The following is a 54361-nucleotide window of genomic DNA, read 5'->3' on the forward strand; positions in this document are numbered from 1 at the left end:
CGATCCCTTCCCGAACTCGGACGTGAAACCAGTCTGCGCCGATGGTACTGTGGCTCAAGCCCCGGAAGAGTAGGGCGTCGCCAGGCATTATAGCTCGCGCTTCACATTAACCCATTCGCAATAAATGCGGCCTCCGCAGCGATCTCTAGTGTCGCGGGATGGAGCAGCCCGGTAGCTCGTCAGGCTCATAACCTGAAGGTCGTAGGTTCAAATCCTACTCCCGCAACCAGAGGCCGCAATTCAAATGCCATTTCATCAGCTATGAACATGTCCCATCGATCTTTCGGATCGGTGTTGGACTTTCATTGCGTCGACATGCATGACCTGTTCCCCAAATAGCGTTCCGCCGCAAAATAGCGCGGAAGGCGTGCGCGGAGGTTTGAATCCCGCCACGGTCCTTTGGGCGGCCGATTCCCGCTCCTAATCCTGCAATGCGATCATCGAAATCTGCCGGCCATAGTCGGCTTCTCCCCGATGGCAGGAACGGCGGTAGCTGTAAAAGCGGTCCGGCTGGCCATAGGTGTCCTCGTCCAGCAGTTCGATCTGGCCGATTCCCGCATCTGCCAGCCGCGCAGCTACATAGGCGGCGATGTCGAACTGGCAATGCCCCTCGCGCCCTGCTGAGAAGAAGCGATCATTTTCCGCATCCGCCGCCGCGAAGCGCTCTGCGAAATCCAAGGTCACTTCATAGGATGAGCGTCCGATGCAGGGCCCTATCGCGCAGGCGATCCGGTCGCGTGCGGCGCCCAGCGCCTCCATCGCGTCGATCGTCCGATCCGTGACACCGCCCAAGGCGCCCTTCCACCCTGCATGCGCCGCGCCGACGACTCCGGCGGAAGCATCGGCAAACAGCACCGGCACGCAATCGGCGGTGAGAATCCCCAATATCAACCCAGGCCGATCGGTCACCATCGCATCGGCTGCGGGCCGTTCGTCGGCTTCGACAGGCGCCGTGACCGTGACCACATCGGGCGAATGGACCTGGTGGACCGTCACCAGCGTCGCACCCGGCAGCAGCGCGTCGCGGGCGAGATCCCGGTTGCGCAGAACCGCGCCGCGTTCGTCCTCCGAACCCAGTCCGACGTTCAGGCCAGCATGAATTCCGGTCGAAACGCCACCGCGCCGCCCTGCGAAACCGTGCAGGACGTCGCCCAAACCCGCAGCCCGCAGCAACTCGACCACGCTTCACTCCTCAACATCGTCATGGGAACCGCTTTTGCACCATGTCCTGAATGCGCAACATACTTGCGCACGGCGGATTAGGCGATAGTCTCCGTTCCATCACAAAAGGGGAGCGGCCGCAACGGTCGCCTGGGCAAAAGACTTCAAAGATAAAGGGCTCCACCATGATTTTCGGGCGCATAAAGCCATTGGATGCCATATTGGCCACGGCCGAGAAGAAATCTCTCGTCCGTACCCTGGGGCCGGTTCAACTGACGCTGTTGGGTGTCGGCGCGATTATCGGCACCGGTATTTTCGTTCTGACCGCCGCCGCGGCGCAAAAGGCCGGGCCGGGCATGATGTGGAGCTTCGTCATCGCGGGCGCCGTCTGCGCCTTCGCGGCGCTCTGCTATTCCGAGATCGCCTCGATGGTACCCGTATCGGGTTCCGCCTATACCTATACCTATGCGGTCGTCGGGGAATTGCTCGCCTGGATGGTGGGCTGGGCGCTGATCCTGGAATATGCGGTCGCGGCCAGCGCCGTTTCGGTGGGCTGGTCCGGCTATTTCATGGGATTGCTCAAAAGCATAACGGGACTTGAACTGCCACAGGCGCTTTCGGCGGGGCCCGTCTGGACGATGAACGGCCTCATCCCGCATGCCGATTTCTCCCATGGCGTCATCAACATTCCCGCCATCGTCGTTGCGCTCGCCGTCACCGCTCTGCTGGTGATCGGCACCACGGAAAGCGCCCGCGTCAACGCCGTGCTCGTCGCCATCAAGGTGACAGCGCTCACCGCCTTCATCCTCTTGACGCTGCCCGTGCTGGACACCGGCAATTTCTCGCCCTTCGCGCCCAATGGCTGGTTCGGCCCGGAAGGCACAAGCGGCATGGGCATCGTTGGCGCGGCCGCCTCGATCTTCTTCGCCTATGTCGGTTTCGACGCCGTCTCGACCGCGGCGGAGGAAACCAAGAACCCGCAGCGTAACGTGCCCATCGGCCTGATCGGCAGCCTTGCGCTGTGCACCATCTTCTATCTGCTGGTGGCTGGCGGCGCGATCGGCGCCATCGGCGCGCAGCCGGTGCTCGGCCCGGACGGCGCCGTCGTCGCGCCCGGATCGCAGGGTTTCGCCGCCGCCTGCGCCACCGCGGCCCATGTGAAGGACCTTGTCTGCTCCAACGAAGCGCTCGCCCATGTGCTGCGTGAGATCAACTGGACCGTGGTGGGCAATGCCCTGGGCCTTGCCGCCAATCTGGCGCTGCCCTCGGTCATCCTGATGATGATGTTCGGCCAGACCCGCATCTTCTTCGTGATGGCGCGCGATGGCCTGCTGCCGGAAAAGCTGGCCAGCATCCATCCCCGGTTCAAGACGCCCCATGTCGTCACCATGGTGACGGGCGTCTTCGTCGCCATCGGCGCCGCGCTGCTGCCCGTGGGTCAGCTTGCGGACATCTCCAATTCCGGCACGCTCTTCGCCTTCTTCATGGTGTCGATCGCTGTGCTGGTGTTGCGCGTGAAGGAACCGGGCCGCGCCCGTCCTTTCCGCACGCCGCTGGTGTGGGTGATCGCCCCGATGGCGGCCGTCGGCTGCATCTTCCTCTTCTTCAACCTGCCCTTCGATGCCCAGCTGGTCCTGCCGGTCTGGGGCGGCCTCGGCCTCGTGCTTTATTTCATCTATGGCTATCGCAAGAGCCATGTGGGACGCGGCCTGATCGAAACCCACGAACAGGATGCCGGCATTCCGCCTCAGCCCGTGCCGCCTTTGCCGGGCGCGCATACGCCCGGCGGCCGGGACGCCTGATCGACGAAGGGGGGGCGGCCACACCGCCCCCTTTTCAGTGCAGCGGTTCGAATTCCGGGTCGCGCAGCGCGCCATGATGGGGGCGCGTGAACAAATTGCCCCGTTCGGCCCAGGCGACGATCAGGAAGGAGATCGAGCCGAACACCGCCAGCCCCAGCGTCAAAGGCAATGTCGTCCCGTCGAAGGCGCGGCCGATCAGGCTGCCCAGCGCGCTCGACACGGCCGTGGTCAGGAACGCCTGGAAGGAGGAGGCGACGCCCGCGCCCCTTGCGAAGGGTTCCATAGAGATCGCGCTGAAATTCGATGCGGTGAAGGCAATGGTCATCATCGTCGCCGCCTGCAGGATCATGAAGCTGACGATGGTTTCATGCCCCGTCAGGATCACCGCCAGATGCGTGACATTGATCGCCACCAGGCAGAGCAGCGCCGTCTGGCTCAACCGCCGCGCACCGAAGCGCGAGACGAGCCGGCTGTTGAGCAGGCTGCCGATCCCCATGCTGCCGGCGATGGCAGCGAAGGCGAAGGGGAAGATCCTCTGCGCCCCGAATATGTCGAAGAAAATCTGCTGTATCGAGAGGATGAAGCCGATCAGGCCACTCATCACGACGCCGCTCGCCAGCATATAGCCGATCGAGGTGCGGGTGCGCAGGATGGTGCCGACCGTGCGGAAAATCGTGCCCGCGCTCATGCGCAGGCGATTTTCAGGCAGCAGCGTTTCCGGCAGGCGCATGCTCATCCACAGCAGGACGGCCGTCGCCAGGATCGCGAGCGCCCAGAAGATCCAGCGCCAGGGCGCGATCCACAATATCGCCTGGCCGAATGTCGGCGCCATGACCGGGATCAGCATGAAAACGGCGAAGATCAGCGACATCACCCGGGCCATCGCATCGCCCCTGAACCGGTCGCGGACGATGCCGACGGTGATCACCCGGCTGGCCCCCGCGAAGAAGCCGGCGCTGGCCCGGCCGACGAGCATCATGGCGAAGCTGTGCGCGCCCGCGCAGGCGATGGAGGCGAGGATGAACAGAGCCATCGCGCTGCCCAGCACCCGCTTTCGCCCATATCGGTCGGACAGCACGCCGAACAATAGCGATCCAACCCCCAATCCCATGAAATAGGCGCTGATGATCAACTGCCGGTCATTGGGGTGCGGGACCGAAAGATCCCGGCCGATGTCGGGCAAGGCGGGCAGCATGGGATCGATCGACAGCGCGTTCATCGCCATCAGGCAGGCGCAGAGCATCACGAACTCATGGAACGCTATGTCCTTTTTCGGCTGTGCTGCGGCGACGTCGCGTTGATCGGTCATGCCGGTGGCTATGGGGACAATCGCGCGGACGCGCCACCCTTTTAGTGCCTTCGCGGGGCATTGCCTTTGCCGCCCATGGCATCATCGCGGCTCCGATCTATGGTATCTGCCGCGTTAACCATTTTTTATCCGCTGCCGGTGCAGCCTGTCGCTCGTCGAAAACCATCGCGTCGAAATCCATGAGGGGGATTCGGTTATGGCTAATGGACTGAAGAGTGCGCAGTTTCTGATGGAAAGCCGCTTCGCGGGGGCAGCCGACCGAACGGCGGAGGCCTGTTTCGATCTGGGTGTCGCCTATAGCTGTGGCACGGGCGGTCTGCCCGTCGATCTGATCGAAGCGCATAAATGGTTCAATCTCGCTGCGCTCAAGGGCAGCGAGGAAGGGCAGACGATGCGCGCGGAAGTGGCCGGGGAAATGTCGGCGCGCGAAATCGCCGAAGCGCAGCGGCAGGCGCGTGCGCTGATCGCCGCGACGCAATTGCGGGCTGCCTAGGCATTTCCAGCAGGGGCATCGCCCGATCGCCCGGAAATGGCGACAAGGCAAAAGCCTGGGGCGGCCGCGCATATGCAAACGGATCGGTGCGATGATCCACCGGGAAATAACGGGCTAATCTCCAGCCTTTGCAGGAGCACGGGGCGCCTTTGATCGGACCTGACCGTCTGCCCACAGCCCCTTTGCATCAGTCCGGCCGTGCCTCGCCCTTTCGAAAGGGTGTCCTTTCGGTCAGCCACATCCTGTCGCGCTGCACGCCCTGCCGCTCTGCCGCCAGGAAGTCGGCAACGGCGCGGCGGAAGCTGGCATTGGGTATGAAATGCGCGGAAAAGGTCGGTTCCGGCGCATAGCCGCGCGCCAGTTTGTGGCCGCCCTGTGCGCCGGCCTCCACCCGTTTCAGCCGGCGGGCGATGGCGATGTCGATCGCCTGATAATAGCATAGCTCGAAATGCAGATTGGGCACGTCCTCGGTACAGCCCCAATAGCGTCCATAGAGTGTATCCGCGCCGATCAGGTTGAGCGCGCCGGCGATCGGCTGCCCATGCCGCAGCGCCAGCACCAGCAGCACCCGGTCCGCCATGCTTTCCCCCAGCATGGAGAAGAAGGCGCGGGTCAGATAGGGGCGCCCCCATTTGCGCGCGCCGGTATCCTGGTAGAAGGTCCAGAATATGTCCCAATGCGCCTCCATCAGCGCGGCGCCGGTCAGGTGGACGATCTCCAGTCCCTCGACCGCCCTTTCACGTTCCTTGCGGATATTCTTGCGCTTGGCGCTCGACAGGTCGGCCAGGAAGTCGCCGAAATCGCCATAGCCGCGGTTGGTCCAGTGGAACTGGCTATCCTCCCGGATCAGCCAGCCCGCCGCCTCGAACAGCGGCACCTGCTCCGGCGCGATGAAGGTCGCATGGGCGGAGGACAGCTCATTCTGCTGCACCACCGCCTCGATCCCGGCGATCAGCGCCGGGGCGAGGGTTTCGTCGCGCAGCAGCAGCCGGGGGCCTGGCACCGGCGAAAAGGGCGCGGCGATCTGAATCTTCGGATAATATTGCCCGCCGGCCCGCTCCCAGGCATCGGCCCAGCCATGGTCGAACACATATTCGCCCTGGCTATGGGTCTTGCCATAGAGCGGCGCGGCGCCGGCGATCCGCCCATCCGGCCCGTCGATGACCAGCGGCAGGGGCTGCCAGCCGCTATTTCCGCCGACGCTGCCAGACCGTTCCAGCGCCGTCAGGAAATCCCAGCTCATGAAGGGATTGGCATTCCCCGCGCAGGCATCCCACTCGTCGCGCGGCAATTCGGCCACGCCCTGGGCAAGGCGCGCCACGCACTCAGTCATGCGACCGCTCGAAGATGATCTGGTCCGCGTGCAGCGCCGCGCGGGCACGCTGCTCCTCGCCACGCACCGTCCATGTCAGCACGGGCAGGCCCCTCCGGCGGGCGTCAACGGATAAGGAGGAAGGCAGGTCGCGGATGTCACAGGCGATAAAATCGGGTTTCGCCGCCCAAAGTGCAAGGGCGCGCCCGATTCTGTCGCGCCAGCCGCGCTTGCCCTGCTCCGTGATCACCAGCCCGCGCGCGACCATGGGACGGTGACGCCGGAACCAGCGCATCGCCACGGGATTGAAAGACATGACGGCCGCCGGCGTCTTGGGCCGCCGCGCGAGATCGTCGGCAACCGCTACGCAGATCGGTCCGACATGCCGCCCGTCCACCTTGATCTCGATGAGCAGCGGAACGTCCGTCCCGCACAGGTCGAGCAGGGCGCGAAGGCGGGGAACGCCGCCACCGTCCGGCAGCATCAGCCGGTCTATCGCCCCGGCATCATGATCCTGCACAGCCCCATTCTCGCCCGTCATGCGGCGCAGCACGGCGTCGTGGAAGACAATCGCCACATTATCGCGGCTGAGGCGGACATCGCATTCGATGCCGAAACCGCCGGCGATGGCGGCCGCGAAAGCCGCCATGCCGTTTTCGCTGATCCGGCCCCCATGTAGCCCGCGATGGGCGAAGGGGCGGGCAATCAGGAAGGGGAAGGCGTCAGGCCGGGCGGACAAGGACGATCGCGTCGATCTCGACCACCGCGCCCAGCGGCAGCACCGGCACGCCCACCGCGCTGCGGGCATGCTTGCCCGCCTCCCCGAAGACCTCGACCATCAGTTCGGACGCGCCATTGGCGACCTTGGGCTGGTCGGTGAATTCGGGCGTGCTGCTGATGAAGGCGCCCAGCTTCACGATCCGTTCGACCCGGTCCAGGCTGCCGAGCGCGGCCTTCATCTGGGCGATCAGGTTGAGGCCGCAGGCCCGCGCCGCCTTGACGCCATAGTCGAGGTCGCGGTCCTCGCCCAGCCGGCCCGTCATCAACTGGCCGTCGGACAGCGAGATCTGCCCGGAGATATGCAGCAGGCCGTTCGCTTCCACCGCCGCCACATAGGCGGCGACCGGCGCGGCGGCGGCGGGCAGGGTGATGCCCAATTCGGTCAGGCGGGCTTCGATGCTCATGCGGATGCTCCTTGAGTGGTCGGTAAGGTTTCGGGCGCCGGACCCTCGGCCAATCGGGCCGCGATCCAGGCTTCGGCGGCCGCCCAGTCGTCGATCCGGGCGTGGGCCCGCGGCGCGGCGGCTATCGTGCCGGCGATCTCCGGCTCACCCACCATGTGCAGGCGCCAGACGCCCGGCGCATGGTCCGCCACCGAGCCATGATGCTCGGCCAGGTCGTCGATGAACAGGGCGACGCTGGGCCGGCGCTCCGCGACGATGGCGGCCAGCGGCTGACCCTTGCCGCCCTGGTTCCAATAGACGGTGAAGGGGAGGCCATGGGTCGCGAGCTGCTCCTCCCTCTGCCGGTGATGCCGCTCCGTGATATTGGTGAGGACAACGATGTCCGCGATCCCGCTCAGGCGGCGCATCGCCTCCACCGCCCCGGCGATCGGCGTCTGGCGATGCATTTCCGTATCGAAGAAACCGATCAGCAATTCCCACACCAGCGCGCGCTCCAGCGGCTGGCCGCTGTCCTTGTGCCGCAGCGCCCCGCCAAAGCCGCGCTCACGCATGTCGAAATGGACATCGTGGTTCTCGTCCAGCCATTGCCGGAAGGGCACCACCATATGCAGCAGCACCTCGTCGCAGTCGGTGATGATCAGCGGGCGGGTCATACGATCAGGGACTCCCTTGCGGCGATCAGCGCCTCCGGCCTGCTGTCGATGCTTTCGGCACAGGCGATCAGATCCGGCTCATGATCGGCCAGGAAGCCCAGCACCGCACTCAATATCGCCGGATCGCCCACGCCGTTCCTCAGCGTATCGGCGTCCAGCCCGGTCAGCGCCAGCAGCCGGTCGGCGCGGCGATCGTCCGCCAATGTCCAGGCCAGCGCCATCAGGGCCAGAACGGATGGCTCCCGGGTCTCGTCTGGGATATGTTGCTTGCCATGGTTAATGTCGGGACGCATGATTGATCTCAACGAAGGGTGGGCCTAGGGGGACCCACTTCCATTATGTTTGCGGATTTCTCCAAACGCGGGTGACTGGTGGCAAAGCGCGTGCTCGTTGTCGAGGACAACGAACTCAATCTCAAACTTTTTTGTGACCTGCTGCGCGCGCACGGGCATGAGGTGCTGCCGCTGCGCGACGGGCGGGACCTGCTGGCGCAGGCGCGCGAATTCCATCCGGACCTGGTGATCACCGACATTCACCTGCCGCATATCAGCGGGCTCGACCTCATCATCTCGCTGAAGCGGGACGCGCAATTGTCGTCGGTGCCGATCATGGCGGTCACCGCCTATGCGGGCCATGGCGATGAGGAACGGATTCGCGGGGCAGGCGCGCAGGCCTATGTGTCCAAGCCGATTTCCGTGCTGCGCTTCATAGAGCAGGTGAACGCTCTGCTCTAGGGCGCGGGTTTGCCCGTTGCGGCCATGAAATCCTCCCTCTCCGCCGCCTGAAGCCGGGATTGTCACCGCCCGGTCATACGGCTTTCATCGATCCGTCTCCCTTTTGCAGCCATGTCGTCACGCGGCTCTGCCATGCCGCCGTCGCCAAGGGCGCGGCGTTCAGCCGACAGCCCGGATTGTACACAGGGGTATTCATCCATGTCTCATCTGACCAACGAGGCGCGCGCGGCTTTCCGCGATGCGCAGCCCAAGATCACTGCCGGCGAAGACAGCCTGGAATCGATCGTTGCCGCCAATCCGGCGCGCCGCACCGTGCTGAAGAACGGCCTGCTCGGCCTTTCCATGCTGCCGATGCTGGGTGCGCTCACGGCCTGCGGCGACGATGACGATTCCGGCTCGCCGACACCCACGCCCACGCCGACGCCAGCTCCGGCGCCCAGCTACGCCATCAACTTCGCACCGGTCGCGATCAACGGCAACGACACGGTCACGGTTCCCGCCGGCTACACCGTCGATGTGCTGCTGAAAGCAGGCGACTCGGTCGAAACCGGCACCGCCTATGCCCCCGGCAGCTTCCCCGGCAGCGCGGCCCAGACCAATTTCTGGGCGGGCGGCAATCATGACGGCATGGAATTTTTCGAACTGTCGGGCGTCGACCCCAACAGCGGCGGCCTGCTGGCGATCAACCATGAACTGCCGGATTACAACATCCTCTTTTCCAGCGGCGCCTATAATGCCGCCACCGCCACGGCCGACCAGAAGGCCATCGCCCTGTCGGCGGTCGGCGTTTCCGTCGTGGAGGTCGCCAAGGGCACGGACGGCAAGTTCGCGGTCAAGGCGGGCTCGCGTTTCAACAGGCGCTATAGCGGCAACACGGACTATCGCGTCGGCGGCCCCGCCGCGGGCCTGCTCTCCCCGACCATCCGCGGCACGCTCAACAACTGCTCCTCGGGCCGCACGCCCTGGGGCACCTATCTGACCTGCGAGGAGACGACCAACAACTATCTCGACCCGACGCAGCCCAACAACAATTATGGCTGGGTGGTAGAGATCGACCCCTATCAGGAGCTGGCCGCGCCGACCAAGCGCACCGCCATGGGCCGCTTCTCCCATGAGAATACCGCCTATATGGACGATGCCAACAACCGCGTCGCCTTCTATATGGGTGACGATTCGACGCCGGGATGCATCTACAAATTCGTGCCCGACCGCGCTTACAGCACCGGCAACCGCGCGTCGAACATCGACATGCTCGACTATGGCACGCTCTATGTGGCGCGCTTCAACGCGGATGGCACGGGTGAATGGCGGGCGCTGGTGCAGGGGCAGAATGGCCTGGTCGCCAATGCCTCCGACCCGGGCAATGTCAGCCAGTCGACCACCCCGCCGACCCCCACGACGGTCAGCTTCAACAGTACGGCCGATGTGCTCATCAACGCCCAGTCGGCGGCGCGCGTCGCCGGCGGCACGCTGATGGACCGGCCGGAATGGATCACGGTTGCGCCGAACCGCCAGGCGATCTTCGTCACGCTCACCAACAATAGCGGCCGCCGCGTCACCGATAACCCCAATCCGCGCACGACCAACCTGCACGGTCATATCCTGAAGTTCCGCGAAAATGGCGATTCGCCGCTGGCGACCCGCTTCACCTGGGAAGTCTTCCTGCTGGCGGGCAATCCCAATCTGGCCGAAGCGAATCTGAAGGGGAACATCAGCGGCGATTATTTCTCCAGCCCCGATGGCCTCCGCATCGATCCGCAGGGCCGCCTGTGGGTCCAGACCGATCACAACCTCACCGGCAATGCGGGCACGCTGAACGGTGCGGCGGTCAACATGACCCAGGCCTTCGGCAACAATTCGATGTACCATGTCGACCAGACGAGCAAGGCATCCAAGCGCTTCCTGGTCGGTCCCGTGGGTTGCGAGATCACCGGCATCGCCTATACGCCGGACCTCAAGAGCTTTTTCATCAACATCCAGCATCCGACCGGCAACTGGCCGGTATCGGGGCAGCAGCCACGCTCCTCGACCATCGTGGTGCGCCGTACGGATGGTCAGCCGGTCGGTAATTGATCGATCCGGCTTGGCGGATTTTGGCCAATCCAAGACATTCCCCCTCCCGCAGGCGGGAGGGGTTAGGGGCGGGCGCGAGCGTAGCGAGCTTCTGACTTAGCCGTTGCAAAACAGCGCAGATCTCGCGCCAGCCCACCCCCTAACCCCCTCCCGCCTGCGGGAGGGGGAATGTCCGCTTCCCACCCAAATCCGCCCCCAACCCGCATTCCAGCCAACAAGGAAAGGCCCGTTCCCCCAGGGGGACGGGCCTCTTCGTTCGGGCATGACGCCGCGAAGCTGCAATCGTCGGGCGGCCGCAGCCGCCGTCAGATCACTTGATCTTGGCTTCCTTGAACTCGACATGCTTGCGCACGACGGGATCGTACTTCCGGAAGCTCAGCTTCTCGGTCTTGGTGCGCGGATTCTTCTTGGTGACGTAGAAGAAGCCGGTGTCAGCCGAGCTGACGAGGCGAATCTTGACGGTTGCTGGCTTGGCCATGGCCTTAGTCCCTGGTCGTGAATATCGTGAAAAAGAAGAGCGGCCCCAATTCTCTTGCGAGGAAGGGACCGCCCCGTTTCAGCGGTGCCCCATGAGGCAGATTCGGCCCCATGTCAAGGCTCGTGGCCCAGGCGCGGGGGTTATGCTACACTTTACGCGGCCTTAACCCGCTTCGCTCTATCAGGGAGCCGGAGTTACAGGACGGGGGAGTCTTCTCCATGCGACATGATCCGATGCTGGCCATTCTTGCCGATCTGCTGAGGCGGGTCGACGGGCTTGCGGGGGAAAGGGGCCATATATCGGTCGTGCGGTTGCGCGACGAGATCGACCGCATTCGCCATATTGCCCGCGCCTTCCACCTCGACAGCGTGGAAAGCCTGGCCGGCACATTGCAATCGGCGCTGTCGCTGCAAGGCGCGGGACCGGTCATCATGTCCTATCTCGACCTGATGCGCGACGCGATCGCGGCCAAAATGCCGGAGGCGGACGTCATCGCCATGCCCGTCGCCACCAAGCCGGCGGCAGGGCCCGGCGCGCACCTGACCGTCTGACTGTCTGGCCGGCTGAATGGATGCATTGCTGATCGCATTGCTCGGCTGTCTGTTGGCGGAGACGGGCGACAAGGGGCAGTTGCTGGCGCTTGCGCTGGCCGAACGGTTCCGCCGCGACGGAGCGGTGATAGCGGGGATCGTGGCGGCGGCGCTCGCCAATGCGGCCATCGGCGCGGCGGCAGGCGCCTTCATCGCGCCGATGCTGGGTACGGACGGGCGGCTCCTTTTCCTGGCGCTGGCGCTGATCTTCCTGGCGGTCGGCATGTTCTGGCCGACGAAACGGCCTGATCCCCTGGCAAGCTGGCGGCTGGGGCCCTTTCCGACCACCGCGCTCGGCCTCTTCATCCTCGGCTTCGGGGACGGTGCGCAGTTCCTGATCCTGGGAATCGCCGTGCGGACCGCCGATCCTTTCCTGGCCGCGACGGGCGGGGCGATCGGCATCATCGCCGCGACCGTGCCCGCCATTCTGATGGGCGGTCCGTCATTCAAGGCGCTGCCGCTTCGCGCGATCCGGCTGGGCGGGGGCGTGCTGGTGCTGCTGGCGGGCATGGCGGCGGCGGTGTCGGCCCTGCATCTCGCCTGATCGATTGGCTGCATCACACTGACCGGCATTATCCCGGCAAAATTCCTGTCTTGTCATGGCACCTTATCGGGGACAGACCATTATATGTCCGAAACCAAGTCCCCCAGCAGGAGCCAAGCATGACAGCCCCCGATCTCAAGACCTCGACGGACCTGCGCAGCAACGCCACCAAGTCGGTCGCAGAGGCGCTGAACGGCGTGCTCGCCGACAGCTATGCGCTGTATTTCAAGACCAAGAATTTCCACTGGCACGTCTCCGGCCCGCATTTCCGCGACTATCATCTGATGTTCGACGAGCAGGCGACGCAGATCCTGGCGACCACCGACCTGATCGCGGAGCGGGTGCGCAAGACCGGCAACACGACGCTGCGTTCCATCGGAGACATTTCGCGTCACCAGTCGCTGGTCGACAATGACGCCGATTATGTAAGCCCCGGCGACATGCTGAATGAGCTGCGCGAGGACAATCTGAAGCTGGTCGAGGCGCTGCGCGCCGCCAAGGCGGCCGCGACCGAAGCGGGCGACAATGCGACCGAGGGCATTATCGACGACTGGACCGACGAGGCCGAGGAACGCGCCTGGTTCCTGTTCGAAGCTGGCCGCAACGCTTGATTGAATAGACGAAAGCCCTCCAGCCGAAACTGGAGGGCTTCTTTTTTTGATCAGCATCTATCCGTTTGAACGATACCGATCTTTTTGCAGCGTGCTCCTGCGAAGGCAGGAGCCCAGTCCTGCCGTCCGAACTGGGTTCCTGCCTTCGCAGGAACACAATCCGGCATGTTGCGAGGTCTACTCCTCCAATATCGCTTCGATCGCGAGGATCATGATCGCGCCCGGCTTACCGCCGAAATCGACGCTTTCGCCTTCTTCCGCATCCATCATCGCCCGGGCGAGCGGCGCGGAAAAGGCGATACGCCCTTCCGTCGGCTCGGCCTCGTCGTCCCCGACGATGGCGACCCGCTTCTCCTTGCCGTTCAACCGGTAGGTGACGCGGCTGCCGAAGGCCACGGCCTCCGCATCCGGCACCGGCCGCAATTCCGCCGTCGCCAGGCGCGTGCGCCAATAGCGCAACTCGCGCTTCAGCTTCTTGGCGTCCTCCTCGGCCATGGCTTCGGTATCGACCGCCTCCAGCGCTTCCACCTTCGCCCGCGTCAGCCGCAGGCCGCGCGCCGTCACCCAATTGGGTCCGGGCGGCAACGGAATCTCGAACGTGGGTTCCAGATGCTCCTCGTCACTCTCGCGACGAAAGGCGACACTCATTGCACTCTCCTGTCAAAACGCTTGTTCGCGCTGACACGAGGTCGAAACTGCCGATCTTCTTTTCAAGGGAAGGTCCGGGCTTCGACATCGCGGAAGCCCGAACGAGCAGGGCTTCTAATCTTCGTCGAACAGTCCGGCGAGCTGCTCCACCATGGTCCCGCCGAGCTGTTCGGCATCCATGATGGTCACCGCGCGGCGATAATAGCGCGTGACGTCATGGCCAATGCCGATGGCGACGAGTTGCACGGGCGAGCGGTTCTCGATCCACTCGATCACCTGCCGCAAATGGCGCTCCAGATAGGTGCCGCTGTTCACCGACAGGGTGGAATCGTCGACCGGCGCGCCGTCGGAGATCACCATCAATATGCGGCGTTCCTCATTGCGGGCGATCAGCCGGTTATGCGCCCAGAGCAGCGCCTCGCCGTCGATATTCTCCTTGAGCAGCCCCTCGCGCATCATCAGGCCCAGATTCTTGCGCGCCCGGCGCCAGGGTTCGTCGGCCTTCTTGTAGATGATGTGGCGCAGGTCGTTGAGACGCCCCGGCATCGGCGGACGCCCGGCGGCGAGCCAATCCTCCCGGCTCTGCCCGCCCTTCCAGGCGCGGGTGGTGAAGCCCAATATCTCGGTCTTCACGCCGCAACGCTCCAGCGTGCGGGCCATGATGTCGGCGCTGATCGCGGCGATGGAGATCGGCCGCCCGCGCATCGACCCGCTATTGTCGATCAGCAGCGTGACCACGGTATCCCGGAACTCGGTGTCCCGCTCGATCTTGTAGGAGAGCGAGCGCGTCGGATCGATCACGATCCGCGCCAAGCGCGCCGCGTCGAGCAGCCCCTCTTCCTGATCGAAGTCCCAGGACCGCGACTGTTGCGCCATCAGCCGCCGCTGGAGCCGGTTGGCAAGCTTCGTCACCGCGCCCTGCAGGCTCACCAATTGCTGGTCGAGGAAGCCGCGCAGCCGCAGCAATTCATCCTCGTCGCACAGATCCTCGGCGGTCACGACCTCATCGTGAAGCTGCGTATAGGGCTTATAGTCGAAGCCCGGCGGCAGGTCGCCCATCGGCCGGTTGGGGCGGACGGGCATCATGCCCTCCTCGCCCATATCCTCCGCGCCTTCCTCGCTGTCGGCGTCGAACTCGTCGCTATATTCGGTTTCGCCGTCCTCGGTGTCGCCGCCCTGATCCTCGGCGCGCGCCTCGGCAAAGGCGTCGCTGTCGCCCGCCTGATCCTCGCCGCTGTCGCCGTCTTCCTGTTGCTGCTCCTCGTCCTCGCCCTCTTCCTGCGGTTCGGAATCGTCGGTTTCGGGCGGCACGTCGGCGTCGATCAACTGGAGATGCTCCAGCATGGCCGAGGTCAGCTTCTGGAAAGCGCGCTGATCGTCGATGGCCATGGCCAGCGCGTCGAGATCGGCGCCCGCCTTGTCCTCGATCCACTGGTCGACCATCGCCAGACCCGCCCGCACATCCTTGGGCGCGGCCTGCCCGGTCAGCCGTTCGCGCACCTTGAGCGCCAGCGCGGTCGACAAGGGCACCTCATCGGCGGAACGCGCCCGGCGGATCGGATCGGACTTCAATTTCAGGTCGAGCGCATGGTTGAGGTTCGCCCTTACCCCCTCCATCGCCCGCGAACCGATCGCTTCTACCCGCGCCTGCTCGACCGCGTCATAGACGGCCCGCGCCGTCGCGTCGGCAGGCGCGGCGGCGTTGTGAATCCGCGCATTATGGTGCCGCAGCCGCAGCGCATTGGCGTCCGCGAAACCCCGCGCCAGCGCCACCTGATCGGCGGGCAGATTGCGTCCGGGCGTCGGCACCTTGATCGCCTTGCCCGCCATATGCGGCGTGTCGGCGGTGAAGCTCACCTCCACCTCCGCGTCGCGCGCGATCGACCGCGCCGCGCCGGACAGCACGTCCTTGAAGGCGTCGAGGGGCGAACGGTCGGCCATCAGTCGAGCAGCATCCCGCGCATCGAATCCCGTGCCGCGGCGTCGACGCCCAGCACATCGTTCAGATAGCCGTCCACGCCGCCATGGCTTTCATCCAGCGTCGCGAACAATGTATCCAGATAGACGGATTCCGCCTTCAGCAGCGGTTCGAGCATGTCGGTTCTGGTCAGCCGCATCCGCGCCACCAGCGTGTTGCGCTGCGCCAGCAGCCAGTCCCAATCGGCATGGGCGTTGGTCGCCAGATAATCCTGAACGATGGTCGGGCGCGGCACGCCGAGCGCCGCCAGAACCAGCGCCGCGCCCACGCCGGTCCGGTCCTTGCCCGCCGAGCAGTTGATCAGCAACGGCACGCGCCCATCCGCGATCCGCGCGAACATGGCGCGGTAGGATTCGGCATGGTCGACCGGAATGACGCGATAGAGGGCGATCATCGTCTGCCGCATATCGTCCGCGGTCGCGCCGTCGCGCTTCAGCATCTCTCCGAGGAGCCCGCTGCTTTCCGCATAGTCGCGGCAGAAATAATCGACCTCGCTCCCATGCCAGAGCGTGGGTTCGGCGGTCCGTTCGTTGCCGCGGCGGAAATCGCAGATCGCCTTGATGCCGAGCGAGCGGAGATGGTCCGCATCCGCGTCCGTCAGCAGCGCCATCGTCCCCGACCGGTAGAGCATGCCGCGCTTCACGCAGCGCCCATCGGCGGTCGCATAACCACCGAAGTCGCGCAGGTTGAACGCGCTCTCCAGCGGCAGGCGGGCTTTTTCCGGCGTCAGGGCGACAGGCTCGCTCACGGCCGCTCGCCCTCCCCGACCATGGGCACGGCGATGGTTTCGATCTGCGTTTCGACCTCGCTCATCAGCTTGTGGACCGGGCATTTCGCGGCGACGGCGATCAGTCTGTCATGCTGCTCCTCGGTGAGCGGACCGGACAGCGCGATGCGCGTGGTCAGCCTGTAGATGCCCTGCCGTTCCTGGCTCGCGTCGCGCACCACGCCGACATGGATGCCCTCCACCGGAATGCCGTTGCGCTGCGCATACCAGAGCATCGTCATCGCCTTGCACGCGCCCAAGGCCGAATCGTAAAGGTCATGCGGGTCCGGCCCGGCATCATGGCCGTCCGGCGCCGACATGTCCGCGATCAGTTCATGCCCGCGAATGCTGATCCGATGGGCGGTCCCGCCCTCCGGATCGATCCGTTCGACGACGATCACGTCACGCCGCCCGGTGCGCGACGCTTTCGGGCAGATCCTTGCCGAAGACGCGCTGATAATATTCGGCCACCAGCGGCCGCTCCGCCTCATCGCATTTGTTGAGGAAGCTCAGGCGGAAGGCGAAGCCGATATTCTTGAAGATCAGCGCATTCTGCGCCCAGCTTATCACGGTGCGCGGGCTCATGACGGTCGATATGTCGCCGTTGACGAAGCCCTGACGCGTCAGTTCCGCCACCTTGATCATATTCTCGACTTCCTTGCGGCCGCCCTCATGGTCATATTCGCCGGACTTGGCCAGCACCACCTGCGCCTCGGTCGCGGCGGGCAGATAGTTCAGCGCCACCACCAGGTTCCAGCGGTCCATCTGGCCCTGGTTGATCTGCTGCGTGCCGTGATAAAGGCCGGTGGTGTCGCCCAGACCCACGGTGTTGGCGGTCGCGAACAGGCGGAACCAGGGATTGGGCCGAATCACCCGGTTCTGGTCGAGCAGCGTCATCTTGCCGTCGGTTTCCAGCACGCGCTGGATCACGAACATCACGTCCGGGCGGCCCGCATCATATTCGTCGAACACCAAAGCCACAGGCCGCTGCAACGCCCAGGGGAGCAGGCCTTCGCGGAATTCCGTCACCTGCTGCCCGTCCTTCAGGACGATGGCGTCGCGCCCGACCAGGTCGATGCGGCTGATATGCGCGTCCAGGTTGATGCGGATGCACGGCCAGCGCAGGCGCGCGGCGACCTGTTCGATATGGCTCGACTTGCCGGTGCCGTGATAGCCCTGCACCATCACGCGGCGGTTATAGGCGAAACCAGCCAGGATCGCGAGCGTGGTGTCCGGATCGAACACATAGGCGGGGTCGAGATCGGGCACCCGCTCGTCGGCTTCCGAAAAGGCCGGGATCTTCATGTCGACATCGATGCCGAACACTTCGCGCGCGTCGACTTCGCGGTCGGGCGAGGCCAACAGCGTTTCGGCGCGGGTATCGGGCTGGACGTTCGGGATGTCGGTCATCTTCTAATCTCTTTGAACGATCTGGTCGGCACTGCCCTAACCATCAGGGACAGGCATGTCGATAGAGTGGGGCCTTAACACGCCGGGATCAAGCGGCCCATTCGGCCAAATTGGCCTCCTGCCCGACCAGCGCCAGCCCATGGGCGATGGACGTCAATTCTCCGCCGGTTGCAATATGGTCTTTCCCGAAGCGCCGGTCGAAAATGCGCCGGATCGCCGGGATCAGGGACGTGCCGCCGGTCAGGAACACCCGGTCGATGGCATCGGGCGCCACGCCCGCCTTGTCGAGCGCCTTGTCCACCGTGGCTTCGATCCGGGCGATGTCGGGCGCGATCCAGCCTTCGAAATCGGCGCGCGTCACCTGCTTTTCGATGGTGAGCCCGCCGCCTTCGAAGCGGAAAGTCGCGCTCTCCGCCTCCGACAGCCGCCGTTTCAAAGACCCCACCGCATCGTAGAGCGGATAGCCCAGTTCCTTCTCGATCACCGTGATCATCCGCCCGATGGCGTCGGGATCATGGGCGGCCTTCTGCAAGCGCGCCAGCTCGTCCATGGTCCGCCGGTTGCGCATCAGCGCCAGCCGCGACCAGTCGGCAAAGTCCGCGAAATAGCTGCGCGGAATCTCCAGTTCCTTGCCGAAGCTGTGATAGCTGCCGCCCTTGCCCAGCATCGGCAGCACCAGATGATCGACGATCCGATAGTCGAAGCGGTCCCCGGCCAGGCCGATGCCCGCCGAGCCGAGTGGCACGCAACGCCGCGCCGCGCCCGGCGCCTCGACCCGGACGATGGAAAAGTCGCTGGTGCCCCCGCCAAAGTCCGCCACCAATATCGTCGCCGCTTCGGTCAGGCGGCTGGCATAGCTGAACGCGGCGCCCAGCGGTTCGTAGACATAGTGAATCTCGTCCCCGAACCCTGCGAACATGGCGTCATAGCGCCGCCGGGCGAGCGCCTCGTCGGGCCGCGATCCGGCATATTCCACCGGCCGCCCGACCACGATCCGCTCCGGCCGCCGGTCCAGCGCGCCGCCCGCATGGCCGACCATGCGGGAGAGGAACATTTGCCCCAGTTCCTCGAAGCGGAAGCGCTTCTCGAACACATTCGCGCTTTCGAAGACCGGGCTGGCCGCCACCGACTTGAAGCTTTGCAGGAAGCGGCTGTCCTCCGGAAATTCCAGATATTCCGCTATGGCCCATGGTCCCGCCTCATGCGCCATGCCGCCCTTCACGCCGCTGTCATGCCAGAAGCAGAGCGCGGAGCGGAACACCGCGCCGGTTGCTTCCTTGCCGGCAAATTCCACCAGTTCCGACCCGCCCCCGCCAGCGAGCGCGGCCACGCTGTTGGTCGTGCCGAAATCGAGGCCCAGGGCGCGGGTTGTCATAGGAATCTCCGGGGAAGGGTCGGCGCCTATGACAGCGCAATGAACCGATCACAAGTCATTCCCGCCTCTGCGGGAACGACGATGTTCAAGCGAAGGCCTCAGCCTTCCTCAACAATTGATAGGCCTCGATCACTCCCTGCAACAAAGCCTCATGGCTCCGGTCGCCGCCATTATGATCGGGATGAAAGCGCCGCAGCAATTCGGTGTAGCGCTGCCGCAGCGCTCTTCGGTCGGCGTCGATCGGCAACCCCATCACCTCCAGCGCCCGCCGGTCGTCCCGCGACAGGAATTTTCCGTCCTGCCGCGTCTGGTTGTCGGCCCGCGCCTTCGCCACCCGCTCCCTGAACTTGGCGCCGATGGCGTCCAGCGGGTCCTGAAAGTCCGACCATCTGGGCGGCGGGCTGGCGGCGTTGGACGAAAAGGCCCGCGTCTCCCGCTCCCACCCCGCATAGGGGCGCTGGGCGGCGGCGATCTCCTCCGGGCTCATGCCGGTGAAGAAATTATAGCCCTGGTTGAATTCCCGCACATGGTCGAGGCACAGCCAGCGCCAGCGTGGGCCTTCCTGGTTCGGCCGGCCTCCTTCCAGGGGCGGCGCGCGAAATTCCCCCGGTTCCTCGCAGCCGGGCACCGCGCAGGGGCGGTCGCTTTCCACGCGGCCGTGGAAACGGTTGAAACGCCGGGTCGAGAAGGGATCGCTAGCCAAGATTGTCCTGATGCAACGGGGAATAAAGGGCCTATATAGGGGCGATGACCGAGATTCTAAAAGGCCCTGTCGCCACCGAAATCGAAGCCCGGCTGCAGGCCGCCCTCAGCCCCGAACGGCTCGCCGTGATCGATGACAGCGAGAAGCATCGCGGCCATGCCGGGCATGACGGATCGGGGGAGAGCCACTTCACCGTGGAGATCGTTTCCGGCCGCTTCATGGGCCAGAACCGCGTCGCCCGCCAGCGGATGGTCAATGCCGCGCTGGCCGACCTGCTGCGCGAAAAGGTCCACGCCCTGGCGATAAAGGCTCGCGCGCCGGGGGAATGACACCATAGCGCCTGTTCGAACGTTGTGCCGCCGTCGAAGGAGGCGCGCATCATGGCCTATGATTTCTGGTACTGGTCCACCATAGCCGGGCGCGGCGAGTTCGTGCGGCTGACGATGGAGGCGTGCGGCATCGCTTATCGCGACCGCGCCCGCACCGACGGCGACGAAGCGCTGATGGCGGACATGGAGCGTCACGACGCCGGTCCCGCCTTCGCCCCACCCTATCTGGTGACGGACGGCCGCACCGTGGCGCAGACCGCCAACATCCTGTTCTATCTGGCCGAACGCCATGAATGCGGCCCCACCGGCCTCAAGCCGCGCTATTGGCTCGCCCAGGTGCAGCTCACCATCATGGATATGGTGGCGGAGGCGCATGACGTCCACCATCCGGTCGGCGCCCATCTCTATTATGAGAATCAGAAGGCCGAGGCCCTGCGCGCCGCCCAAGGGTTTCGCGCCGGCCGCATCCCCAAATTCCTGACCTATTTCGAACATGCCCTGAGCGCGGAGACGGGCGACTGGCTGGCAGGCCGAAGCTGGAGCTATGCCGATCTCTCGCTCTTCCACCTGATCGCGGGATTGCGCTATGCCTTTCCGCTGCGCATGGCGACGCTGACGCCGTCCTTCCCGCGCCTTGCCGATCTGCATGACCGGGTTGCGGCGCTGCCCGAATTGCAGGACTATCTGGCAAGCGAACGGCGCCTGCCGTTCACCGACGAAGATGTCTTCCGCCACTATCCCGAACTGGACGCAGCATGACCCCGCCCGAACCGATCATCCAGAACGATCCGATCATCCAGACGATCACGCCCACCACCCATGACCTGGGCGATTTCCGCGTCCATCGTTCCCTGCCGGTGAAGGATCGCACCATGGTCGGCCCCTTCATCTTCTTCGACCAGGCCGGTCCCGCCCGGATCGAACCGGGGCAGGGCGTGGACGTGCGCCCCCACCCGCACATCAACCTCGCCACCGTCACCTATATGTATGAAGGCAGCTTCCTCCACCGCGATTCCCTGGGCACGGAGCAGTTGATCGAGCCGGGCGCGGTCAACCTGATGACCGCTGGCAAGGGCATCGTCCACAGCGAGCGGTCGCCGGACGAGGACCGGGCAAAGCTGTCGAAACTGTCCGCCATCCAGACCTGGCTCGCGCTTCCCGACCGTTATGAGGAGATGGACCCGGCCTTCGAGCATGTCGGTGAGGGCGGCCTGCCCGTCATCGATGGCGCTGGGGCGCGGGCGCGCGTGATCATGGGCAACCTGTGGGGCGCAACCTCACCGGTCACCACCTATGCGAACACCATCTATGCCGACATCCAGCTCTCGCCCGGCGGTTCGGTCCCGATCGATGCGGATGCGGAGGAGCGGGCGATCTATGTCTCCGGCGGCGACGCGGCGCTGGACGGGGTGATGCTCCAGCCGCAGACGCTCTACGTCCTGCGGCCCGGCATCAGGGCGACGTTGATGAGCGTGGACGGCGGCCGCGTCATACTTTGCGGGGGAGAGGCGTTCCGGACGCCTCGCCATGTCTGGTGGAATTTCGTGTCATCCTCCACCGACCGCCTGATGCAGGCCCGCGAGGATTGGGAAGCCATGCGCTTTCCCCTGATCCCCGGCGACGACCGGGAATTCATCCCGATCCCCCAAGGGCGGCCGAAGACGGTGAGCTATCCGTGATTTTTTGAGATCGTCATCCCTGCGAAGGTGGGGATCCATCTCCCATAAGTCGTCCCAGGCGGCACGTTCAGGAGATGGGTTCCCGCCTGCGCAGGAACGACGAACGGATCACTGGACGAAGGTCAGCGACAGATTCTCGGCATTTTTCGGAATGTCGATCCGGCTTTCGTTGATCGACGCTTCCTCACCCGGTTTCAGGCTGGTCCGGTCCGCCTTGGTGGTCCAGCTGAACACCAGCCGGTTCTGCCTGTCGCGCAGTTGCACCAGCACGGGGGGTACCGGCAGCACCTGCTTGCCGCTGTTCACGATCCGCGCTCCGAAAGCGAAATATTCCTCCCCGGTCGGCAGCTTGCGCCGCTCGGCAGGCTTGGAAAGATAGAAGAGCAGGTCCGGGTCGCCTTCCTCGGGCACCAGGCCCAGATTGACCGCCCAGCCAGGCGTTCCGAAATACCAGAGCGCCCCGCCGGCCGCGCCGATCGCCAGGCAGAAGGCGAGCGCCGCATAGGTCCATATCTTCAGCCGGTTGCGCCGGGGCTTCGCCGCTACTGGCGCGGGTTCGGCCCAATCGTCGCGCGCATCCGCTTCGGCGCGCCCGTAAATATCGTCGAACCGATAATCCGGCCTTGCCGTTTCCGGGGGTGCGGCTTGCGCGACGGGTTCGGGCTCCACGGGCGCTGCGACGGGCTCCACCGTTGGCGGGGCGGGCTCCTCAACCGGGGGCGGTGGGGGGGGCGGCGCCGGGGGGGGCGGTGGAGGCGGAGGCGATGGCGCCGCGACTTCGGGCACGCCTGCCGTCGCCAATGCTTCCTCTCGCGGGGCGAGCGCGGCGCCTTCCTGGAACCAGCTATGTTTGCAGGCGGCGCAGCGAACCTGGCGGCCGTTCGGGCCGACGGCGCTGTCCGGCACGATATAGCGCGTGGCGCAATTGGGACACACCAGGATCATGACGCTTCATAGGCATGAGTTGGATTCGAGGGCAAGCGGCTTCAAACATGCCCGTCCACCCGGGCGCGACTCGCGGACTCAGGCCGGATGGGCTTTACGGCCGCCCGTCCGCTGTGCCATGGCTAGGCCATCGGGGAAGCAGGGAGCGCGCGGGCGCTGAAATAGACGCATGTCGGCCATCGTACAGTTCGAAAATGTCGGCCTGCGCTATGGTCTGGATAGCGAGACGCTGTCCGACGTCAGCTTCTCCCTGGCGAGCGGCGGCTTCTATTTCCTGACCGGCGCGTCGGGCGCGGGCAAGACATCGCTGCTGAAACTCCTCTACCTCGCCCAGCGGCCCAGCCGCGGCGTCATCCGCCTGTTCGGGGAGGATGTCGTGACACTGCCCCGCAAGCGCCTGCCGGGGTTCCGCCGACGCATCGGGGTGGTGTTCCAGGATTTCCGGCTGGTCCCGCATCTGTCGGTCTATGACAATATCGCCCTGCCGCTGCGGGTCGCGGGCATGGAGGAGAGCGAGATCGACCTGCCCGTCAGCGAGATGTTGAACTGGGTGGGACTGGGCGATCGCGGCCAGGCCCGCCCCGCCACCCTGTCGGGCGGGGAACAGCAGCGCGTCGCCATCGCCCGCGCCGTCATCGGCCGCCCGGAAATACTGGTGGCGGACGAGCCGACCGGCAATGTCGACGCCGACATGGCCCGCCGCCTCATGACCCTGTTCGAAGCGCTCAACCGGCTGGGCACCACCATCGTCGTCGCCACCCACGACCTGCCGCTGATCGCGCAGGTGGGCAGCGCGCAGATGATGAAGCTGGACAAGGGCCGTCTGTCCGATCCGACCGGATCGCTGCGCTACCCGCCCCGACCGCAGGCGGCCGGTTGATGGCGTCCCCCGGCGCCATGGGCAATCGCCGCGCCGCCGCCGCCGCGCGCCACCGGCTGCTGCCAGAGGGGCGGGTGGCCGGCCCTATGCCCTGGATCATCGCCATCATGATGTTCCTGACGGTGCTGTCGGCCGCCGCCGGTCTGGGCCTGGGCGCGGCGGTGAAGGCGATGGGCGCCGACCTTGCCGGGCGCGCGACGGTGCAGATCGTGGAAGCCAATGCCGAACAGCGCGAGCGCCTCAGCGCCGCCATGGCCGCCGCACTGCGCAAGGACGCGACCGTCCGCGCCGTTCGTCCGGTCCCGTCCGCCGCGCTGGCGGAGCAGATCCGTCCCTGGCTTGGGCAGGACGCGGCCAGCGGCGACCTGCCGATACCGGCGCTGATCGACATCGAACTCACGCCGGGCCGGACGGACGCGAAGGTCGAGCGTCTCCGCCGACAGCTCCATGCCCTCTCGCCAAAGGCCCGCATCGAACCCCATGCCGCCTTCCTCGCGCCGCTCGCGGATCTGCTTTCCGCGCTTGGCTGGCTGGCGGCGGGCATCGTCATGCTGATGACGCTGGCGACCGGCGCGGTGGTCGTCCTCGCCGCCCGCGCCGCGCATGACAGCCATCGCGGCACCATCGACGTGCTGCACCTGATGGGCGCGACCGACGTGCAGATCGCCCGGCTGTTCCAGCGGCGCATCGGCCTCGACGCGCTGTTCGGGGGCGCGCTCGGCTTTGCCTGCGCATTGCTGGTGATCCTGCTGCTGGGCGGGCGGCTGCTGGCGACGGGATCGGAGCTGCTGAGCGGCGTCCAGCTGCCGTGGACAAGTTGGGCCGCGCTGGCCGCGATACCCATGGGCTGCATGCTGCTGGCGCGGATCGCGGCGCGCTGGACGGTGCTGCGGTCGCTGGGGCGGCTGCTGTGATCGTCCGCTTCATCGCCGTCACCCTGTTGGGATGGATGCTGGGCTTCGCCTGGTTCGCGATCTTCCTGCCCCAGCCGCTGGACGGTCGCCAGACCGACGCGATCGTCGTGCTGACCGGCGGGGCCGGGCGTATCGACCGCGGCCTTTCCCTGCTTCAGGACGGCGCGGCCAAGCGGATGCTGATCTCAGGCGTCGACCGCTCGGTCCGCCCGGCGGAGCTGGCCGCGCAATATAAGGCGCCTGAACGCCTCTTCTCCTGTTGCATCACGCTTGGCCGCGAAGCCATCGACACCCGGTCCAACGCCATAGAGACAGCGCACTGGCTGGAACGGCGGGATTTCAAGACGGTGCGCCTCATCACCACCGACTGGCACATGCGGCGTTCCGCGCTCGAACTGCGGCAGGCCTTGCCCGAACGGGTCACGCTGGTCTACGACGCCGTGCCCAGCCGCCCCAGCCTCACCATGCTGGCGCGTGAATATAATAAATATCTGCTGCGCCGGGCGGCGGCGCTTATTGGTATCTGAACGGTTCACCCGGAATGCTGACCGCGCTGCGATCCCTCGCCTTCATGTCGATCTTCTATCCGGGATCGCTGCTGTTCGTCCTTGCGGCCATGGCGGTCAATCTGGTCGCGCCCCGCTCCATTCCCCGCGTCGCCACTGCGTGGAGCCGCTTTCATCGCGGCTGCGCGCGCTGGCTGCTGGGGCAGAAGGTCCGGGTCGAGGGAAGGCTGGAGGACGGTCCCTATCTCTACATCCTCAAGCATGAATCGATGTTCGAGACGATCGACCTGCTCTGCCTGCTGGATCGTCCCGCCATCGCCGCCAAGCGCGAGCTGTTCGACATTCCGCTCTGGGGCGGCATCGCCCGCCGCTATGGCCTGATCCCCATCGAACGCAGCGCCGGGGCGAGCGCGCTGCGCGCCCTGCGCGTCGCCGCCAAGGCCGCCACGGCGGAGGGCCGCGCCATCTGCCTCTTTCCCGAAGGCACCCGTGTTCCCCATGGCGAAAGCCCGCCCTTGCGCGCCGGTTTCGCGGGGCTCTACGTGCTGCTGGGACTGCCGGTCGTGCCCATCGCGGTCGACAGCGGCCGCGTCTCGCCCCGCGGCAAGTTCATGAAGCGCAGCGGCACGATCACTTACAAGGTGGGCGAGATCGTTCCGCCCGGCCTGGATCGACGGGAAGCGGAAGCTCGCGTCCATGCGGCCATCAATGCGCTGAACGAGCCTTTATAGGCCGATATGCTCCTGCGAAGGCAGGCGCACGCCGCTATTCAATGCGAACGCCCGAAATCGGGCTTGGGATCGTCCTGCCCCTGCTCGATGATCGACCGCCGGATCGCCCGCGTGCGGGTGAACAGGTTGAACAGCGCATCCCCGTCATTCCAGCGGATCGCCCGCTGCAAGGCCGACAGATCCTCCGAAAAGCGCTGGAGCATCTCCAGCACCGCATCCTTGTTCGCCAGGAACACGTCGCGCCACATGGTCGGATCGGACGCGGCGATGCGGGTGAAGTCGCGGAAGCCGCCGGCGGAATATTTGATGACTTCCGACTGGGTCACATCCTCCAGATCGCTGGCCGTGCCGACGATGGTATAGGCGATGAGGTGCGGCAAATGGCTGGTCACCGCCAGCACCAGATCGTGATGCGCCGGGTCCATCGTCTCGACATCCGCGCCGACGCGCCGCCACAGCTCCGACACGCGCTCGACCGCCGCCGGATCGGCGTCGGCGGGCGGCGTCACGATGCACCAGCGGCCCCGGAACAGGGAGGCGAAGCCCGCTTCCGGCCCGCTATTCTCCGTGCCCGCGACGGGATGGGCGGGAATGACCGTGCGCCCCGGCAAGGCAATGTTCAACTGCGCCAGCACATCGGCCTTGCAGGAGCCGACATCGCTGATGATCGCCTCCGCAGGCAGATCGTCGGCAATCTCCGCCGCCGCCGCGCCCATGGCCCGCACCGGCACGCACAGCACGACCAGATCGGCATCCGTCACCGAAGCGCCCGCCGTATCGGTCACGTCGTCGCACAGATCGATGGCCCGCGCGATCTCCCGCACGCCGGCATCGGCATCATGGCCCGTCACCCGAACGGTCGGCATGGCTTCGCGGATCGCCCGCGCTAGCGAGGAGCCGATCAGGCCCAGCCCAATGATCGTGACGCGCGAAAATGGCAGCATCAGGCCGCTTCCGCCATGGCGCGCAGCTTGGCCGCGACCTTGCGCATCTGATCCTCGGTGCCGATGGTGATGCGCAGTCCGTTGGGCAGACCCTGCCCCGGCAGCCAGCGGGTGGCGAAGCCTTCGTCCCACAGGCCCTTCATCGCCGCCTCGGCCGTCAGCCGGCCATCGAACAGGATGAGCAGGAAATTCGCCTTGCTCGGCACGGCGCGCAGCCCATGGTTGGACAGCGCGGCGATCTCGCCCGTCAGCCATTCGCGCCATTTCCGGTTATGTGTCCGGCTCGCCTCGACCCAGGCGGCGTCCTCGATCGCCGCCACCGCAGCGGCCTGCCCGGCCGTCGTCACGTTGAACGGCGCGCGGATGCGATGCAGCACGTCGATCACCTCGGCGCTGGCATAGCCCCAGCCGATCCGCTCGGCGGCAAGCCCGTAAATCTTCGAAAATGTCCGGGTCACGAACATATTGGCGGCATTCTTCGCCAGTTCCAGCCCGCCATCATCCTCGTCCGCGTCCAGATATTCGGCATAGGCCTGATCCAGCACGAACAATATGTCGGGCCGCAGACCGGCATGCAGCCGCGCAATCTCTTCCCGCGACGTCATGGTGCCGGTCGGGTTGTTGGGGTTGGCGAGGAAGACGACCTTGGTCTTCTCCGTCACCGCCGCGAGCAGCGCATCCACATCGGTCGCATAATCGGCGTCCGGCGCGATGACCGGCGTCGCCCCCACGCGCCGCGCCGCGATGTCGTACACCGAAAAGCCGTAGCGGACGTAGAGCACCTCGTCCCCCGGCCCGGCATAGGCGCTCGCCGCGATGTGCAGCAATTCGTCCGACCCGGTGCCGTAGATCACCCGCGCCGGGTCCAGTCCATGCGCCGCCGCGATCGCCTCGCGCAGCATGGCGGCGCCGGGATCGGGATAGGTCGCCAGATCCGCCGTTGCCGCGACCAGAGCGGCCCGCGCCGCTTCCCCGGTGCCCAGCGGATTTTCATTGGCGGACAGCTTCACCAGCGGTCGCCCGTCATCGGCGGCCGACTTGCCGGGAACATAGGGCGAAATGCCGAGGATCCAGTCTTTGGGGGCAGGCTTTGTCATGCGCCGCGCTTTAGCGTCATCGAAGCGAAACGCAAAGCGCTTGGATGCGGGCGTCCGCTTCTCACACCACGGGGGTCAGCAGGGGCTCGCCCGCCGCCCAGGCATCCAGATTGGCAAGCACCAGATCGGCCATCGCCTTGCGCGTCTCGACGGTCGCGCTGCCCTGATGCGGTTGCAGCACCACATGATCCATTTCCAACAGCGCTTCCGGCACATGCGGCTCGTTCGCGAACACGTCGAGACCCGCGCCCGCGATCCGTCTTTCCCCCAGCGCCGCCACCAGCGCGTCCTCATCGATCACGCTGCCCCGGCTGATGTTGATGATCACGCCCTCGGGGCCCAGCGCATCCAGCATCGCCGCATCGACCAGCCCGCGCGCCTCCGGCCCGCCGGAGGTCGCGACAATGACGACATCGCTCTGCCGCGCGAAATCCAGCGGATCGGCCACATAGCGACAGGTCGTATCCGCCACCGCCCGCCGGCTGTGGTAGATAATCTCCCCCGCCACCGGCTCCAGCCGCCGGGCGATGGCGCGCCCGATCCGGCCCAGTCCCAAAATCCCGATCCGCTTGCCCGTCACGCGCCCGCACAGCGGCGGCTTCACGCCCCGCGCCCAGTCCCCGGCCCGCACCATCCGGTCATTGGCCGCGATATTGCGCACCGTCGCATAGAGCAGCCCCACCGCCAGGTCGGCCACGTCATCGGTCAGCACGTCCGGCGTATTGGTGACGCGGATGCCCTTTGCCCGAGCATGATCGACATCGACCTTGTCATAGCCAACCGAAAACAGCCCGATCATCTCCAGCTTCGGCAAGGCGTCCATGATCGCCGCGGAGGCGCCGACCGATCCGAAGGATACCAGCGCCCGCGCCTCCCGCGCTTCGGGCGGCAGCGCATCCGGATCGGCATCCGCCGCAAGGGCGTGAACCGCAAAGCGCCGTGCCAGCCCGTCGTCCAGATAGGGATAGAGCGGGCCATAGGTCAGGATGGGGATGGCAGAATGGTCGGTCATGCCCGTCATCTAGGCGAAGGAAGGGCCGATTGACAGAGCCCGGCCCCGGTCCTAGCCCGAACCGATATGGCCAGCGCGTCCTTTCCCGATGACACCCGTTTCGGCCTGCGCCGGCAGGCGCGGCTGCCCGGCCCGCTGCGGCTGGACAGCGGAGCCGCGCTGGGGCCGGTGGACATCGCCTATGAAACCTATGGGCGGATGAACGCGGACCGTTCCAACGTCATCCTCATCTGCCACGCGCTGACCGGCGACCAATATGTCGCGTCGGACCATCCCGTCACCGGCAAGCCCGGTTGGTGGTGGCGGCTGGTGGGGGAGGGGAAGCCGGTCGACCCCGCCCGTCATTTCATCGTCTGCGCCAATGTCATCGGCAGTTGCATGGGCTCCAGCGGGCCTGCCAGCCTGGACCCCGCGACCGGCGATCCCCATGCGATGCGCTTTCCGGTGATCACCATCGCCGACATGGTCCGCGCCCAGGCGATGCTGCTCGATCATCTGGGCGTGGACCGGCTTCATGCCGTGATCGGCGGTTCCATGGGCGGCATGCAGGCGCTGATCTGGCCCACCCTTTATCCGGAACGTGTCGAAAGCTGCGTCGTCATCGCCTCTACGGCGCGACACAGCGCCCAGAACATCGCCTTCCACGAAGTCGGGCGGCAGGCGATCATGGCCGACCCCAACTGGCGCGGCGGCGACTATTATGCGGACGGCGCGATCCCCAGCGCGGGCCTGGCGGTGGCGCGCATGGCCGCGCACATCACCTATCTTTCCGAAGCGGGCCTCACGGAGAAATTCGGGCGTCGTCTTCAGGGGCGCCCGGAAAACCCGAATGGGTCCAAGACCTTCGGCTTCGACGCCGATTTCCAGGTGGAATCCTATCTGCGCCACCAGGGGCTGAGCTTCGTCGAGCGGTTCGACGCCAACAGCTATCTCTACATCACCCGCGCCATGGACTATTATGACATTGCGGAGGATCATGGCGGCAGCCTTGCCAAGGCCTTTACGGCATCCAGGGCGCGTTTCTGCCTCGTCAGCTTCGACACGGACTGGCTCTATCCCACGGCGGAATCCCGCCTGATCGTCCACGCGCTCAATGCCGGCGGCGCGCAGGCGAGCTTCGTCGAACTCTCCAGCCCCTTCGGCCATGACGCCTTCCTGCTGGAATGCCCGGAACTGAACCGGGTGGTGGACGGCTTCCTGAAGGGCGGCCGCGCATGAGCCTGCGTCCCGACCTCGCCCTGATCGCCCGTACCGTGACCCCCGGCGCGCGGGTGCTGGACGTGGGCTGCGGCGACGGCGCGCTGATGGCGGCGCTGCGCGACACCAAACGGGTCGACGCGCGCGGCCTTGAAATCGACCCGCACAATGTCGCCGCCGCCGTTGGCCGGGGACTTTCGGTGGTGCAGGGGGACGCCGACACCGACCTTGTCACTTATCCCGAAGCCAGCTTCGACTATGCGATCTTGAGTCAGACGCTCCAGACCACCCGACGCCCGGACCGCGTGGTGGAGGAACTGCTGCGCATTGGCCGTCAGGCCTTCGTATCCTTCCCCAATTTCGCCCATTGGCGCGGGCGGCTGTCGCTGTTCTGGGGCGGGCGCATGCCGGTGACGCGCCTGCTGCCCGACACATGGTACGACACGCTCAACATCCACCATGTCACGGTCGACGATTTCCGCGCCCTGGTGAAGGATCGCGGCTGGACCATAGACGGCCAATGGTTCCTGAAGGGCGACCGGGAAACCACCCATGCGAACGCCAATCTGTTCGCGGAACATGCGGTGTTCCTGCTGCGGCGGTGAGCGGGAGGGGTGGAATCAGGACATTCCCCCTCCCGCAGGCGGGAGGGGGTTAGGGGGTGGGCTGGCGCGGCACCTGCGCTGTTTTGCAACGGCTAAGTCAGAAGCTCGCTACGCTCGCGCCCACCCCTAACCCCTCCCGTTTACGGGAGGGGAATGTCTTGAATTGGCCAAATTCGGCCGTACCCCGTTCAACGCTCCTTGGTCGCGCTGAACTTGACCTTGGGGTGCCGCTCCTGCTGATAGCCGATGTCCCAGGCGCTCTTCGCCATGAAGACCAGGTTGCCGTCGCGATCCTTGGCCATATTGGCGCCGTTGAACGACACCAGGTCCCTGATTGCGGCGTCGTCCCCCGAAATCCATCGCGCCGTGTCGAAAGGCGAAGCCTCCAGCCCGGCCGCGACCTTATATTCCGCCTCCAGCCGGGAGATCAGCACGTCGAGCTGCAACTGCCCGACCACGCCGACGATCCAGTTCGATCCGATTTCCGGATAGAAGACCTGGATCACGCCCTCTTCGGACAGGTCATCCAGCGCCTTGCGGAGCTGCTTCGTCTTGGTCGGGTCCTTCAGCGCCACGCGCCGCAGGATTTCAGGCGCGAAGTTCGGCAGGCCGGTGAAGCGGACCCCGGCCTTCTCGCTCAGCGTATCGCCGACGCGCAGCGTTCCATGGTTGGGAATGCCGATGATGTCGCCCGGAAAGGCCTCGTCCGCAATCTCGCGGTCCTGCGCGAAGAAGAGGATCGGGGAATGCACGGCGATCGGCTTGCCGCTGCCGCTTGGCGTCAGCTTCATGCCCCGCCGGAACTTGCCCGAACAGAGCCGCATGAAGGCGATCCGGTCGCGATGCTGCGGGTCCATATTGGCCTGGACCTTGAAGATGAAGCCGGTGACTTCGCTATTCTCCGGCTCGACGGGCGCGGGCTCGGCGGGCTGGGCACGCGGCGGCGGCGCATGGGCGGCCAGCGCGTCGATCAGTTCGGTCACGCCGAACAGCTTGAGCGCCGACCCGAAATAGACCGGCGTCAGGTCGCCATGGCGATAGGCGGCAAGGTCGAAATCGGCATAGCCGCCCACCGCCAGTTCCGCCTCCTCCCGCAGCCGCGCCAGCCCCTGTCCGGACAGATGCCCGGCCAGAGCATCATCGTCGATGCCGGAGAAGGAGGCTTCCTTCCCCTCAAATTCCTTGCTCGCGCCCGAAGGCTGGCGCAGGCGGTTCCGGGCGAAGTCGTAAATCCCCTCGAACTCGCCGCCCATGCCGACCGGCCAGCTCATCGGACACACGTCCAGCGCCAGCGCGTCCGCCACTTCATCCAGCAGGGCGAAGGCGTCGCGCCCTTCACGATCCACCTTGTTGACGAAGGTGATGATGGGAACGTTGCGCAGCCGGCACACCTCGAACAGCTTGCGCGTCTGCGGCTCGATGCCCTTGGCGGCGTCGATCACCATCACGGCCGAGTCCACCGCCGTCAGCGTGCGATAGGTGTCCTCGGAAAAATCCTCGTGCCCCGGCGTGTCGAGCAGGTTGAACGTCACCCCGTCGCGTTCGAAGGTCATGACGGAGCTGGTCACGGAAATGCCGCGCTGCTGCTCGATCTTCATCCAGTCGGAGCGTGCGCGCCGGTTCGCCCCGCGCGCCTTGACCTCCCCTGCCAGATGGATCGCGCCGCCTTCCAGCAGCAGCTTCTCGGTCAGCGTGGTCTTGCCCGCGTCGGGGTGCGAGATGATGGCGAAGGTACGGCGGGAAGGAATGCTCATGGGCGGCCCATATAGCGATTCTTTGCCGCCGCGCCAGTAAGGCCGTTTTTGGAAGGCAACTCGAATTCAGCCGCCCACCACCGTCACGTCCATCCGGAAGGTCCGTTCCTTCCCCGGCGCCAGCCGCATGATCCCCTGCTTCTCCCAAACATCTCCGGTAAAACCCACCGGATCGGCCATCCCCGCCCAGGGTTCCACGCAAAGATAATGCGCCCCCGGCTTCTGCCACAGCCCCAGCCAGGGCGTATCGGGAAAATCGATCCTCAGCCCCTTGCCGCCTGGCACGCCCCAGAACAGGCTGCGGCTTTCCAGCCGGTCCCAGACCAGCGCGTCGCCCTCGAACATCGCATGGGTGGGCGCCAGCACCTGGCCATCCACGGGCGAAGCGGTGCTTTCCCGCGCGATCAGGCCCGATTCGTTCCCCACCTTGCGGATCGGCGCGGGTTCCGCCTTCTCGAACAGCACCCGGTGATCCTCCGCCGCCCCGGCATAGGGCAGCGGCCATGCAAAGGCAGGATGATAGCCGAAGGAGAAGGGCAGGTCGCCCTCGCCGCTATTGGCCACCGTCGCCTTCATCCGCAGCGCCGCTCCCTCGACCGCGAAGCGCATGTCCAGCCGGAAGTCGAAGGGATAGACCGCCCGCGTCTCCGCATCCGCCTCCAGCCGGAAGGTCACGGCCTCACCGCTCCGCTCCACCAGCGCGAAAGCCCTGCGCCGCGCAAAGCCATGCTGCGGCATCGCGTAATCCCGCCCCTCGAAGCGATAGGCATCCCCGCGCGATCGCCCGACGAAGGGGAAGAGCAACGGCGCGTGTCCCGTCCACCAGCGCGGGTCCGCATCGGTCATCAATTCGCGCCCCTGCCGGTCCTTCAGCGACCAGAGCTCCGCCCCCAGCGGGTTGACGACGGCGCTCAGATCGCCTGAACCGATGGTGATGAATTCGTCCGCCATATGCTGCAATCTCCTTGCCGTCCGGCATAGAGCGATTTCCCGGCGACCGGAACCGACCGCCGGTCAGGAAATCGCGGAAAAGAAAGAGTCCGGAGCGGCCAGGCCGGCGCGGAACCACGCCCAGTCTCAAGGGGTTGAAGAAGCAGCAGGGAGAAATCGGATGAAATGGATCGGCGTGGCTGCGCTGTTGCTCTGTTCGACGGGCGCTCTGGCGCAGGAACAGGAGAAGAAGGACGACACGTTGAAGAAGGCGGGCACCATCGCGACCCAGCCCGCGCGGGATGTCGGCATCGACAAGGACAAGATTCCCGATGTGCTCCAGCAGGCGGTCGAAGACCCCTATAAGCGCCCGCCCTTGCGGAGCTGCAAGGCGCTCAAGACCTCGCTCGACGAACTCAACGCGGTGCTTGGCCCCGACTTCACCGTGGGGCAGAAGGCGAATGAGAACCGCACCGGCAAGATAGCCGAAGCGGTCGGCAAGACTATCGTCAATTCGATCATCCCCTTTCGCGGCCTGGTGCGGGAGATCAGCGGCGCCGCCCCTGCCGAGCGTCGTCTGGAAGCCGCCGTCACCGCCGGCATAGCCCGGCGCGGCTATTTGCGCGGCCTGGCCGACGCCAAGGGTTGCAAGATCATGAGTCCGCCGCCGACCGCGCAGGAAAAGGCCGACGAGCCGAAAAAATAAGCCATAGCGCGAAGACCGCCTCCGCCAGCACCGCCACGATGTCCGCCTGAATCACCGTCGCGTCGGCCAGGTCCGGCGCGATCAGCGCCATCAGGCGCGCCACCGCCTGTACCGAGCCGCCGAACATCAGCGCCGCGCCCAATGCGCGGGGAAACCGCCGCGAGCGGAAAGCCAGCAGACCGATCAGCAGCAGATACAGCCCCAGGAAGATGCGTGCGACGTGCTGAACCTGATCCCGCAGCAGCAGCGTCAGTTCCACGAGCGAATAGGTCTGCGCCATGCCGATGCCCGGATGCGGCGCCCCGTCCAGCAGGATGAGCGGCGCGATGGAGAGAAGGCTGCCTGCCCCCAGCGTCGCAATGCCGATGACGGAAAGCAAAGCCGCCATCCGCGCAACATGCCTCCCGCCCGGCGCGAACAGCGCATAAAGCAGTACGGTCGCCCCCAGCATGGCGCAGGCCATCGCCAGATCGGTCGCCTCCGCCGCGCGATAGGCCCAGGGAAAGTCCTTTATGTTCCGCGCCGTTTCCCGCCCGGAACCGGGCACGACCAGAGCGGCGCGGATCATGGCCTCACCCACGCCGCGCGCCGCCATGCCGCCGAGAAGGAAGAGACCGGCAAGCCGCGCTTTCCCCTCGATCCCGGCGAACAGCCTCATCCCCGCAGAGTGCCGCCCAGCTTTTCCGCCGCCTTCACCACGGCCGCGCTGATCGCGTCCAGCTCTTCCTGGGAAAAGCTCTTGTCGCCGGGTTGCAGCGTGATCTCGACGGCAAGGCTTTTCTTGCCCTCATCCACGCCGGGGCCGACGAAGACGTCGAACAGCCGCGCGTCAACGATCGCTTTCTTGTCCGCGTTCCTGACCGCACGGACCAGTGCGTCGGCTTCGACAGCCTGATCGACGAGGAACGCGAAATCGCGTTTCACCGCCTGCAAGGCCGGCGGCGCATAGGGCGGGCGCATGAAGCCGCTGGCCCGTCGGGCGGGGATCGCGTCGAGGAAGATCTCGCCCGCGACCACCGCGCCGGTCAGCCCGAACTGCCTGGCGAGGCTGGGATGCAGCACGCCGAACTCCGCCAGAACCGTTTTCGGCCCCAGCCGCAACGTGCCCGACTGGCCCGGATGATAGGCGCCCGACGCCTCGCCGAAGCTCTGGAGATTGGCGACGGGCGCGCCCGCGGCTGTGAGCAGCGCGATCGCCTCGCCCTTGGCGTCGAAGGCGGAGAAGGGCTGCGCCTTCCCGGTCTGCCAGCCCCGCGCCACCTTCTCGCCCGCCAGCACGAAGCCGACGGTCGGCCGCTCCTTGTCCGCCAGATAGCGGCGGCCCAGCTCGAACAACCGCACCGAAGCCGCGCCGCGGTCCACATTCCGCCGCGTGGCCGAAAGCAGACCGGGCAGCAGGGAAGGACGCATGACCTTCAGATCCTCCGAAATCGGGTTGGCGAGGGTCCATGCCCCGCCGCCGACCGCGGCGGCCTCCCTCTCCGAAATGAAGGACCAGTTGACCGCTTCGGCCAGCCCACGCGCCGCCGCCGTCCGGCGCACGCGCCGTTCGATGGCCTGTTCCGGCGTGGCGGTCGGCTTGGCGACGCCGGGGGCGCGGGGCAGGGGGGTGGAGGGCACCTGATCCAGCCCTACGATGCGCACCACCTCCTCGACGATGTCGGGCCAGCCGTCGACATCACGCCGCCAGCTCGGCACCGTCACGGTCCATGTGGCAGGGGTCGTGACCGGCACGCCGTCCTGATATTCGAAGGTGGCGTCATTGCCTTCCACCTTGAATCCCAGGCTTTCAAGAATGCGTTTCTGCTCCGAATCCGCGACGTCGACGCCGGCAAGCGCCAGGCATTGCGCCGGATCGTAGGTCACGGTCTTCACGGCCAGCGGCGGACTGCCGGCGCGCGTCGCCTCGCTGGCGCTGCCGCCGCACAGATGCGTCACCAGATAGGTCGCTATCGACAGGCCGTCGTCCAGGAAGGCCGGGTCCACCCCACGCTCGAACCGTCCGCGCGCGTCGCTGGTCAGCCCCAGCTTCTGCCCCGTCACCGCGATCCGTTCCGGCGTGAAATAGGCGCATTCGATCAGCACGTCGGTCGTGGCTTCCGTGGCGCCCGAATGCTCGCCGCCCATGATGCCGCCAATGTCGTGCACCGCTTCGTCGTCGGCGATCACGGTCATGCTCTCATCGACCGTGTAGGTCTTGCCGTTCAGCGCCAGCACCTGCTCGCCCGGCCTGCCGCGCCGCGCCACCAGCCCGCCCTTCAGCGTCGCCATGTCATAGACGTGCAGCGGCCGGCCCAGATCGATCATGATGTAATTGGTGATGTCGACCAGCGTGCTGATCGGCTTCTGCCCGATGGCCTTCAACTGCTTCGCCATCCATTCGGGCGAACTGCCGTTCTTCACGCCGCGCACCGTCCGGGCGAAGAAGGCGGGGCAGCCCTCCGCATCCTCGATTCGCACGTCCGGCCCGGGGCCCGCCGCCTCGATCGTCGGCACGATCAGCGCGTTCAGCGTGCCCAGCCCCGCCGCCGCCAGGTCGCGCGCGATGCCGCGCACGCCCATGCAGTCCTGCCGGTTGGGCGTGATCGACACGTCGATGACCGGATCGTCCAGCCCTGCCCATTCCGCATAGACCCTTCCCACCGGCGCATCGGCGCTGAGTTCGATGATCCCGTCATGATCCTCGCCCAGTTCCAGTTCCCGGAAGGAACACATCATGCCGTTGGATTCAACGCCGCGAATGGCGGTCTTTTTCAGCACCATGCCGTTGACCGGCACCACCGCGCCCTCGGTCCCGAACACGCCGACCAGCCCGGCCCGCGCATTGGGAGCACCGCAGACCACCTGCAACGGGCCGTCGCCCGCATCCACGGTCAGCACCTGCAGCTTGTCCGCCTGCGGATGACGCTCCGCCGTCAGCACCTTCGCAATGCGGAAGGCGCCCAGCTTCTCCGCCGGATTCTCCACGCCCTCGACCTCAAGACCGATGTTCGTCAGCCCCTTGAGGATCGTCGGCAGGTCCGCATCGCTATTAAGATGCGTCTTGAGCCAGCTCAGCGTGAACTTCATGCGCCCACTCCCCCGCTCAAAGTGGGCACATCCAGCGCCGAAAAGCCATAATGTTTCAGCCAGCGCAGATCGCCGTCGAAGAAAGCGCGCAAGTCGTTCATCCCATATTTCAACATGGCGAGCCGGTCGACGCCCGTCCCGAAGGCAAAGCCCTGCCATTCATCCGGATCGAGCCCGCATGCCTCGATCACCCGCCGGTTCACCATGCCGCTGCCCAGCACCTCCAGCCAGCCGCCACCCGGCGCGTCGCCGTCGCCCCCGATCACCCGTTGGCCGTTCACCAGCGTATAGCCGACGTCGACCTCCACCGAAGGTTCGGTGAAGGGGAAATAGCTGGGCCGCAGGCGCAGGACGATGTCGTCGCGCTCGAAAAAGGCCTTCAGGAAAGTCTCCAGCGTCCATTTGAGATGACCGAGCGTGATGCCCTTGTCGATCACCAGCCCCTCGATCTGATGGAACATCGGCGTATGCGTCGCGTCGCTGTCCGACCGATAGACGCGGCCCGGCGCGATGATGCGGATCGGCGGTTCGCCGTTCATCATGGTCCGGATCTGCACTGGGGAGGTGTGGGTGCGCAGCAGCATCTTCTTCCCGTCCCCATTCCCATCGGTGGTGTCGGGGAAGTAGAAAGTGTCGTGCATCGCCCGCGCCGGATGCGTCTCCGGAATGTTGAGCGCGGTGAAATTATGCCAGTCGTCCTCGATCTCCGGCCCCGTCGCCACGGAGAAGCCCAGATCGGCGAAAATCTCCGCCAGTTCGTCCATCACCTGGCTGACCGGATGCACGGACCCCTGTGGACCGGTGTCGGCGGGCAGGGTCATGTCGATCTTCTCGGCCGCGAGCTTCGCATCGAGCGCCGCCTGCTCCAGCGCCGCCTTCCTTTCCGCCAGCGCCGCCGTCACGCTCTCCCGCAAATCCTGGATCGGGGGGCCTTTCTCGAGCCGCTCCTCCGGGCTCATCGGGCCCAGCGTCTTGAGCAGCCCCGTCACCACGCCATTCTTGCCCAAGGCGCCGACCCGCAGCGCCTCCAGCGCGTCGAGCGTGTCGGCGGCGGCAATATCCGCGATCAGGCCGGCTTTCAGATTGGCAATCTCAGTCATAATCTTCGTCATTCCCGCGGAGGCGGGAATCCATTTCCCACCCTGTTCCAATCACCTGACGCCTTGACGATGCGCCGACTTTTCAATGGCTCGAACCCGAAATCGATCGCCAAATCCCGCCAATCGGGATTCTCCCGTCCGATCAGGCCGATCTTCCATTGCCTGTTCCATTTCTTGATCTGCTTTTCACGCCGGATCGTCTCTTCCATCGAGCCGCCGCTCTCGAACCAGACCAGCCGGTGCACGCCGTAATCCTTTGTGAAGCCCTCAATCAAGCCGGAACGGTGCTGATATATCCGTTGGACGAGATTTGATGTGACTCCGATATACAGCGTGCCATTTTTGTGACTGGCAAGAATGTAGACCGTCGGATCGAAGTCGCGTGTCACGGCTGGCTCCGGAGATGGGTTCCCGCCTTCGCGGGAACGACGACGATCAAGCCCGCGCCCCCAGCAACGCCCCGCCGAAGCCGATGAACATCAGCCCCGTTCCCCGGTTGAACAACCGCTGCCGGTTCGCGGGCGCCAGCCAGCGGGCGAGCTTCATGCCCCCCAGCGCATAGACGCACTGCCAGCCGAACTCGATGGCGACGAAGCTCGCCACCAATATGCCCAGCTGCACCGCAAAGGGCCGATCGGTATCGATGAACTGCGGAAACAGCGCGGCCGCGAAGATGATGAGCTTGGGATTGCTGAGGCCGGTGAGCAACCCGGTGCCATAGAGCGTCCGCAGCGACCGCGCCCGCGTGGCGCCCACCTCGCCTGCTTCACCCACCGGCGCGCGCCAGGCCTTGACGCCCAGCCAGATCAGATAGGCGACACCTGCATAGCGCAACCCGTCGAACAGGCGCGGAGAGGCTTTCAGCAACGCCCCCAGCCCGAGCGCGGAGGCGATCAGGCACAGCAGGATCGCGCTCATCAGCCCGGCCATGGTGGCAAGCGCCCGACGCGGGCCATGATGAATGCTCTGCGTCATCACATGCAGCATGTTCGGTCCCGGCGTGGCCGAGATCAGGAAGACCGCCGTGACATAGAGCCACCAGACATGCAGCGACATGAGGGATATTCCTTCAATACCGTTCGGGCTGAGCGAAGCCGAAGCAGCGCTTGAGCCTGGCGAAACCGTTCGCCTGCGGCTCAGCAGAACCTTTGACTTCGCCCAGGGTGAGCGGAGATGGGGGTTCACGCCAATCAAAAAGGGCGCCGAAGGCATCTGCCCCGGCGCCCCTTTGGACGATCTTGCGACCGTTCTAAGCTCAGGCCGCGGGCAGCGCAGCCTTCGCCTGGGCGATGATGGCGCTAAACGCCTCGCCTTCGTGCATCGCAATGTCGGCCAGGACCTTGCGGTCCAGATCCACGCCGGCCAGCTTCAGGCCGTGCATGAACTGCGAATAGGTCAGGCCCTCGGCGCGGACACCGGCGTTGATGCGCTGGATCCACAGGCCGCGGAAGGTCCGCTTCTTGACCTTGCGGTCGCGATAGGCGTACTGGCCGGCCTTTTCGACGGCCTGACGGGCGATGCGGATCGTGTTCTTGCGACGGCCATAATAGCCCTTCGCCTGATCCAATATCCTCTTATGCTTCGCCTTGGTGGTCGTACCACGCTTGACACGTGCCATTGGTCAGCCCTCCCTTACTTCAGGCCATAGGGCGCCCAGAGGCGCACATGGGCCACGTCGGCGTCGGACATGACCGAGGTGCCGCGATTCTGGCGGATATATTTCGCATTGTGGCTGATCAGGCGGTGACGCTTGCCAGCGACGCCGTGCTTGACCTTGCCGGAAGCGGTGAACTTGAAGCGCTTCTTCACACCGCTCTTGGTCTTGAGCTTGGGCATTTTCGTCTCCTTTTCAAAGCGCGACGATTACGGACAGCCACGGCAGCCCTAGTTAGCCGGGCGGTCCTTCCAAATATCGCGAAGGGCGGCCCATAGTCGGAAGCATCCCCGAACGCAAGCGATTCGGACCCAAAAAGGCGGATCGGCGTTGAACCGCCATGGCCGACGCCGATCCCCTCCGGCCGGACATGCCGGCAAGCCCCGATCGGCCGGATAGGCCGACAAGCGAAATGCTGCGCCCCCGCGGCACGGGCCATTATGTCCAGCGCGCCAGAGGGGGCTGGCGAAGGCTCCCCCTGCCGGTGCGCATCCTGCTCTGGATCGTCGGCATTCTCTTCGCGCTCTGGCTCATGCTCTTCATCACCAAGGGCCGCTTCCTCAAGCATCCCTTCGAACGGATGCTCGGCAACCGCCTTGAACGCCCCGTGCGCGTCGGCGGCGACTTCCAGCTCTATTTCGACCCCATCACGATCAAGTTCCGCGCCGAGCATATCGCCGTCGCCAATACGCCCTGGGCCAGCCGGCCCGCCTTTTTCCGCGCCGACCTGATCGATAGCCGGATCGCGCCCCTCAGCCTTCTCTTCGGGGACAAGTACAAGGTCCGCTGGCTCGAACTGCGCAATGCTGCCGCCGATCTGGAATGGTCGCGCGACGGCAGGAGCAACACATGGACCTACGGCGATCCCGGCAGGAAGGGCGAGCCGCTCAACCTGCCGTTGATCCGCCGCGCCCTCCTGGCCGGTACGACGCTGCGCTATCGCGACCCCCGCATGCAGCTTGACGCCGACATCGGATTCGAGACGGTGAGGGCGCAGGACACCCGCTTTGCCAGCGACGTGCGCTTTTCCGGCACGGGCACGATGCGGGGCCGCCCCTTCAGGCTGCGCGGCGGCCTGCTCTCGCCCAACCAGACGGTGACGGGCGGCCGGAACAGGCTTGCCCTCCGGGCCGAGGCTGGCGCGACCGTGCTGGAGGTCAGCGGCACGCTTCCCGGCGCGACGGAGATCGAGGGGGCGGACCTGCGCCTGCTCACCCATGGCCCCAATCTTGCGCGGCTGTTCGATTTCCTGGGCGTCGCCATTCCCGAAACGCGCGCCTATCGCTTCACCTCCGCGCTGACCAAGGCTGGCGAGGAGTGGCGGTTCACCCATCTCAAGGGCCGTTTCGGCGACAGCGATCTGGCGGGGCGCATGACCGTGTCCCTGCCCGACGATCGCCTGCTGCTGAAGGCCGACCTCGCCACCCAAAGCCTCGACATCGTCGATGTCGGCCCCTTCATCGGCTATGACCCCCAGCGGCTGGAGAGGCAGGGCAAGGCGGGCGCGATCCAGACGGTGGGCGGCACGCCGCGCGTCCTGCCCGACGCGCCGCTGCGGGTGGAGGCGCTGCGCAATTTCGATGCGCGCGTCCGCTATGACGTCCGCCGGGTCCGCGCCGACAATCTGCCGGTGTCCAATATCGGCCTGACGCTCTCGCACGACCGCAGCCTGCTCAGGCTGTCGCCGCTGACATTCGACATGTCGGGCGGTCATGTCAGTTCCGACATCAGCATCAATGCCCGGACAGAACCCGTTCGCACGAGCTACGACATACGACTGTCGCCCACGCCCATGGGCAAGCTGCTTTCCCGCTGGGGCGTGGAGGAATCCGGCACCACCGGCACGATCAAGGCGCGCGTCCAGATGACCGGCCTCGGCAACACGCTGCACGATTCGCTCAGCACGTCCAACGGTCGCATCGCCGTGATCCTGCCGGCGGGCTCCATGTGGGCGCGCAACGTCCAACTGGCGGAACTCGACATCGGCACCTTCATCACCAAGATGTTCCAGAAGAAGCTGAAGGACCCGGTGGAGATCAATTGCGGCCTGATCGCCTTCACCGTGCGCAACGGCGTGGCCGCCGCCGATCCGATCATCATCGACACGCGCAAGAATGTGATGCTGGGCCGGGGCGGCTTCTCCTTCCGCAACGAAAGCCTGGACCTCGCCTTCCGCGCCGACGGCAAGAAGTTCAGCCTGTTCTCGGGTCAGTCGCCTGTCGGCATCACGGGATATTTCGCCAGGCCGGGCATCGACGTGATCAGCCCCGAACTGGTCGCGCGCGGCGGCGCGGCTGCGGCGCTCGGCATAGCCGCCACGCCGCTTGCCTCGGTACTTGCCTTCGTCGATGTCGGGGATGCCAAGAGCGTCGCCTGCGGTCCGGTCCTTGCCGGCGCGACGGCCGCCGCCCAGCGCACCAAGGGCGGCAAGCCCCGCGACGATGTCGGCCGCGGCACCACGGCCAAGGATGAAGCCGGCAAGGGCAATGCCCGCGAAAATAAGAGCCAGAAGAAGAAATTCCTGGGCATCTTCTGATGCACTGGCGCCCTGCACCAATCGCGGGGTGCTGAGCGGCGACAGGCTAATTTCCCAGCTAACAGATCGCCGTCTGAGCTGGACGAGTGATACACCCTGCTGAAATAATTAGCGCCCTAATCACCCTCATGCCCCTCGGCCAATGCCTCCAGCACGTCATCCAGCCGCGCGGCGTCGCCCAGCGCTATCACCTGACCGTCGCTGTCATGCGTGAGCGGTTCGCCGGTCCAGTCGCACATCCGCCCGCCCGCGCCCTCCACCACCGGCACCAGTGCCGCCAGATCGTGCAGCTTGAGACCCGCCTCGACCACGATGTCGACATGACCCGACGCGACCAGCCCATAATTATAGCAGTCCCCGCCCCAGACCGTGTCGCGGCATTGCCCCGCAAGGCGTGAGAAATGCTCGCCGCTGCAGCCCGGGAAAAGCTGCGGCGCGGTGGAGGCCAGGATCGCCTCGTCCAGGGCGCGGCAGGCGCGGGTGGTCACCGGCTTGCCGTTGAAGGTCGTCGGCTGCCCCATCATTCCCGCCCAGCGTTCCTCCGCAATGGGCTGGTCGATGATCCCGACGGTCGGCCAACCCGCCTGGGTCAGCGCGATCAGCGTGCCGAAGATCGGCCGCCCGGCGATGAAGCTGCGCGTACCGTCGATGGGATCGAGGATCCATACCCGTTCCGCATCCTCGCGGCTCGCGCCATATTCCTCCCCGATGATGCCGTCCTGCGGCCGTTCCTTCTCCAGGATCGCGCGGATCGCTGCTTCCGCAGCCCTGTCCGCCTCCGTCACGGGGGACTTGTCGGATTTGAATTCCATGTCGTAGCGCGCGCGGAAAAAGGGGCGGATCGCCGCGCGGGCGGCGTCGGCAAGGCGGTTGGCAAGGGCCAGATCGTCGCGGGTCGTCATGCCATGGGCCTAGAGCATTTTCCCGCCTGGCGGAACGGTCGACCGCCGGGAAAATGCAAAGGACTGTCGCGACGGGCGAAGTTAAAGGATAGGCTGGGTCTCTCCGATTCCCTGAAGGAGGGATGTGATGCCCGGTTCTTCCGTCATCCCCGGCCTGCGCTATGCCGATGCGCCCGCCGCCATCCGGTTTCTCTGCCGGGCTTTTGGTTTCGAAGTGCAGGCCAGCTACGAAGATGCGGACGACCCGCACATCGTCCATCATGCCCAGCTGGTGCTGGGGGAGGGCATGGTCATGCTGGGCAGCGTCCGCGACGGAGCGACGGAATCGCTCTATAGCTGGAGCACGCCCAGGGAACTGGGCGGCGTCACCACCTGCATCTATGTGGTCGTGCCCGACGCCGACGCCCACTGCCTTCACGCACGGAATGAAGGCGCCGTCGTGGTCAGCGAGCCGCACGACAATGACGGCTATCCCGGTCGCGGCTATGAAGCGCTCGATCCAGAAGGCAATGTCTGGAGCTTCGGCACTTACGACCCCTGGGCGCATTCCGCCTAAACTTCCGCCGGTTCGCGCCGTCCTATCCTTCGACATGTCTCGAAGGAGTTGCTGGTGGCGCTGGTCGGCTGGATTGTAAGTTTCATGGCCCTGTTCGGAGGGCTGGCGCTGTGGCAGGATCTGCCGGTCGACGGCTCGCCCGCATTGGCCAACATCCTGTTCATGCTGGCCCTGCTGACCTGCCCCTGGTTGTGGCGCGACAAGCCGCTCGGCATTTCACTCAGCCAGCGCATCTTCCTGGCGATGGCGCTGGTGTGCAGCCTGCCGCTGCTGTTGTTTCCGCGCAACTGAGCAAAGTCGCGCCGCACGACTTTGCCCAACGGACATGAAAAAGGCTGCCGATGGGATCATCGGCAGCCTTTTTTCGGCTTCCTCGCGGCGATCTCAGTCGAACAGGCTGGAAACGGAGCTTTCGTCCGCGATGCGCTTGATCGCCTCGCCCAACAGGGGAGCGATCGGAAGATGGCGGATGCTCTTCGCGCCGCAGACCGCATCCGTACCCTGGATCGAGTCGGTGATGACCAGTTCCTTGAGTTCCGACGCCTCGACCCGCGCCACCGCGCCGCCCGACAGCACGCCATGGCTGACATAGGCGGCCACCTCCTCAGCCCCCGCCGCCTTGAGCGCGGCGGCGGCGTTGCAGAGCGTGCCCGCCGAATCGACGATGTCGTCGATCAGCACGCAGAAGCGGCCCTTCACGTCGCCGATGATGTTCATGACCTCCGATTCGCCCGCGCGCTCGCGCCGCTTGTCGACGATGGCGAGGGGGGCGTTGTCCAGCCGCTTGGCAAGGGCGCGGGCGCGCACCACGCCGCCCACGTCCGGCGACACGACCATCAGGTTGCGGTCGCCGAAGCGCGCCTGGATGTCGGCCGACATGACCGGCGCGCCGAACAGATTGTCGGTCGGAATGTCGAAGAAGCCCTGGATCTGCCCGGCGTGCAGGTCCACCGACAGCACGCGGTTGGCGCCTGCGGTGGTGATGAGATTGGCGACCAGCTTGGCCGAGATCGGCGTGCGGGGGCCGGGCTTTCGATCCTGCCGGGCATAGCCGAAATAGGGGACCACCGCCGTGATTCGCTTGGCCGACGCGCGCTTCAGCGCATCGATCATGATCAGCAGCTCCATCAGATTGTCGTTCGTCGGATAGCTGGTCGACTGGATCACGAACACGTCCTCGCCGCGGACATTCTCGTGAATTTCCACGAAAACCTCTTCGTCGGCGAAGCGGCGGACGCTCGCGTCGGTCAGGGGAATCTCGATATAGTCGGCGATGGCGGCCGCGAGCGGCTTGTTGGAATTGCCGGTCATGAGCTTCATGGCCAAACCCCTAGAACTAAATGGCGTGACAAATTGGTGACGCTGTCGGAACGCGGCCCCTTTAGCGGCGGAGGCCCCTCCTGAAAAGGCGCTTTTGCGCGCTGCTGCAAAATGCTCTAGGGGCGCGGACCATGACCGACAAACTCGTGATAGCCCTGGCCCAGATGACGCAGTCGGTGGGCGACTTGTCCGCCAATGCCGACGCGATGCTGGAATGGCGTGCGCGGGCGATGGAGGCGGACCTCATCGTCTATCCCGAACTGCAACTGATCGGCTATCCGCCCGAGGATCTGGTGCTGAAGCCCGCGCTGGTGGACCGGGCCAATCATGAGCTGGACCGGCTGGCGCAGGCGACCGCCGACGGCGGCCCCGCCATGCTGGTGGGCACGGTCGTGGCGTCGCAAGGCGTCCTGTTCAACGTCGTCGCCCTGCTGGAGAATGGCGCGGTCACCGCCATCCGGCAGAAGCGGGAACTGCCCAATTACGGCACCTTCGACGAAAAGCGCCTGTTCGCCCCCGGTCCGCTGCCCGCGCCCATCGACTTCCGGGGCGTTCGCATCGGCGTCCCGATCTGCGAGGACATCTGGTTTCCCTTCGTCACCGCCCATTTGCGGGCGGAAGGCGCGGAAATCCTGATCAGCCCCAACGGCTCCCCGTTCGAGGTCGACAAGGACGACCGCCGCATCAACGCCGTCGCGGGGACCCGGGTTCGTGAAACCGCCCTGCCGCTCGTCTATCTGAACCGCGTTGGCGGGCAGGACGAACTGGTGTTCGACGGCGCCTCCTTCGTCATGAACGGCGACCTCAGCCTGGCGCACCAGCTTCCCGACTGGGAAGAGGCGCTGGTCCTGACGCACTGGGAAAAATGGGAAGGCCAGTGGGTCTGCCTTCCCGGCGAGCGTCACGCGCTCGATGATCGCCCCGCCGACATCTACAACGCCATGGTCCTGGGCCTGCGCGACTATGTGAACGGGAACCGCTTTCCCGGAGTCGTGCTTGGCCTGTCGGGCGGCATCGACTCGGCCCTTTCCGCTGCCGTCGCGGTGGACGCGCTGGGCGCCGACCGGGTGTGGTGCGTGATGATGCCATCGCGCTTCACCAGCCGGGAAAGCCTGGACGATGCCATCGAATGCGCCCGCCTGCTGGGCGTCCGCTACGACAGCATCCCCATCGAACCCGCGGTGGAGGCTTTCGATGCGATGCTGGCCGACGTCTTCGCCGGCCGCCAGCGCGACCTGACGGAGGAGAATATCCAGTCCCGCATCCGGGGCGTGACGCTGATGGGCCTGTCCAACAAATTCGGTCATATGCTGCTCACCACCGGCAACAAGAGCGAGATGTCGGTCGGCTATGCCACCATCTATGGCGACATGGCGGGCGGCTATTCGGTGCTGAAGGACGCCTATAAGACGACGGTGTTCGACCTTTGCCGCTGGCGCAACGAGAATGTCCCGTCGCTGGGCGAGGGGTTCGGCCCCCATGGCCCCGTCATGCCCGAGCGCGTCATCACCAAGCCGCCCAGCGCCGAATTGCGCGACAACCAGAAGGACGAGGATAGCCTGCCCCCCTATGAGGTGCTGGACCCCATCCTCTACGGTTTGGTGGAGGAGGAACTGTCGGTCGAGCAACTGGTCGCCCGCGGATTCGAACGCGACACGGTCGCCCGTATCGAACGGCTGCTCTATGTCGCGGAATATAAGCGCCGGCAGTCGCCCCCGGGCGTCAAGCTTGGCATCCGCAATTTCGGCCGCGACCGCCGCTACCCGATCACCAACGCCTTCCGCACGCTGTAAACCGCATGACAGTCATCACCCGCTTCGCTCCGTCGCCCACCGGCAACCTCCATGTCGGCAATATCCGCGCCGCGCTGCACAACTGGCTGTTCGCGCGCAAATATGGCGGCCAGTTCCTGCTGCGCCTCGACGACACCGATCTCGAACGCTCGCGCCCCGAATATGCCGACGGCATCAAGGCGGACCTGAACTGGCTCGGCCTGCATTGGGACGGGGAGGAGAAGCAGTCCGGCCGCTTCGCCCTCTATGAGGAAAAGTTCGAAGCGCTCAAGGCGTCGGGCCATGTTTATCCGGCCTATGAAACCGCGCAGGAACTGGACCTGCGCCGCAAGGTGCTGCTGGGTCGTGGCCTGCCGCCGGTCTATGACCGGGCGGCGCTGGCCCTGAGCGCGGACCAGATTGCGGCCTATGAAGCCGAAGGGCGTCGGCCGCACTGGCGCTTCAGACTAAATTATGACCTGCCCATCGGCTGGACCGACCTGATCCGCGGCGACCAGCGCTTCGACCCGAAACTATTGTCCGATCCGGTGATCCGCCGCGCCGATGGAAGCTGGCTCTATATGCTGCCGTCGGTGATCGACGACATCGCCATGGGCGTCACCCATGTTCTGCGCGGGGAAGACCATGTGTCCAACACCGCGACGCAGATCCAGATGTTCGCGGCGCTGGGCGCGACACTGCCCGCCTTCGCCCATGAAGCGCTGCTGACCGGGAGCGAAGGCAAGCTTTCCAAGCGGCTGGGGTCGCTTGGCGTCGCACATTTTCGCGAGAGCGGTCTTGAACCGATGGCCATCGCCTCCCTGCTGGCGCGGTTGGGCAGTTCCATGCCGGTGGAACCCTTTACGGACCTGCAACCGCTGATCGACAGCTTCGACTTCGCCCATTTCGGCCGTGCGCCAGCACGCTTCGATGAAGGGGAACTGGCGAGCCTCAACCAGAAGATCGTCCACCTGCTGCCCTATGCGGCTGTTGCGGATCGTTTGCCCCAGGGCATGGACGAAGCGGCCTGGGACGCCATCCGCCCCAATCTGGAAACCGTGGCGGGGGCGGCTGACTGGTGGCGGATCGTCACTGGCCCGATCGACGCGCCACTCCCGGCGGACGAAGATCGCGACTTCCTGGCCCTGGCGCATGCCCGGCTGGCGGAGGCGAGCTTCGATGCCGCCATCTGGCGAACCCTGACCGAAGCGCTGAAGACGGAAACCGGCCGCAAGGGCAAGGCGCTGTTCCTGCCGCTGCGCCGGGCACTGACCGGACTGGACCATGGACCGGACATGGGCCAGCTCTTGCCGCTGATCGGGCGGGAAGAAGCCTTGGCGCGTCTGTCGGTCTGATCGGGAGATTTGGCGAGGAGCGGACCAGAAGACCGTTCGGGCCAAGCTTGTCGAAGCCCTTTATGCCTGTTTTTGCGCCACAGTTCCAAGGAAGAAGTGAAGCCCGGTGGGAGAAAGCAGGCCTGTCCGCTCTCCACCCGGGCCACTATCCCGGGGCTCCGAAAGCCCTACCGCTGCATAAGCGCCAGCGCCCGGCCCACGGCCAAAATCCCTTCCGGCGCGGCTGCGAAGCCCATGTGGGTGCAGTCGACCTCGATTGCCCGATCCCGCTCGCCGACGCGCCCCTTGGCGCATTGGGGCAGTATCACGCCATCCCGACGCGACCAGAGCGCCACGGTCGGCACCGGCGGTTTTTCCTCACGCCGGCAGGTGAAGGGCGGCCGGTCGACCGGAAATCCGGAAACGAGCTGGTAGAGCCGCCACGCATGATTGGCGCGGGGATCGCCGGAAAAGGGCGTACCCATCGTCACGACGCCGCCGACCTTATGCGTGGCGAATTTGGCATATTCCCGCGCGAACAGCCCGCCCAGGCTCCAGCCCACCAGAGTGACGGGCGCTCCGGTCTCACGCCTTATGGCGTCCACCCGGCGGTCGATCTGTTCCAGACTGTCCGGCTTGGGTCCGAAATTGCGGCCCATGCCCCAGCCATGCGCCTCATAACCCGCCGCGTTCAGCACGGCGCGTAAAGGCTCCATACGCTGCTCGCTTGCGAGCAGGCCCGGGATCAGCAGGACTTGCCGCCCATCGCCATGGATGGCCCGCGCCAGTTGGGCGACCTGCGCCCGTGTCCGCGCCAGATCGAAAGGCACCGATGCATTGCCCAACAGATGCTGGAGCGACGGCCGCTCGGCCGCGCGAGGTCCGCTGGCCAGGCGGCTCTTCCAGAAACTGGCAATGGCGTCGGCATAGGGCGGCACGAAAATGTCTTTACCTTCTTCCAACAGGAAAAATGACATTCTCATGACACAGGCTCCCGAGTCCATGGAGATTTGTCCACGGGCATGAACGGTTCGCCGTTTGTGACAGTGGCTTATGGAAGGATCAGGGCGCCAATGGAGAGGTCTGCGCCACCGGCGCGCCGTCGGCCGCCCGCAACTGGCGCGGCTCCAATATCGCGGCCGTTTCGATCAGGTCCAGCGCCCGCCGCGCTTCCATGTAGCGCCGCGCATATTGCATCCATCGGTCGGCCGCCGCGCGCCCCGGCATCTGCTCCACCTCGGCCAGAGCCGCGCCGACCTGCGATCCGTCCAGATAGCGCAGCGCCCGGTCCAGCGCTGCCTGCGGCCGGGGAGAGGGGGTGGACGCCCGGTGAATGGTGATGATCTCCCGCGCCTCATGTTCCAGCGCTTCCCACCAGCTCGCGTCGGCGGGCGGGACGGTGACCCGGTCGGCCAGGGCCGTCAGCCCGGCGCGCAGGTCGGCCAGCGTCACCGGTTCCCGCGCGGCGTTGATGATGGTCGCCACCGCGCGCGGCTGCGCCTGTCCGAAACGAAGGCGCAACTGGCCTTCGATATAGCCGAGCGGCGTCCCGCTATCGAGCGCCCGCCGCGCCGCGAAGGCGACCAGCAGGCCCTCTGCGCGCGCCGCATTGCCCGACGCCGCCTGCGCCTCCACCGTGATGCGGTTGAGCCGTTCCTCCAGTTGCACGACGCGCGCGTCCAGCATCTGCCCGGCATCGGCGGACAGCGGCCGCATCGGCACGCCCGGCGCGGCGGCATTCAGCAACGGATCGCTCAGCACCGACGGCCGTTGCGGTGCATTCCACCGCTGGATGCGCGGCAGGGCGAGGACGGTCAGCACGACCCCGACCGCAAAGGCGAGCAAGACCAGCAGCACCAGCAGCCAGGATCCGCGTCGCGCCGGGGGCGGCGCCGCTACGCCGCCGGACGGGCCATCCGTGTCGCTCATCAAGGGCTTTTCTTCCATATGAGGCGAATCATTCGCATAATCGGACGGCAAGGGCCAGCATCCTCTCATCATCGGGCTTATCGGGCGCCTGAGCGCTGGCCCATCCGGTGCCGCAGGCGACCAGCGCCGCAGGGCTGATGGCGATCAGGTGGAGTGATCTGCGCAGCCCCGGACCCACATGGCGCGCCAGCAATTCGCCGGCACGCGGGGAATGGACCAGAAGGACGCTGCCGGCCTCCAGCCGCTCCGCCCATCCCTCATCGCCGGTCCGCAGCATTTCATAGACGACGACCCGCTCGATCCGCAGCGCGCCCGCGTCGATCGGCGCCACCGTCCGCCCCGCCAGATGCAGCACATCGTCATGCCCGTCCGCCGCGATCCGCCGCGCAATGGCGGTGCCTTCGCCATCCCCGGCGACGACATCTGCGAATCCGGCTTCCTCCAGCGCCTTCGCCGTCGCCTGTCCGACCGCATAGACGGGCAACTTCCGATAGCGGGCCAGCCCTTCCCCCGCCAGCCGGGCCGCACTGGCACTGGTCAGCAACAGGGCGTCGAATCTTTCCGGGGCAGGGGCCTCCCATTGCAGCGCCCGGGGCGCGAACAGCGGAAAGACCCGCGTTTTCAGCCCCAGTTCCGCCGCCCGTGCCGCGGTCTTGCCCGCCCCCGGTTCAGGCCGCAGGATGACGAGGGGCCTCACGCCTCGAACAAAGCCCGCAGCGTCGGGCTGGCCCTGTCCAGCAAAGCGCGTCCCATCCTTTCCGCGGCGGCGGCATCGTCCCGCCCGATCCGCAGCGCATCGCTGACCGTCTCCTGCCCGTCGGGGCTGATGATCTCGGCCCGCAGATGGACCCGCCCATCCTCCAGCCGGGCCAGCGCCGCAATGGGCGAATGGCAGGTGCCGCCGAGCCCGGCCAGCACCGCGCGCTCCGCCATCACGCAATCGAAGGTGTCGGCGTCGCTGATCGACGCCAGCAGATCGAGCGCCGCTTCATTGTCGCTCAGCGTCTCGATGCCCACGGCGCCCTGGGACGGCGCGGGCAGCATGACCTCGACGGGGATGGTGACGCCCACATCGTCCTGGCCCAGCCGGTCGAGCCCGGCCGCCGCCAGCAGGGTCGCATGCGCCTCCCCCCTTTCCAGCTTGGCGAGCCGCGTCGCGACATTGCCGCGGAACAGGATGACCTCCGCGTCGGGCCGAAGCCGCTTGACCTGCGCCGCCCGGCGCGGCGAGCTGGTGCCCACCAGCGGCCTTTCGGGGAGCGCCGCGAAACTGTCCGCGCCCACAAGGCGGTCGCGCACATCGGCGCGGGGCAGCATGGCGGCGACGCGGATTTCGGCGGGCCGGATCGTCTCCACATCCTTCATCGAATGGACGGCGAAATCGATCTCGCCGCTGGCCAGCGCGCGGTCCAGCTCCTTGGTCCAAAGCGCCTTGCCGCCGATTTCCGCGAGCGGCCGGTCCTGAATGCGGTCGCCGCTGGTCTGCACCACGACGATCTTGACCGCGCCCTCGTCCCAGCCGTGGCGCGCCCGCAGCGCCGCCACCGTCATATGGGCCTGCGCCAGCGCGAGCGGGGAGCCACGCGTGCCAAGGCGAAGGGGCGTGTGGGGCGGACGGGAAGGCTTTTGCATGATCCCGCTTGCTCTAATGATCGCGGGCATTAGATGGAAGCGGCAATGACGATCATCCTCGGCCTGGAATCAAGCTGCGACGAAACCGCGGCGGCGCTGGTGACGGCGGAGGGCAGGATCCTGGCCCACCGCCTCGCCACGCAGGAGGAGGCGCATCGCCCCTATGGCGGCGTCGTCCCGGAAATCGCCGCCCGCGCCCATGTCGAGGCGCTTTCGCCCTTGATAGAGGCGGCTCTGAAGGACGCCGACCTTACGCTTGGCGATGTGGACGTGATCGCCGCCACCGCCGGCCCCGGCCTGATCGGCGGCGTGATGGTCGGCCTCGTCACCGGCAAGGCGCTCGCCCATGCCGCGAACAAGCCCCTGATCGCGGTCAACCATTTGGAAGGCCATGCCCTTTCGCCGCGCCTGGCCGATCCGACGCTGCAATTCCCCTATCTGCTGCTGCTGGTGTCGGGCGGCCATTGCCAGTTGCTGCATGTGCGGGGGCCGGGCGACTATGCCCGCCTGGCCACCACCATCGATGACGCCAGCGGAGAGGCCTTCGACAAGACCGCCAAGCTGCTCGGACTGGGCTATCCCGGTGGACCGGCGGTGGAGAAGGCCGCCGCCGATGGCAATTCGAGGGCCGTTCCCCTGCCACGCCCGCTGGTCGGCACCGCCGAGCCGCATTTCTCCTTCGCCGGCCTCAAGAGTGCGGTCATGCGCGCCGCCCAGTCCGGCCGATATTCGACCGAGGACATCGCCGCCAGCTTCCAGCAGGCCGTCATCGACTGCCTGATCGACCGCACCGAGCGGCAGTTGGCGGGCCTTCAGGACATCACCGCCCTCGTCGTCGCGGGGGGCGTCGCCGCCAACCAGTCGATCCGCGCCGCGTTGGAAGCGCTCGCCGCAAAGCACGATCTGCCCTTTGTCGCGCCGCCGCTCTGGCTCTGCACGGACAATGCGGCGATGATCGCATGGGCCGGGGCGGAACGCTATGCGGCGGGCCTGATCGACGACCTCACCGTCCCGGCGCGCCCGCGCTGGCCGCTGGACCCCGGTGCGGAAAAGGCGCGCGGCGCAGGAGTGAAAGCATGAAGGCTCCCTCCCTGAAGGCAGGCGTCATCGGAGCAGGCGCCTGGGGCACCGCGCTGGCCCAGACGCTGGCGGCGGACGGCCGGCATGTCCGCCTCTGGGCGCTGGAACCCGAAGTCGTGGCCGCGGTCAACGGCGACCGCCAGAACCCGCTCTACCTGCCCCATATCCCGCTCAGCGCCTCGATCGAGGCGACAGGCGACATGGCCGCCATGGCCGACCGCGATCTGCTGCTGATCGTCAGCCCTGCCCAGCATCTGCGCACCGTCGTGGCGCAGGCGCCGGCGGGCACGCCGCTCGTCCTCTGTTCCAAGGGGATCGAGGCGGGCACCAGCCTGCTGATGTCCGAGGTGGCGATGGAAGCGCAGCCGACCTCGCCCATCGCCGTCCTTTCGGGGCCGACCTTCGCGCATGAGGTCGCCAGGGGCCTGCCCACCGCGATCACCCTCGCCTGCGCCGACGCCGCTCTTGCCGCGAAGATCGCGGGCCGCATCGCGCGCCCTGCCTTCCGCCCCTATCTGTCCGACGATGTCGTCGGCGCGGAGATTGGCGGGGCGGTGAAGAACGTCCTCGCCATCGCCTGCGGCGTCGCGGAGGGCGCGGGCCTGGGCCTCAATGCCCGCGCCTCGCTGATCAGCCGGGGCTTTGCCGAAATGACCCGCTTCGGTCTGGCCAGGGGCGCCCGCGCCGAAACGCTGGCTGGACTTTCCGGACTGGGCGATCTCGTCCTTACCTGTTCCTCGACCAACAGCCGCAACTTCTCGCTCGGCAAGGGGCTGGGGGAGGGGCGGGCTGCCAGCGACCTGCTGGCCAACCGCCGGACCATCGCGGAAGGGGCCTTTACCGCGCCCGTGCTGCGGGAAGCCGCCCGCGCCGCCCATGTCGAAATGCCCGTGGTCGAGGCGGTCTGCGCCCTGCTCGAAGATGCCGCGCCGCTCGCCCAGGTGATGGATGCGCTGCTCGCCCGTCCGCTGCGCGCCGAATAAATTCATCGCCCTATCATCATTTGTTGCTACAGTCCGGCTCCACAAAATGACGCGACAGCATTGATGTCACAGGGGGATCATAATTCTTTGGCGGCTGAAGGGGCCTCTCCCGCGCAGCAGGACGATATTGCGGCGCTCGCCAAGGGTGGACGGACCAATGTGTTCGGTTTCCTGCTCCGCCTCGCGGCGCGCCTGCCGTTCCTGTTCATCGCCGGCCGCTGGTATGGCGCCGACGCGCTGGGCCGCTTCGCCTATGCGGTGCTGGTGGTGGAGTTCGTCGCCCAGCTCGCGACGCTCGGCCTGAAACGCGGCCTTGCGGGCGCGCTCGCCCAGACCGAGCGGCCGCACAGCCATGTCGTGACCGACGCCATGGTGGTGACGCTGATCGCCTCCCTGATCGGCAGCGCGCTCCTGGTCGCCTTCCCCCAGGCCATGTTCCCG

The 54361-nt window shown here is 66.1% G+C and carries 60 protein-coding genes, 1 tRNA gene and 1 rRNA gene (1 of these 62 cut by a window edge); 27 read left to right on the plus strand and 35 right to left on the minus strand.

Annotated features, from left to right (window positions below; translation table 11 throughout):
- Both rrf and A8G00_RS20645 read left to right on the plus strand, forming a co-directional pair.
- Positions 1–86 (plus strand): 5S ribosomal RNA (gene rrf / locus A8G00_RS20640); the annotation flags it as partial.
- 66 nt (positions 87–152) lie between these two features.
- A tRNA-Met gene (locus A8G00_RS20645) sits at positions 153–229 on the plus strand.
- 191 nt (positions 230–420) lie between these two features.
- Here the strand turns inward: A8G00_RS20645 and pgeF are convergent.
- Positions 421–1182, minus strand: coding sequence for a peptidoglycan editing factor PgeF (gene pgeF, locus A8G00_RS20650; protein ID WP_048577860.1), 762 nt, complete (start codon positions 1180–1182; stop codon positions 421–423).
- A gap of 164 nt (positions 1183–1346) precedes the next feature.
- Between pgeF and A8G00_RS20655 the strand changes: the two genes are divergently transcribed.
- Positions 1347–2963, plus strand: coding sequence for an amino acid permease (locus A8G00_RS20655; RefSeq protein ID WP_048577861.1), 1617 nt, complete (start codon positions 1347–1349; stop codon positions 2961–2963).
- Positions 2964–2997: 34 nt separating this feature from the next.
- Here the strand turns inward: A8G00_RS20655 and A8G00_RS20660 are convergent, their stop codons facing one another.
- Positions 2998–4272: a multidrug effflux MFS transporter gene (locus tag A8G00_RS20660; protein WP_048577862.1), complete on the minus strand. Its 1275-nt coding sequence runs from the start codon at positions 4270–4272 to the stop codon at positions 2998–3000.
- A gap of 196 nt (positions 4273–4468) precedes the next feature.
- Here A8G00_RS20660 and A8G00_RS20665 point away from each other — a divergent pair, with 196 nt between their 5' ends.
- Positions 4469–4765, plus strand: a complete 297-nt coding sequence (locus tag A8G00_RS20665) for an SEL1-like repeat protein (RefSeq protein WP_044661147.1) — start codon at positions 4469–4471, stop codon at positions 4763–4765.
- Positions 4766–4952: 187 nt separating this feature from the next.
- Here the strand turns inward: A8G00_RS20665 and A8G00_RS20670 are convergent, their stop codons facing one another.
- The 5 genes from A8G00_RS20670 to A8G00_RS20690 are packed head-to-tail and all read right to left on the minus strand — an operon-like array spanning position 4953 to position 8207.
- Complete coding sequence (locus tag A8G00_RS20670) at positions 4953–6098, minus strand: GNAT family N-acetyltransferase (protein WP_103001557.1); 1146 nt, start codon at positions 6096–6098, stop codon at positions 4953–4955.
- A complete protein-coding gene (locus A8G00_RS20675; protein ID WP_061934320.1) occupies positions 6091–6816 on the minus strand; it encodes a glycerophosphodiester phosphodiesterase family protein in 726 nt (241 codons plus the stop codon). Before A8G00_RS20675 ends, A8G00_RS20670 begins: the two co-directional genes overlap by 8 nt.
- The gene (locus A8G00_RS20680) at positions 6800–7261 is read right to left on the minus strand and encodes a RidA family protein (protein ID WP_061934318.1); all 462 of its coding nucleotides are present in this window, start codon (positions 7259–7261) and stop codon (positions 6800–6802) included. Before A8G00_RS20680 ends, A8G00_RS20675 begins: the two co-directional genes overlap by 17 nt.
- Positions 7258–7914, minus strand: coding sequence for a hypothetical protein (locus A8G00_RS20685; protein WP_103001558.1), 657 nt, complete (start codon positions 7912–7914; stop codon positions 7258–7260). The genes A8G00_RS20680 and A8G00_RS20685 overlap by 4 nt, the downstream gene beginning before the upstream one ends.
- Positions 7911–8207: a DUF3572 domain-containing protein gene (locus A8G00_RS20690; protein ID WP_103001559.1), complete on the minus strand. Its 297-nt coding sequence runs from the start codon at positions 8205–8207 to the stop codon at positions 7911–7913. Before A8G00_RS20690 ends, A8G00_RS20685 begins: the two co-directional genes overlap by 4 nt.
- 78 nt (positions 8208–8285) lie before the next feature.
- Here A8G00_RS20690 and A8G00_RS20695 point away from each other — a divergent pair, with 78 nt between their 5' ends.
- On the plus strand, positions 8286–8648 hold the full coding sequence (locus tag A8G00_RS20695) for a response regulator (RefSeq protein ID WP_170825584.1): 363 nt from the start codon (positions 8286–8288) through the stop codon (positions 8646–8648).
- Between the two features lie 73 nt (positions 8649–8721).
- Here the strand turns inward: A8G00_RS20695 and A8G00_RS25825 are convergent, their stop codons facing one another.
- Positions 8722–8844, minus strand: a complete 123-nt coding sequence (locus A8G00_RS25825; protein WP_255308956.1) for a hypothetical protein — start codon at positions 8842–8844, stop codon at positions 8722–8724.
- A 2-nt stretch (positions 8845–8846) separates the two neighbouring features.
- Between A8G00_RS25825 and A8G00_RS20700 the strand changes: the two genes are divergently transcribed.
- A complete protein-coding gene (locus A8G00_RS20700) occupies positions 8847–10721 on the plus strand; it encodes a PhoX family phosphatase (RefSeq protein ID WP_103001560.1) in 1875 nt (624 codons plus the stop codon).
- Between the two features lie 310 nt (positions 10722–11031).
- Here the strand turns inward: A8G00_RS20700 and rpmG are convergent, their stop codons facing one another.
- Positions 11032–11199, minus strand: coding sequence for a 50S ribosomal protein L33 (gene rpmG, locus A8G00_RS20705; RefSeq protein ID WP_007687342.1), 168 nt, complete (start codon positions 11197–11199; stop codon positions 11032–11034).
- Positions 11200–11417: 218 nt separating this feature from the next.
- Between rpmG and A8G00_RS20710 the strand changes: the two genes are divergently transcribed.
- The 3 genes from A8G00_RS20710 to A8G00_RS20720 all read left to right on the plus strand — a co-directional run bounded on the left by A8G00_RS20710 (position 11418) and on the right by A8G00_RS20720 (position 12944).
- Positions 11418–11750 (plus strand): hypothetical protein, encoded by a 333-nt coding sequence (locus A8G00_RS20710; protein ID WP_103001561.1) that lies wholly within the window; start codon positions 11418–11420, stop codon positions 11748–11750.
- Positions 11751–11766: 16 nt separating this feature from the next.
- Positions 11767–12333 (plus strand): TMEM165/GDT1 family protein, encoded by a 567-nt coding sequence (locus A8G00_RS20715; protein ID WP_103001562.1) that lies wholly within the window; start codon positions 11767–11769, stop codon positions 12331–12333.
- Between the two features lie 119 nt (positions 12334–12452).
- Positions 12453–12944 (plus strand): Dps family protein, encoded by a 492-nt coding sequence (locus tag A8G00_RS20720; protein WP_103001563.1) that lies wholly within the window; start codon positions 12453–12455, stop codon positions 12942–12944.
- A gap of 177 nt (positions 12945–13121) precedes the next feature.
- On the opposite strand, the gene A8G00_RS20725 is transcribed toward A8G00_RS20720, so the two are convergent.
- The 7 genes from A8G00_RS20725 to A8G00_RS20755 form a co-directional block, all read right to left on the minus strand.
- Positions 13122–13592 carry a GreA/GreB family elongation factor gene (locus tag A8G00_RS20725; RefSeq protein ID WP_103001564.1) on the minus strand — a complete coding sequence of 157 codons (471 nt, stop codon included), beginning with the start codon at positions 13590–13592 and terminating at the stop codon, positions 13122–13124.
- 114 nt (positions 13593–13706) lie between these two features.
- Positions 13707–15533: a cobaltochelatase subunit CobT gene (cobT, locus tag A8G00_RS20730; RefSeq protein WP_103001565.1), complete on the minus strand. Its 1827-nt coding sequence runs from the start codon at positions 15531–15533 to the stop codon at positions 13707–13709.
- Positions 15533–16318, minus strand: a complete 786-nt coding sequence (locus A8G00_RS20735) for a tyrosine-protein phosphatase (protein WP_044661160.1) — start codon at positions 16316–16318, stop codon at positions 15533–15535. The genes cobT and A8G00_RS20735 overlap by 1 nt, the downstream gene beginning before the upstream one ends.
- Positions 16315–16737, minus strand: a complete 423-nt coding sequence (locus A8G00_RS20740; protein WP_044661161.1) for an OsmC family protein — start codon at positions 16735–16737, stop codon at positions 16315–16317. The genes A8G00_RS20735 and A8G00_RS20740 overlap by 4 nt, the downstream gene beginning before the upstream one ends.
- A gap of 1 nt (position 16738) precedes the next feature.
- Positions 16739–17746 carry a cobaltochelatase subunit CobS gene (gene cobS, locus A8G00_RS20745; protein WP_044661162.1) on the minus strand — a complete coding sequence of 336 codons (1008 nt, stop codon included), beginning with the start codon at positions 17744–17746 and terminating at the stop codon, positions 16739–16741.
- Positions 17747–17834: 88 nt separating this feature from the next.
- A complete protein-coding gene (locus tag A8G00_RS20750; protein ID WP_061940864.1) occupies positions 17835–19121 on the minus strand; it encodes an Hsp70 family protein in 1287 nt (428 codons plus the stop codon).
- Between the two features lie 85 nt (positions 19122–19206).
- On the minus strand, positions 19207–19824 hold the full coding sequence (locus A8G00_RS20755) for a J domain-containing protein (protein WP_061940861.1): 618 nt from the start codon (positions 19822–19824) through the stop codon (positions 19207–19209).
- 44 nt (positions 19825–19868) lie between these two features.
- Between A8G00_RS20755 and A8G00_RS20760 the strand changes: the two genes are divergently transcribed.
- From A8G00_RS20760 to A8G00_RS20770, 3 genes are read left to right on the plus strand one after another with little or no spacing between them, the layout of a single operon-like run.
- Positions 19869–20153 (plus strand): BolA family transcriptional regulator, encoded by a 285-nt coding sequence (locus A8G00_RS20760; RefSeq protein WP_048577874.1) that lies wholly within the window; start codon positions 19869–19871, stop codon positions 20151–20153.
- Positions 20154–20204: 51 nt separating this feature from the next.
- Positions 20205–20912 carry a glutathione S-transferase gene (locus A8G00_RS20765; RefSeq protein ID WP_044662973.1) on the plus strand — a complete coding sequence of 236 codons (708 nt, stop codon included), beginning with the start codon at positions 20205–20207 and terminating at the stop codon, positions 20910–20912.
- Entirely contained in the window at positions 20909–21832 is a 924-nt protein-coding gene (locus A8G00_RS20770) for a pirin family protein (protein WP_103001566.1), read from the plus strand. Before A8G00_RS20765 ends, A8G00_RS20770 begins: the two co-directional genes overlap by 4 nt.
- Before the next feature lie 108 nt (positions 21833–21940).
- Here A8G00_RS20770 and A8G00_RS20775 read toward each other — a convergent pair whose 3' ends face one another.
- Complete coding sequence (locus A8G00_RS20775; protein WP_103001567.1) at positions 21941–22777, minus strand: MJ0042-type zinc finger domain-containing protein; 837 nt, start codon at positions 22775–22777, stop codon at positions 21941–21943.
- Between the two features lie 169 nt (positions 22778–22946).
- On the opposite strand from A8G00_RS20775, the gene ftsE reads away from it, so the two are divergent.
- From ftsE to A8G00_RS20795, 4 genes are read left to right on the plus strand one after another with little or no spacing between them, the layout of a single operon-like run.
- A complete protein-coding gene (gene ftsE / locus A8G00_RS20780) occupies positions 22947–23657 on the plus strand; it encodes a cell division ATP-binding protein FtsE (protein WP_044661168.1) in 711 nt (236 codons plus the stop codon).
- Entirely contained in the window at positions 23657–24571 is a 915-nt protein-coding gene (locus A8G00_RS20785; protein ID WP_103001568.1) for an ABC transporter permease, read from the plus strand. The genes ftsE and A8G00_RS20785 overlap by 1 nt, the downstream gene beginning before the upstream one ends.
- The gene (locus A8G00_RS20790; protein WP_044661170.1) at positions 24568–25098 is read left to right on the plus strand and encodes a YdcF family protein; all 531 of its coding nucleotides are present in this window, start codon (positions 24568–24570) and stop codon (positions 25096–25098) included. Before A8G00_RS20785 ends, A8G00_RS20790 begins: the two co-directional genes overlap by 4 nt.
- 14 nt (positions 25099–25112) lie before the next feature.
- Positions 25113–25808: a 1-acyl-sn-glycerol-3-phosphate acyltransferase gene (locus A8G00_RS20795; protein WP_103001569.1), complete on the plus strand. Its 696-nt coding sequence runs from the start codon at positions 25113–25115 to the stop codon at positions 25806–25808.
- Positions 25809–25846: 38 nt separating this feature from the next.
- Here A8G00_RS20795 and A8G00_RS20800 read toward each other — a convergent pair whose 3' ends face one another.
- From A8G00_RS20800 to A8G00_RS20810, 3 genes are all read right to left on the minus strand, one after another.
- Positions 25847–26752, minus strand: a complete 906-nt coding sequence (locus A8G00_RS20800; RefSeq protein ID WP_044661172.1) for a prephenate/arogenate dehydrogenase family protein — start codon at positions 26750–26752, stop codon at positions 25847–25849.
- Complete coding sequence (hisC, locus tag A8G00_RS20805) at positions 26752–27849, minus strand: histidinol-phosphate transaminase (RefSeq protein WP_103001570.1); 1098 nt, start codon at positions 27847–27849, stop codon at positions 26752–26754. The genes A8G00_RS20800 and hisC overlap by 1 nt, the downstream gene beginning before the upstream one ends.
- A gap of 61 nt (positions 27850–27910) precedes the next feature.
- Positions 27911–28870 (minus strand): 2-hydroxyacid dehydrogenase, encoded by a 960-nt coding sequence (locus A8G00_RS20810; protein WP_103001571.1) that lies wholly within the window; start codon positions 28868–28870, stop codon positions 27911–27913.
- A 57-nt stretch (positions 28871–28927) separates the two neighbouring features.
- Between A8G00_RS20810 and A8G00_RS20815 the strand changes: the two genes are divergently transcribed.
- Positions 28928–30079 (plus strand): homoserine O-acetyltransferase, encoded by a 1152-nt coding sequence (locus A8G00_RS20815; protein WP_044661175.1) that lies wholly within the window; start codon positions 28928–28930, stop codon positions 30077–30079.
- The gene (metW, locus tag A8G00_RS20820) at positions 30076–30663 is read left to right on the plus strand and encodes a methionine biosynthesis protein MetW (protein ID WP_044661176.1); all 588 of its coding nucleotides are present in this window, start codon (positions 30076–30078) and stop codon (positions 30661–30663) included. Before A8G00_RS20815 ends, metW begins: the two co-directional genes overlap by 4 nt.
- A gap of 188 nt (positions 30664–30851) precedes the next feature.
- On the opposite strand, the gene A8G00_RS20825 is transcribed toward metW, so the two are convergent.
- Both A8G00_RS20825 and A8G00_RS20830 read right to left on the minus strand, forming a co-directional pair.
- Positions 30852–32417 (minus strand): peptide chain release factor 3, encoded by a 1566-nt coding sequence (locus A8G00_RS20825; RefSeq protein ID WP_044661177.1) that lies wholly within the window; start codon positions 32415–32417, stop codon positions 30852–30854.
- 66 nt (positions 32418–32483) lie between these two features.
- On the minus strand, positions 32484–33368 hold the full coding sequence (locus tag A8G00_RS20830; RefSeq protein WP_103001572.1) for an aldose 1-epimerase family protein: 885 nt from the start codon (positions 33366–33368) through the stop codon (positions 32484–32486).
- A gap of 160 nt (positions 33369–33528) precedes the next feature.
- On the opposite strand from A8G00_RS20830, the gene A8G00_RS20835 reads away from it, so the two are divergent.
- Entirely contained in the window at positions 33529–34053 is a 525-nt protein-coding gene (locus A8G00_RS20835; protein ID WP_025548227.1) for a hypothetical protein, read from the plus strand.
- On the opposite strand, the gene A8G00_RS20840 is transcribed toward A8G00_RS20835, so the two are convergent.
- The 7 genes from A8G00_RS20840 to rpmI all read right to left on the minus strand — a co-directional run bounded on the left by A8G00_RS20840 (position 34001) and on the right by rpmI (position 40058).
- Positions 34001–34711 carry a DUF4386 domain-containing protein gene (locus tag A8G00_RS20840; RefSeq protein ID WP_103001573.1) on the minus strand — a complete coding sequence of 237 codons (711 nt, stop codon included), beginning with the start codon at positions 34709–34711 and terminating at the stop codon, positions 34001–34003. The genes A8G00_RS20835 and A8G00_RS20840 overlap by 53 nt on opposite strands.
- The gene (gene pheT, locus A8G00_RS20845) at positions 34708–37122 is read right to left on the minus strand and encodes a phenylalanine--tRNA ligase subunit beta (RefSeq protein ID WP_103001574.1); all 2415 of its coding nucleotides are present in this window, start codon (positions 37120–37122) and stop codon (positions 34708–34710) included. Before pheT ends, A8G00_RS20840 begins: the two co-directional genes overlap by 4 nt.
- Complete coding sequence (gene pheS, locus A8G00_RS20850) at positions 37119–38222, minus strand: phenylalanine--tRNA ligase subunit alpha (RefSeq protein ID WP_025548230.1); 1104 nt, start codon at positions 38220–38222, stop codon at positions 37119–37121. The genes pheT and pheS overlap by 4 nt, the downstream gene beginning before the upstream one ends.
- Positions 38223–38230: 8 nt before the next feature.
- Positions 38231–38611, minus strand: a complete 381-nt coding sequence (locus tag A8G00_RS20855; RefSeq protein WP_048576369.1) for a GIY-YIG nuclease family protein — start codon at positions 38609–38611, stop codon at positions 38231–38233.
- Between the two features lie 46 nt (positions 38612–38657).
- Positions 38658–39278, minus strand: coding sequence for a LysE family translocator (locus A8G00_RS20860; protein WP_103001575.1), 621 nt, complete (start codon positions 39276–39278; stop codon positions 38658–38660).
- 199 nt (positions 39279–39477) lie between these two features.
- On the minus strand, positions 39478–39840 hold the full coding sequence (gene rplT / locus A8G00_RS20865; RefSeq protein ID WP_022682430.1) for a 50S ribosomal protein L20: 363 nt from the start codon (positions 39838–39840) through the stop codon (positions 39478–39480).
- Positions 39841–39854: 14 nt separating this feature from the next.
- Positions 39855–40058 carry a 50S ribosomal protein L35 gene (gene rpmI, locus A8G00_RS20870; RefSeq protein ID WP_007689506.1) on the minus strand — a complete coding sequence of 68 codons (204 nt, stop codon included), beginning with the start codon at positions 40056–40058 and terminating at the stop codon, positions 39855–39857.
- Between the two features lie 158 nt (positions 40059–40216).
- Here rpmI and A8G00_RS20875 point away from each other — a divergent pair, with 158 nt between their 5' ends.
- A complete protein-coding gene (locus A8G00_RS20875) occupies positions 40217–42412 on the plus strand; it encodes an AsmA family protein (RefSeq protein WP_103001576.1) in 2196 nt (731 codons plus the stop codon).
- Positions 42413–42528: 116 nt separating this feature from the next.
- Here the strand turns inward: A8G00_RS20875 and hisN are convergent, their stop codons facing one another.
- Positions 42529–43314: a histidinol-phosphatase gene (gene hisN / locus A8G00_RS20880; RefSeq protein ID WP_103001577.1), complete on the minus strand. Its 786-nt coding sequence runs from the start codon at positions 43312–43314 to the stop codon at positions 42529–42531.
- A gap of 127 nt (positions 43315–43441) precedes the next feature.
- Between hisN and A8G00_RS20885 the strand changes: the two genes are divergently transcribed.
- The gene (locus A8G00_RS20885) at positions 43442–43870 is read left to right on the plus strand and encodes a VOC family protein (protein WP_103001578.1); all 429 of its coding nucleotides are present in this window, start codon (positions 43442–43444) and stop codon (positions 43868–43870) included.
- Between the two features lie 54 nt (positions 43871–43924).
- Complete coding sequence (locus tag A8G00_RS20890) at positions 43925–44161, plus strand: hypothetical protein (protein WP_048576373.1); 237 nt, start codon at positions 43925–43927, stop codon at positions 44159–44161.
- 93 nt (positions 44162–44254) lie between these two features.
- Here A8G00_RS20890 and A8G00_RS20895 read toward each other — a convergent pair whose 3' ends face one another.
- On the minus strand, positions 44255–45190 hold the full coding sequence (locus A8G00_RS20895; RefSeq protein ID WP_025548240.1) for a ribose-phosphate pyrophosphokinase: 936 nt from the start codon (positions 45188–45190) through the stop codon (positions 44255–44257).
- 131 nt (positions 45191–45321) lie between these two features.
- Here A8G00_RS20895 and A8G00_RS20900 point away from each other — a divergent pair, with 131 nt between their 5' ends.
- Both A8G00_RS20900 and gltX read left to right on the plus strand, forming a co-directional pair.
- Positions 45322–46983, plus strand: a complete 1662-nt coding sequence (locus A8G00_RS20900) for an NAD+ synthase (RefSeq protein ID WP_103001579.1) — start codon at positions 45322–45324, stop codon at positions 46981–46983.
- Between the two features lie 5 nt (positions 46984–46988).
- Positions 46989–48317, plus strand: coding sequence for a glutamate--tRNA ligase (gene gltX, locus A8G00_RS20905; protein ID WP_103001580.1), 1329 nt, complete (start codon positions 46989–46991; stop codon positions 48315–48317).
- A gap of 167 nt (positions 48318–48484) precedes the next feature.
- Here gltX and A8G00_RS20910 read toward each other — a convergent pair whose 3' ends face one another.
- The 4 genes from A8G00_RS20910 to hemC form a co-directional block, all read right to left on the minus strand.
- The gene (locus A8G00_RS20910) at positions 48485–49234 is read right to left on the minus strand and encodes a triacylglycerol lipase (RefSeq protein ID WP_103001609.1); all 750 of its coding nucleotides are present in this window, start codon (positions 49232–49234) and stop codon (positions 48485–48487) included.
- 124 nt (positions 49235–49358) lie between these two features.
- Positions 49359–50243, minus strand: coding sequence for a hypothetical protein (locus A8G00_RS20915; protein ID WP_025548244.1), 885 nt, complete (start codon positions 50241–50243; stop codon positions 49359–49361).
- 10 nt (positions 50244–50253) lie between these two features.
- Positions 50254–50922, minus strand: a complete 669-nt coding sequence (locus A8G00_RS20920; protein WP_103001581.1) for a uroporphyrinogen-III synthase — start codon at positions 50920–50922, stop codon at positions 50254–50256.
- Positions 50919–51857: a hydroxymethylbilane synthase gene (gene hemC / locus A8G00_RS20925; protein WP_103001582.1), complete on the minus strand. Its 939-nt coding sequence runs from the start codon at positions 51855–51857 to the stop codon at positions 50919–50921. The genes A8G00_RS20920 and hemC overlap by 4 nt, the downstream gene beginning before the upstream one ends.
- A 45-nt stretch (positions 51858–51902) precedes the next feature.
- On the opposite strand from hemC, the gene tsaD reads away from it, so the two are divergent.
- The 3 genes from tsaD to A8G00_RS20940 form a co-directional block, all read left to right on the plus strand.
- Entirely contained in the window at positions 51903–52937 is a 1035-nt protein-coding gene (gene tsaD, locus A8G00_RS20930; protein WP_103001610.1) for a tRNA (adenosine(37)-N6)-threonylcarbamoyltransferase complex transferase subunit TsaD, read from the plus strand.
- On the plus strand, positions 52934–53920 hold the full coding sequence (locus A8G00_RS20935) for an NAD(P)H-dependent glycerol-3-phosphate dehydrogenase (protein WP_048576379.1): 987 nt from the start codon (positions 52934–52936) through the stop codon (positions 53918–53920). Before tsaD ends, A8G00_RS20935 begins: the two co-directional genes overlap by 4 nt.
- Before the next feature lie 87 nt (positions 53921–54007).
- On the plus strand, positions 54008–54361 hold the 5' end (the start) of the coding sequence (locus tag A8G00_RS20940) for a lipopolysaccharide biosynthesis protein (RefSeq protein WP_103001611.1). 1143 nt of this gene lie beyond the right edge of the window; the window shows 354 of its 1497 coding nt (coding positions 1–354); it begins with the start codon at positions 54008–54010; its stop codon lies beyond the right edge, outside the window.

This window comes from Sphingobium sp. SA916 (assembly GCF_002894065.1).
Classification (GTDB): Bacteria; Pseudomonadota; Alphaproteobacteria; order Sphingomonadales; family Sphingomonadaceae; genus Sphingobium; species Sphingobium fuliginis.

Excerpts from the sequence above, each read along its gene's own strand:
- A8G00_RS20655 (WP_048577861.1), top strand. The coding sequence starts at position 1,347 with ATGATTTTCGGGCGCATAAAGCCATTGGATGCCATATTGGCCACGGCC.
- A8G00_RS20660 (WP_048577862.1), bottom strand. The coding sequence starts at position 4,272 with ATGACCGATCAACGCGACGTCGCCGCAGCACAGCCGAAAAAGGACATA.
- A8G00_RS20665 (WP_044661147.1), top strand. The coding sequence starts at position 4,469 with ATGGCTAATGGACTGAAGAGTGCGCAGTTTCTGATGGAAAGCCGCTTC.
- A8G00_RS20670 (WP_103001557.1), bottom strand. The coding sequence starts at position 6,098 with ATGACTGAGTGCGTGGCGCGCCTTGCCCAGGGCGTGGCCGAATTGCCG.
- A8G00_RS20680 (WP_061934318.1), bottom strand. The coding sequence starts at position 7,261 with ATGAGCATCGAAGCCCGCCTGACCGAATTGGGCATCACCCTGCCCGCC.
- A8G00_RS20685 (WP_103001558.1), bottom strand. The coding sequence starts at position 7,914 with ATGACCCGCCCGCTGATCATCACCGACTGCGACGAGGTGCTGCTGCAT.
- A8G00_RS20690 (WP_103001559.1), bottom strand. The coding sequence starts at position 8,207 with ATGCGTCCCGACATTAACCATGGCAAGCAACATATCCCAGACGAGACC.
- A8G00_RS25825 (WP_255308956.1), bottom strand. The coding sequence starts at position 8,844 with ATGAATACCCCTGTGTACAATCCGGGCTGTCGGCTGAACGCCGCGCCC.
- A8G00_RS20700 (WP_103001560.1), top strand. The coding sequence starts at position 8,847 with ATGTCTCATCTGACCAACGAGGCGCGCGCGGCTTTCCGCGATGCGCAG.
- rpmG (WP_007687342.1), bottom strand. The coding sequence starts at position 11,199 with ATGGCCAAGCCAGCAACCGTCAAGATTCGCCTCGTCAGCTCGGCTGAC.
- A8G00_RS20710 (WP_103001561.1), top strand. The coding sequence starts at position 11,418 with ATGCGACATGATCCGATGCTGGCCATTCTTGCCGATCTGCTGAGGCGG.
- A8G00_RS20715 (WP_103001562.1), top strand. The coding sequence starts at position 11,767 with ATGGATGCATTGCTGATCGCATTGCTCGGCTGTCTGTTGGCGGAGACG.
- A8G00_RS20720 (WP_103001563.1), top strand. The coding sequence starts at position 12,453 with ATGACAGCCCCCGATCTCAAGACCTCGACGGACCTGCGCAGCAACGCC.
- A8G00_RS20725 (WP_103001564.1), bottom strand. The coding sequence starts at position 13,592 with ATGAGTGTCGCCTTTCGTCGCGAGAGTGACGAGGAGCATCTGGAACCC.
- cobT (WP_103001565.1), bottom strand. The coding sequence starts at position 15,533 with ATGGCCGACCGTTCGCCCCTCGACGCCTTCAAGGACGTGCTGTCCGGC.
- cobS (WP_044661162.1), bottom strand. The coding sequence starts at position 17,746 with ATGACCGACATCCCGAACGTCCAGCCCGATACCCGCGCCGAAACGCTG.
- A8G00_RS20750 (WP_061940864.1), bottom strand. The coding sequence starts at position 19,121 with ATGACAACCCGCGCCCTGGGCCTCGATTTCGGCACGACCAACAGCGTG.
- A8G00_RS20760 (WP_048577874.1), top strand. The coding sequence starts at position 19,869 with ATGACCGAGATTCTAAAAGGCCCTGTCGCCACCGAAATCGAAGCCCGG.
- A8G00_RS20765 (WP_044662973.1), top strand. The coding sequence starts at position 20,205 with ATGGCCTATGATTTCTGGTACTGGTCCACCATAGCCGGGCGCGGCGAG.
- A8G00_RS20770 (WP_103001566.1), top strand. The coding sequence starts at position 20,909 with ATGACCCCGCCCGAACCGATCATCCAGAACGATCCGATCATCCAGACG.
- A8G00_RS20775 (WP_103001567.1), bottom strand. The coding sequence starts at position 22,777 with ATGATCCTGGTGTGTCCCAATTGCGCCACGCGCTATATCGTGCCGGAC.
- ftsE (WP_044661168.1), top strand. The coding sequence starts at position 22,947 with ATGTCGGCCATCGTACAGTTCGAAAATGTCGGCCTGCGCTATGGTCTG.
- A8G00_RS20785 (WP_103001568.1), top strand. The coding sequence starts at position 23,657 with ATGGCGTCCCCCGGCGCCATGGGCAATCGCCGCGCCGCCGCCGCCGCG.
- A8G00_RS20795 (WP_103001569.1), top strand. The coding sequence starts at position 25,113 with ATGCTGACCGCGCTGCGATCCCTCGCCTTCATGTCGATCTTCTATCCG.
- A8G00_RS20800 (WP_044661172.1), bottom strand. The coding sequence starts at position 26,752 with ATGCTGCCATTTTCGCGCGTCACGATCATTGGGCTGGGCCTGATCGGC.
- hisC (WP_103001570.1), bottom strand. The coding sequence starts at position 27,849 with ATGACAAAGCCTGCCCCCAAAGACTGGATCCTCGGCATTTCGCCCTAT.
- A8G00_RS20810 (WP_103001571.1), bottom strand. The coding sequence starts at position 28,870 with ATGACGGGCATGACCGACCATTCTGCCATCCCCATCCTGACCTATGGC.
- A8G00_RS20815 (WP_044661175.1), top strand. The coding sequence starts at position 28,928 with ATGGCCAGCGCGTCCTTTCCCGATGACACCCGTTTCGGCCTGCGCCGG.
- metW (WP_044661176.1), top strand. The coding sequence starts at position 30,076 with ATGAGCCTGCGTCCCGACCTCGCCCTGATCGCCCGTACCGTGACCCCC.
- A8G00_RS20825 (WP_044661177.1), bottom strand. The coding sequence starts at position 32,417 with ATGAGCATTCCTTCCCGCCGTACCTTCGCCATCATCTCGCACCCCGAC.
- A8G00_RS20830 (WP_103001572.1), bottom strand. The coding sequence starts at position 33,368 with ATGGCGGACGAATTCATCACCATCGGTTCAGGCGATCTGAGCGCCGTC.
- A8G00_RS20835 (WP_025548227.1), top strand. The coding sequence starts at position 33,529 with ATGAAATGGATCGGCGTGGCTGCGCTGTTGCTCTGTTCGACGGGCGCT.
- A8G00_RS20840 (WP_103001573.1), bottom strand. The coding sequence starts at position 34,711 with ATGAGGCTGTTCGCCGGGATCGAGGGGAAAGCGCGGCTTGCCGGTCTC.
- pheT (WP_103001574.1), bottom strand. The coding sequence starts at position 37,122 with ATGAAGTTCACGCTGAGCTGGCTCAAGACGCATCTTAATAGCGATGCG.
- pheS (WP_025548230.1), bottom strand. The coding sequence starts at position 38,222 with ATGACTGAGATTGCCAATCTGAAAGCCGGCCTGATCGCGGATATTGCC.
- A8G00_RS20860 (WP_103001575.1), bottom strand. The coding sequence starts at position 39,278 with ATGTCGCTGCATGTCTGGTGGCTCTATGTCACGGCGGTCTTCCTGATC.
- rplT (WP_022682430.1), bottom strand. The coding sequence starts at position 39,840 with ATGGCACGTGTCAAGCGTGGTACGACCACCAAGGCGAAGCATAAGAGG.
- rpmI (WP_007689506.1), bottom strand. The coding sequence starts at position 40,058 with ATGCCCAAGCTCAAGACCAAGAGCGGTGTGAAGAAGCGCTTCAAGTTC.
- A8G00_RS20875 (WP_103001576.1), top strand. The coding sequence starts at position 40,217 with ATGGCCGACGCCGATCCCCTCCGGCCGGACATGCCGGCAAGCCCCGAT.
- hisN (WP_103001577.1), bottom strand. The coding sequence starts at position 43,314 with ATGACGACCCGCGACGATCTGGCCCTTGCCAACCGCCTTGCCGACGCC.
- A8G00_RS20885 (WP_103001578.1), top strand. The coding sequence starts at position 43,442 with ATGCCCGGTTCTTCCGTCATCCCCGGCCTGCGCTATGCCGATGCGCCC.
- A8G00_RS20895 (WP_025548240.1), bottom strand. The coding sequence starts at position 45,190 with ATGAAGCTCATGACCGGCAATTCCAACAAGCCGCTCGCGGCCGCCATC.
- A8G00_RS20900 (WP_103001579.1), top strand. The coding sequence starts at position 45,322 with ATGACCGACAAACTCGTGATAGCCCTGGCCCAGATGACGCAGTCGGTG.
- gltX (WP_103001580.1), top strand. The coding sequence starts at position 46,989 with ATGACAGTCATCACCCGCTTCGCTCCGTCGCCCACCGGCAACCTCCAT.
- A8G00_RS20915 (WP_025548244.1), bottom strand. The coding sequence starts at position 50,243 with ATGGAAGAAAAGCCCTTGATGAGCGACACGGATGGCCCGTCCGGCGGC.
- hemC (WP_103001582.1), bottom strand. The coding sequence starts at position 51,857 with ATGCAAAAGCCTTCCCGTCCGCCCCACACGCCCCTTCGCCTTGGCACG.
- tsaD (WP_103001610.1), top strand. The coding sequence starts at position 51,903 with ATGACGATCATCCTCGGCCTGGAATCAAGCTGCGACGAAACCGCGGCG.
- A8G00_RS20935 (WP_048576379.1), top strand. The coding sequence starts at position 52,934 with ATGAAGGCTCCCTCCCTGAAGGCAGGCGTCATCGGAGCAGGCGCCTGG.